Below are 57671 nucleotides of genomic sequence, written 5' to 3'. Positions count from 1 at the left end.
TCTTTTCAATGGGCTATGTAACGTCTAATTTCCGCCTTGTCTGCGGGTCAAGCGATTTCGACGAATCGGGAACGGAGAATGGAATGTCGGATAGATTCAACCGGCTTATGGGCGATACGCCGGGCCGGACGATCGTCAAATTGCTGATCCTGTCGGTCGTTGTCGGCTTCGTCATGAGCATGATGGGCCTTTCGCCCTGGGACTTGGTGCGGTTCGTCGACAACGGCATCCGCGAACTCTGGCATTCCGGCTTCCGGGCGCTCGGCCGCGTCGGTGACTACCTCCTGGTCGGCGCGATGATCGTCGTCCCGGTGTTCATCATCATGCGCATCCTCAACTGGCGGAAATCATAGATCCATGGACGATTTGACGACCCGGCGCCTGTTTCTCATCGGTACCGGCTCCACACTGCTGCTGACGGGCTGTTCGGTGACGGCGACGCTCGCGCCGATCGAAACCGGCAGTTCAGCGGACACCACCGAAACGGCGCTGCCGATCGTCAACAGCCTGCGCCGAAAAAACGGGCGCTCGTCACTGTTCAACGATCCGGTCGCCGCCAATGCTGCCAAGGACCATGCAATCCGCATGGCACGGTATGGCAAGATGAGCCATGACCTCGGGTCGGACAAGACCTTCCTCGCCCGGATGAAGCGCCTCGACGTGCCGCTGCCGGCGGCCGAGAATATCGCGACGGGACAGGATTCGACCGAACGGGCGATGGAAGCCTGGATCCGATCCAAGCATCACCTCGAAAATATGCTCGGCCCCTATTCCGGCGTCGGCGTCGCTCTGGCGCGCAACACCGGCACGGGCGACCGGCCCTATTGGGCGATGGTGCTGTCGAACTCGCCTTCCCGCTTTTCCTTCCGAATCTAGATGGCAGTGCAGGCGAGGTCTGAGGGCAGCTTCGAAGTAACGCACCGCATGGTGCTGGGCCTGGCGCTGCCGATGACCTTCGGGTTCCTCACCGTGCCGCTGCTCGGCATCACCGATACGGCGGTGGCGGGACGGCTCGGCGACCCCTCGGCCTTAGCAGGCTTGGCGATCGGCGCGGTGCTGTTCGACCTGATCTTCGGCAGCTTCAATTTCCTGCGCGCATCGACCACGGCGCTGGTCGCGCAGGCCTGGGGCCGCGAGGATCGGGCGGAGCAGGAGGCCGTGTTCTGGCGGGCGCTGGCGACGGCGATGGCATGCGGCGTGGTGATTGTCCTGTTTTCGCGGCTGCTGCTGGGCTTGGGTCTCTGGCTGATGTCGCCGGATGCCGCGACAGCCGCCGTCACCGCGCACTGGTTCACGATCCGCGCGTTGTCAGTGCCGGCGGGCCTCGCGAATTTCGCGATCCTCGGCTACCTGCTCGGCCGCGGCCAGGCGCGCATGGGGCTTTTCCTGCAGGTGCTGATCAATGCGATCAACATCGTGCTGACAGTGTTGCTCGGTCTGACGCTGGGCTACGGCATTGAGGGCATCGCCTGGGCGACGGTCACGGCCGAAGTGCTGGGCGCGGTCGTGGGCCTTGTCGTCGTGCTCAAGTCGTTCCGGGAGCGCAATCCGCTCAGCGTGCCCGGCACCTTCGCGGCGGCAAAGCTCCGGGCACTCTTTGCCCTTAATGCCGATATCCTGCTCCGCACCTTCGTGCTGATCGGCGCCTTCTTCATCCTGACCCGGATCGGCGCCGGCTTCGGGCCGGTGACACTGGCTGCGAATGCGGTGCTGATGAATTTCTTCATGGTGGCCGGCTTCTGGCTCGACGGGCTCGCGAATGCCGCCGAGACGATCGTCGGACGCTCAGTCGGCGCGGGCCACCGGCCCTCCTTCGAGCGCGGCGTCTGGCTGACCGGCATCTGGTCTGCGGTGCTGGCAGCGATGACGACGCTCGTCTTCCTCGCCATCGGCAATCCGCTGATCGATTTCCTCACCACGGTGCCTGAGGTACGGGCCGAGGCCTATGCCCACCTGCCCTGGGCGGCGCTGACGGCGCTTTCGGGTTTCCTCGCCTTCCACATGGACGGCGTCTTCATCGGCGCGACCTGGTCGCATGCCATGCGCAACCGCATGCTGATGGCTTTTGCCGGCTACTGTCTGGCACTGGCCGTGCTGGTGCCGGCTTTCGGCAACCACGGCCTCTGGGCATCGCTCAACGTGTTCCTGGTGCTGCGCGGCTTGCTTCTGCTGCAGCGGCTGCAGGGGCTGCGGGACGGGTTGTTCGCAGCCTGCGAAGCTTGAGGGCGATAGACTGCGCTCCATCATTCGCAGTTCCACGCAAGGAACATTTTTTCGGAAATCTGTTCAGAATGCCGAAAATTGATCGGCCATTCTTATGTTACCCCGGTAACTGCGCAAAAATTCGTCTGACCCAAAATGCGGGTTGCTTGCGCAACGAATGAGTGTAATGGGGATTTCGAGTGACTATGTTAAACCTGAAACGAGGCTTCTTGCGGATCTGGTTGGTTTCGACCGTACTTTTCATGGCGTATATCTTCGCCCAAGGCTACGGCTCGATCCAGAGTGAATTCGACGATCAGGCACGTGTGAAAGAGCTGCGCGCCGACGGCGGATTGGGCGTGCCTGTCCCATGCGATGAGGCCGCGCGACGTCAGATGGGAAAAGAGAACCTTGCCTTTACGTCAGTCCTGAGCGGCACAAAGAGCTGCTACTATCCCTTCTCAAAGGTGCGGAAATTCTGGCCCGAATATGCCGGCCGCCCCGACATAGAACTGATGGAAGATCTTTATCGCGACGCCGGAGATCGTCTTTCGACAGGAGAGCCATTCCTAATGATGCTTCGCATCGCTGCCTTTGGGATGATCCCGTCACTCGCGGTCCTGGCCTTCGGCTGGGCGGTTGCGGGTTTCGCCGGAGCGTCCCGCAAACCCGCTTAGTCGTTCGCCGGCTGTCGCTCACTTCCGTTCAGGATCTCGCGCTTGCCGACGTGATTGGCGGCGCCGACAAGGCCTTCCTTTTCCATCCGCTCCACCAGCGAGGCTGCCTTGTTGTAGCCGATACCGAGACGGCGCTGGATGTAGGAGGTCGAGCATTTCTTGTCGCGCAGGATGACCTTGACCGCCTTGTCGTAGAGATCGTTGCCGTCCTCTGCCGCCATGTCTGTTTTGTCGAAGACCGCGCTGTCCTCGGCTTCCTCGTCCTCGGCATCCTCGTCGACCGTCACGGTCTCCAGATATTCCGGGCGCCCCTGGGTCTTCAGATGCGCCACGACCTTCTCCACCTCGAGATCGGAGACGAAGGGGCCATGGACGCGGGAAATGCGGCCGCCGCCGGCCATGTGCAGCATGTCGCCCTGGCCGAGAAGCTGTTCGGCACCCTGCTCGCCGAGGATGGTGCGGCTGTCGATCTTCGACGTCACCTGGAAGGAGATGCGGGTCGGGAAGTTGGCCTTGATCGTGCCGGTGATGACGTCGACCGACGGACGCTGAGTGGCCATGATCAGGTGGATGCCGGCGGCGCGCGCCATCTGGGCGAGCCGTTGGATGGCGCCTTCGATCTCCTTGCCGGCGACCATCATCAGGTCGGCCATCTCGTCGACGATGACGACGATATAGGGCATCTGCGCGAGATCGAGCGGCAGGTTTTCGTGGATCGGCTCGCCGGTGCCCTTCTCGAAACCGGTCTGGACGACGTGGGTGATCGTCTCGCCGCGCTCGCGGGCTTCCGCCGCACGCATGTTGTATCCATCGATATTGCGGACGCCGAGCCGCGACATCTTGCGATAGCGGTCCTCCATCTCGCGGACGGCCCATTTCAGCGCCAGCACCGCCTTCTTCGGGTCGGTGACCACAGGGGTCAGCAAATGCGGGATACCGTCATAGACGGAGAGTTCGAGCATCTTCGGGTCGACCATGATCAGTCGGCATTCTTGCGGCGTGAGCCGGTAGAGCAGCGACAGGATCATGGTGTTGATGGCGACCGACTTGCCCGAGCCGGTGGTGCCGGCGACGAGAAGATGCGGCATCTTGGCGAGTTCTGCGATGACAGGCTCACCACCAATCGTCTTGCCGAGGCAGAGCGGCAGCTTGTAGCCGGTCTTGGAAAAATCCTGGGTATCGATCAGCTCGCCGAAATAGACGGTCTCGCGGGTCGCGTTCGGCAGTTCGATGCCGATGACATTGCGGCCGGGGACAACGGCGACACGCGCCGAGAGCGCCGACATCGAACGGGCGATGTCGTCGGCGAGGCCGATGACGCGGGACGACTTCACACCGGGCGCCGGCTCGAATTCATAGAGGGTGACGACCGGACCGGGGCGGACATGGATGATCTCGCCGCGAATGCCGAAGTCTTCGAGCACGCTTTCGAGCAACCCGGCATTCCGCTCGAGCTGTTCCTGCGTCATCACGAAGCCGGTTGTCTCGGGCGGATCCTGCAGGAGGTCGCGCGGCGGGAACTCGTAGCCGCCATCGGCAACGCGCGGTGCCACGACGCGCTCGATATTGAACGGCATGGAGACAGCGACGGCGGGTTTCGGTGAAGATTCGACGATGGCCGGCACAGACTTCTGCACGGCTACGGGTGCCGGAGTGGCAATGACAGCGGGTGCGGGCGCAACGACAACAGGCTTTGCAACTGCCACAGCCTCGGCGACCATCTTCTCGCGTCGGCTCCACGGCCAGTTGCCGACGCGCGCCGGGGCAGGCTCGGATGGGGCGGGAGCGATGGACGGTGCCGGAGCTGCGGGTTTTGGTGTGGCTGACCTGACGATGGCCGGCTGCGGGGTCGGCATGCGCTTGGGCTCGACCGCGATGGAGCGATAGAGGTCCGTGACCGGGAGCGATACCGGGCCGACGGGTTGGGAGGATGGCATCGCCGGCATGGGCGGGCGGCATGCAACAGGCTGCGGCGTCGGGATGATCTGGGCTGCCGGCGTTGCCGCAATAGGTGCGGGCTCGGACTCATCGGCCGGCGCGAAATCCAGCGCTTCCCAGAAGGCGAAGTCGGAGAGGTACGAGAGAATGGGAGCCGGGCTGACCGCGATCGGATCGGAAGCGAGCGGCGCCCCGGTCACTTCCCGCTGGGGAACCGAGGGAGCGGCGGCGTCCGCGACCACCGCGTTGTCATTCACCGGCGTCTCGGACGCTGCGGGCACGGCAGAGACGGGTGCCGCGCCCCCACCCTGCAGGATCATCATCGTCGAGAGCATGTCGCGCAGTTCCGCGACCGACGGTGACGGATCGGAGATCATGGGAGACCCGGCCTGCTGCTCGATGCCGGCATGGGGCATCTGAAGCTCCGGATGCAGATCCTTGTCGGGCGTGCGGGTGAAGCGCACATTGGGTGCGAGGAGGAAATGTCGCTCCCAGGTCGGCTGTTCGGCGCTGGTGGTTTCCGAGAGGAGACGCAGGCGGCGCTGCGCGATGCCCTCTGGTGAATGACGATCGTCCGGGGAGCCGGCTTCATCACTTTCATGGAAGGAAGCAGGCGGAAAATTCGTTCTGGGGATACGCATGGAACCTGCAAGCACTGAGGAGAAATTCGCACCTCCATCGATAGGAAATGAAGGTTAAGAATCTCTTGTCCGGATAGATAGAATTTTCATCCACCAAATCATCAACGGCGAGAATAATCCATTAAACGCAAGGACTTGAATAAATCAGACGATTTGCCGATTGGCGCATTCCCGTCGAAAAATATCGGGTCGCCTTCCCCCGCCTCCGGGTCGGGTTCACGGCCAATGTTTCCGAATGTAAAGTCCGTGAAGCCAGGCTTGACGCAGTGCAGCAATGCGAATTAAAGAACAATCGTTCGAATTGGAATTGACAATAGCCATGGCCAGAAACCGTACCATCGACAGCGATGCCCTGCTCGACGCAGCCGAGCGCGTGGCGATTCGTGACGGCGCGGTCGGCCTGTCGATCGATGCCGTCGCGAAGGAGGCAGGGATCAGCAAATCGCGGGTGGTCTATGACTACAAGTCGAAGAGCGGACTTTTGCGGGCGCTGGTCGAGCGGCGTCTGAGGATGGAGGACGACAGGGTGCTGGCGGCAGTGGCCGCTCATGCCGATTCGACCAATCCCGAGCTCAGCGGCCGCATCGCTGCCGCCAAGGATTCGCCGAACGAGAACGACCGCGCCATCGCGCTCACGCTCTGCGCGGCGATGTCGAGCGAGGAGCCGCTGCAGGACATGATCCGCGAAGTGGTGAAGCGGGACCTGGCGGCCGTGACCGTGCCGGCCCGCCATGCCTCGCTCGCCGTCGTGGCGTATCTCGCGCTGCACGGCATGATGTCGCTGGAATATCTCGATATACACCGCTGGACCGACCCCGAGCGCACCGCCCTGCTCGCGGAGATCCAGCGGCTGGCCGACACCGCCTCGACGGGGGACGGCGACAGCAAGAACTAAGAACGCACAACACGAAGACTGCTGCCGGAAACTGCCAGTTCCGGCTCTAGCGAATGCATTGCAAAGGCTGATGACATGATTTTTCCGACCAAGCGATTTCATATTCTCGCGCTGGCTCTCGCGGCTCAATTTCTCGCGGCACCGGCTGGGGCACAGGACCCCGGCCAGATGCCGCCGACGGGTGTGAGTTTCGTCACGCTCGCCGCACGCGACATCCCCGTGACCAATGAACTGCCGGGGCGCATCGCACCGGTCCGGATTGCCGAAGTGCGCGCCCGGGTGACCGGCATCATCAAGCAACGCGTCTTTGAGCAGGGCAGCCTGGTCAAGGCCGGCGACGTGCTCTATCGCATCGACCCTGCCCTGTTCAGGGTTCGCGTCGCGAGCGCCCGGGCCTCGCTGCAGAAGGCGCAGGCAACCGAGCTCAATGCCGGCCAGCAACTCGAGCGGCAGCGCGTGCTGAAGGAGCGCAAGGCCGGAAGTGACGTCGACTATGAGAACGCCGCTGCCGCCCAGGCGACGGCTGCCGCCGATGTGGCGCTGGCCCAGGCGGCGCTCGACGAGGCCGAAATCAATCTTGGCTATACCGAGGTCAAGGCGCCGATCTCGGGCGTCATCGGCGGCGCGCTGGTGACCGAGGGCGCGCTGGTCAATGCCGACAGCGGCGATCCGCTGGCGACGATCCAGCAGATCGACCCTGTTTATGCCGACTTCACCCAGGCCGCCGGCGACATGTTGTCGATCCGCCGCGAGATCGCGGCCGGTCGGCTCGACGCCCCGCCTGCGGACAAGGCCAAGGTCGAACTCGTCTTCGACGACGGCTCCGTGCACGAGAAGCCCGGCAAGCTGCTGTTCTCCAGTGCCACGGTCGATTCCACGACCGGCCAGGTAACGTTGCGCGCGGAGTTCCCCAATCCCAACCGCGACCTGCTCCCAGGTCTCTATGTCCGCGTCCGGATCGAGCAGGCCATCCGCAAGAATGCACTTTCCATCCCCCAGCGCGCGGTGTTGCGCGACGCGACGGGCGCCGTCACCGTCTATGTGGTCGGTGCCGAGAACAAAGCCGAGGCCCGACAGCTCAAGCTCGGACCGGCGCTGTCGGGTGAGTGGATCGTCGAGGACGGTCTCAAGGCCGGCGACAAGGTGATCGTCGAAGGCAGCCAGAAGCTGCAACCCGGCGCGGTCGTCGCGCCCGAGGAATGGAAGCCGGCTGCCCAGAATCCGGGCCAGGCCGACGCCACTGCAACGCAACCGGCGAAGTAAGACACCATGGCTCAGTTTTTCATCAACCGGCCGATCCTGGCCTGGGTCATTGCGATCTTCATTTCGATCGCGGGCCTGATCTCGCTTCCCTTCATGCCGGTGGCGCAATATCCGAAGGTCGCCCCGCCGCAGCTGACGATCTCCACCGCCTATCCCGGCGCTTCGCCGCAGGAGATCTACCAGGGCGTGACCCGGCAGATCGAGGACGAACTGAACGGCGTCGACAATCTCGCCTATTTCGAGTCGACCTCGGATACATCCGGGTCGGTGTCCATCACCGTGACCTTCAATTCCGGCACCGACCTCAGCCAGGCGACGGTCGACGTTCAGGATGCGATCGCCCGCGTCGAGCCGCGCCTGCCGCAGAGCGTGAAATCGCAGGGCATCAATGTCGAGCAGGCCGGGGCCGGCTTCCTGATGATCGTCTCGCTGACCTCGACCGACGGCCGTCTCGACGACGTCGGTCTTGGCGACTATCTCAGCCGCAACATCCTGGGCGACCTGCGCCGCATCGACGGCGTCGGCCGCGTGCAGCTCTTCGCCGCGCAGCGCGCCATGCGCGTCTGGCTCGACCCGGCCAAGATGCAGGGCTACAGCATGACCGTCGGCGACGTGAACGCCGCGATCACGGCGCAGAATGCGCAGGTCTCGGCCGGCCAGATCGGCGCCGAACCCAACCCGATCGGCCAGGATCTGACGGCAACCGTGCTGGTCAAGGGCCAGCTGACCGACCCGGCAGAATTCGCCAACATCGTGCTGCGCGCCAATCCCGACGGTTCGCTGGTGCGGCTGAAGGACGTCGCCCGCATCGAGATCGGCTCGGAGAGTTACAATTTCTCGACCCGGCTCAATGGCAAGCCGAGTGCGGCCGCCGCCGTGCAGCTCTCCTCGACCGGCAACGCGGTTGCCACATCGGCTGCGGTCAAGGCGAAGATGGAGGAACTGGCAAAGTTCTTCCCCAAGGGCATCGAATACAGCGTGCCCTATGACACGAGCCCCTTCGTCAATGCCTCGATCCAGAAGGTGTTCGAGACGCTGATCGAGGCCGTCGTCCTCGTCTTCATCGTCATGCTGATCTTCCTGCAGTCCTTCCGCTACACGATCATTCCGCTGCTCGTGGTGCCGGTCGCACTGCTCGGCACGGTGTCGGTCATGCTGGTGACGGGCTTTTCGATCAACGTGCTCACCATGTTCGCCATGGTGCTGGCCATCGGCATTCTCGTCGATGACGCCATCGTCGTGGTCGAGAATGTCGAGCGCATCATGACCGAGGAGGGCCTGTCGCCGAAAGCGGCGACGCGCAAGGCGATGAGCCAGATCACCGGCGCCATCATGGGCATCACGCTGGTTCTCGCCTGCGTCTTCATCCCCATGGCATTCTTTCCTGGCGGCACCGGCGTGATCTATCGCCAGTTCTCGCTGACCATGGTCGTGGCGATCCTGTTCTCGGCCTTTCTGGCACTGTCGCTGACGCCGGCGCTCTGCGCGACCTTCCTCAAGCCCATCAAAGAAGGGCAACACGAGAAACGCGGCCTCAGCGGCCTCTTCAACCGCGGCCTGGGCAAGGTGACCAACGGCTATGCCTGGACGATCGGCGGCATCACCCGCCGCGCCGGCCGCATCATGCTGATCTATGTCCTGATCGCTGGCGCCCTCGGCTATCTCTTCCTCAAGGTGCCCTCGGGCTTCGTGCCCAACGAGGACCAGGGCTTCCTGATCGTCGGCGTGCAGGGCACACCGGAAGCATCGGCCAAGCGCACGAGCGAGGCGATCAACAAGGTCGAGGCGATCTTCAAGACGGAGCCTGCCGTCGAGAATATGGTCGCGGTGCTGGGCTTCGGCTTCTCCGGCCAGGGACCCAATGCCGCGATCTCCTTCGTCACCCTCAAGGACTGGGAAGAGCGCGGACCGGGCAACAGCGTCCAGGACATTGCCAACCGCGTGAACATGCAGCTTTTCGGCTTGAAGGATGTCGCCTTCGCCTTCGCCGTCTCGCCGCCACCCATCGAAGGCTTCGGCCTGTCCGAAGGCTTCACCTTCCGGCTGCAGGATCGCGGTGGCCTCGGCGCCGATGCGCTCGCCGCTGCGGCCGGCGAGCTGATGGCCAAGGCCTCGCAAAGCAAGATCCTCGCCGGCCTGCGTATCGAGGGCCTGCCGGATTCGGCGCAGGTGCAGCTGGAGATCGACCGCGAGAAGGCCAATGCGTTTGGCGTCACCTTCGCCGACATCAATGCGGCGATCACCACCAATCTCGGTTCGGCCTATATCAACGACTTCCCCAATGCCGGGCGCATGCAGCGCGTGATCCTGCAGGCGCAGGACCGGAGCCGCCTTAACGCCGAGGATCTGCTCAAGCTCAACGTCCGCAATTCCTCGGGCGCGATCGTGCCCTTCTCGTCCTTTGCGGCGGTGAAATGGATCAAGGGCGCCGCCCAGGTGGTCGGCTACAACGGCTATCCCTCGATCCGCATCACCGGCGGCACCGCCCCGGGTATCTCGACGGGCGACGGCATCGCCGAGATGGAACGGCTGGCGGCTGAGCTGCCCGACGGGTTCGGCTATGAATGGACCGGCCAGACGCTCGAGGAAATCACCTCCGGCAACCAGGCACCCATTCTCTACGGCCTGTCGATCCTGTTCATCTTCCTGCTGCTGGCGGGCCTCTACGAGAGCTGGTCGATCCCGCTCTCGGTGATGCTCGTCGTGCCGCTCGGCGTGATCGGCTCGGTGCTGGCGGTGTTGTATGTCGGCGGGTCGAACGACATCTATTTCAAGGTCGGCCTCATCGCGATCATCGGGCTGTCGGCCAAGAACGCGATCCTGATCGTCGAATTCGCCAAGGACTATTTCGCGGAGGGCAGGTCTCTGCAGGAGGCGGCGACGGATGCGGCGCGCATCCGCTTCCGCCCGATCATCATGACCTCGCTCGCCTTCACCCTCGGCGTCGTGCCGCTGGCGATTGCGACGGGTCCGTCGGCCGCGAGCCAGAACGCGATCGGCACCGGCGTGCTGGGGGGCATGATCTCCGCGACCGTGCTGGCGATCTTCTTCGTCCCCGCCTTCTTCGTCTTCGTGCTCTGGGCGCTGAGGACGAAACGACCGGAACATGCCCACCATGTCCTGCCGGACAAGCCGGCCGACGAGTCGGTCGGCCACGCCTGATCCACAATGCAAAACGCCCCGGCCGAAACCGGGGCGTCGTCATTTTGGGAGAACGATGACGTTCAGCGCTTGCGCATCACATTGACCACGACGACCCCGAAGATGGCGAGCGCTCCGCCGATGGCGCCAATCAAGGTGGGCACTTCGCCGAGCCAGAAGAAGCCGATCAGGGTCGCTGTGGGCGGCACGCCATAGAGGTAGTTCGAGGCGCGGGCGGCCGGCAGGCGCTTCAGGGCGATCGCCCAGGTGACATAGGCGATGACGGTGGAGAACAGCACGAGATAGGTGAGGTTCAGCATCGTCGCGGCGGAAGCCGACTGTAATGCCGTCACTGTTTCGGGCACGGCAGGCCACAACGGGATCGAGCCAAGGAACATGATCCAGGCGGTGACCGAGAGGGCTGGCATGCGGCCGAGGATCGGCTTCTGGATGACGCTGGCGATCGCGGCGCAGAGGGCAGCGCCAATGATCATCAGCGCATTCGGGTCGAGCTTGAAACCCTCTGGGCTCGCCGCAGCGATGAGTCCGACGCCGCCGAAGGAAATGGCCGTGCCAATCCAGCCCCAACGGCCGAAGCGTTCGCCGAGCGTGACCGTGGCGATCAGCGCGGTGAAGACGGGCATGGTGTTGATGATGAAGCTCGCAGGACCGGCCGCAACCGTCGTCTCGCCGATATTGAGCAGCACGGCATAGGTGGCGATGAACAGCAGCCCGGCGATGACGAGGCGGATGAAATCGCTGAAAGTCGGCCACGGCCTGACAATGGCCAGATAGATGAGCGCGATCAGCCCCGCCGGCACATAACGGCCGGCCGCCAGTTCGACCGGCGTCAGTGGTCCGAGCAGCACGCGGATGACGACGAAGGCCGAAGACCAGAAGGCGATCGTCACAAGGATCGCGACGAGCGCGACGACGTCGAATGTGCCCGCCTGAGTCAAAGGAGTCTGGGGCAAGGGGTGGTCATGCGTCACAGTAGCCATCTTCTATCTCCTGCTCTCTGGTGACGTCAGGGATACGCTCGCGATCCATGCTTGAAAAGCAACGCGATCGATGATCTGATGTGACTATGGTTCACAGCTCGCCCACGCTTCCGCCCCTCGATACGCTCGAAACCTTTGCCCGCGCGGCACGGCTGGGCTCCTTTTCGGCGGCCGCCGAAGAGGCCGGCATCACCCACGGCGCGGTGTCGCGCCAGGTCAGCCGGCTCGAGCGCTGGATGGGCGTGAAACTCTTCGAACGGGCCGCCCGTGGCGTGACGCTGACGCCCGAGGGCATGCGTTTTTTCGCCCGCACCGACGAGGCGCTCGCGCTGCTCGGCAACAATGGCGAACGCTGGCGCCCCGAGCGGCGCAGCAAGGCGCTGGTGCGCCTCTCGGTCACGCCGTCGATTGCGGCGCTCTGGCTGTTTCCGCGGCTGGCGGAACTCGAGCGCAACGACATCCATATCGATATTTCGCTGGAACACCGGCTGGCTGACTTCGCCGAAGGCACCGACCTCGCGATCCGCTGCGGCAAGGGCCCCTGGGCCGGGGTGCGCGCCGAGACATTGTGGCTCGAACATATCTACCCGATCGCCTCCCCCGCGCTGGCAGCGAAGCTCGACGGCCGCAGCGACGCGCAGGCGCTGATGGAGTTGCCGCTGATCCACGACTCGAACATTCTCGGCTGGAAACGCTGGCTCGCGGTGGAAGACGTGCAATACGTGCCGCGGGGCCAGGACCGGCGCTTCGAGGATTACAATGTCGTGCTCGACGCCTGCATCGACGGATTGGGTGTCGCCCTTGCCCGCCCGCCGCTCGCCAACCGGGCGCTGGAAAGCGGTCGGCTGGTGGCGGTGTCGCGGCGGAGCATCCAGCACCATGTGGCGTTTCATCTGATCGGACCGGTGGAAAACCTGCGCGCGCCGGCGGTCGAATTGGCGCGACGGCTGATGACGGCGGCAGGGAAGGACGAGGCGGCGGTACAGGATTTTCTGGCGCGGAGGGGATGAGAGGGATATTGATGCACCCCTCACCAACTTGGGCCAAGGGTTCACTCCGTTCACCCGGCCTTCGTGTCCTCTCCCACAAGGGGAGAGGTAAACCCAGTTCAACCGTCTCGTCTCAAATGAAGCCGAGCGTGCGGCACCCTACCTCTCCCCTTGTGGGAGAGGATAGCAAGTCTGCATGAGCCAAAGGCGAATGCTCAGACGCGCTTGGTGAGGGGTAAATCAACCGCGAAAAAGCCTCCAGCTTACCCCAAATCCCGCGACGCCCACTCTTCCATCGTCTTATCCCGCAGATCCCGGATCGAGCCGAGCTTCTCCCGATCGCAAACCGCCGAGAGCCCCCGCACGATCCGTGCCGGCAGGCCCGGCCCCTCATAGACCATCGACGAATAGAACTGCACGAGATCCGCCCCGGCGCGAATCTTCTCCGCCGCCGTCTCCGCCGAATGGACGCCGCCGACGCCGATCATCGGAACGTTGCCGCCGAGGCGCTTGCGCATCTTGGCGAGCACGATGGTCGCGCGCTCGAACAGCGGCCTGCCGGACATGCCGCCGGCCTCTTTCGCCTGCGCCTGGTCGATCAAACCGGCGCGCGACAGCGTGGTATTGGAGACGATCAGCCCATCGAGCGTCGAGGCACGGATTTCCTCCGCGACATCGTCGAGCCCCTCCTCGGTGAGATCGGGCGCGATCTTGAGGAAGACCGGCGCCTTGCGTCCGACGCGGATCGCCTCGTCATCACGTGCGGCGAGCACGGCGGCAAGCAACTGGCGCAGACTGTCCCGCGCCTGCAGGTCGCGCAGGCCGGGTGTATTCGGCGACGAGATATTGGCGGTGAAATAGGTCGCAACGCCCGCGAAGGCGCGGATGCCGGCCACGTAATCGGCGATGCGGTCCGCCGCATCCTTGTTGGCGCCGATATTGACTCCGACGATGCCGCTGCGGCCATGCCGTGCATTGAGCCTGGCAAGCGCCGCGCCATGGCCTTCGCTGTTGAAGCCGAAGCGGTTGATGACCGCCTCGTCCGCGGCCAGGCGGAAGATGCGCGGCTTGGGATTGCCGGGCTGGGGACGCGGCGTGACCGTGCCGATTTCGGTGAAGCCGAAGCCGAGATCGAGGATCGCATCCGGCACTTCGGCGTTCTTGTCGTAGCCCGCGGCGAGGCCGATCGGGTTCGGGAAGCGAAGCCCCGCGACCTCGACGGTGAGGCGCGGATCAGGCGTGAGATGCGCGCGTGGCGCAAACCCCGTCTTCAGCGCCTTGATCGACAGGCCATGCGCCGTCTCCGGGTCGAAGCGGAAGAAACCTGCACGGATGAGAGGCCAGAGCGCGTCCATCAATCCACGCCCTCGGGGAAATCGTGAAGGCCATCCTCGCGCATCGGCATCGGCTTCTTCCAGAGCACTGCGTCGAGCGGCAGCGGCCCATAGAGATGCGGAAAGAGATCGCCGTCGCGCGACGGCTCGTATTTCAGGGCATCGCCGAGCTTGTCGCCATCCACGGCCACGAGGAGCAGATCGTCCTGGCCCTTGAAATAGAGTTCCGCAGTGCGCCGCGCCTGGGCGCCGGTCGAGAAATGAATAAAGCCGTCGCTCAGATCGATCGGCGCGCCGCCGAACACGCCCGTGGCTTCCGCGTCCGCCCACAAGCTGGCGGGTACGATCTTGTAGATGATGCCTGTCATGCCGCGTCCTTGGTTTGCCTGGCCTCTGTTTGCCGGCGTCGTAGCGCGTTCCCGCGGGCCGCTTCAAGGACTGAACACCTAGATCCACTGTTTGAGGCTGACAAAGCGCAAGAAAGCAGTGATTCCGGCACGGGACAGCAGATTTTTTTCCTTGCAACACGTCCCCTTTTCGTAAACGCTTGGCCCAACAGACAAGAAACGAACGACCGCGGAAGAGGAGCCGCGGTCCTTCGGGGGATGGAATGAACGCAGAGGCCACCATCATCATTGCGGATGACCATCCGTTGTTCCGCGGCGCGTTGCGACAAGCGCTGAGCGGACAGGGCCGCGGACCTACGATCGTCGAGGCCTCCGACTTCGACAGCGCCCGCAAGGCTGCGACCGACAATCCCGATGCCGACTTGATGCTGCTCGACCTCTCGATGCCCGGCGCCTCGGGCCTCGCCGGGCTGATGATGATGCGCGCCGAACACCAGAATATGCCCGTCGCCGTGATTTCGGCGAGCGATGATACGGCGACGATCCGCCGGGCGCTCGAACTCGGCGCCTCCGCTTTTATCTCAAAATCGAGTGGGATCGAGGAAATCCGAGAAGCGATCGACACCGTGCTGAAGGGTGGGTTCTGGATCCCGCCCGGCTTCGACGCCGAGCGCGAGAACGACCCTGAGATCGAAAGCCTGATCGCGCGGCTCAAGACGCTGACGCCACAACAGACCCGCGTGCTCGGCATGATCGGCGAAGGCCTGCTCAACAAGCAGATCGCCTATGAACTCAGCATCTCCGAGGCGACGATCAAGGCGCATGTGTCGGCCATCCTGCTCAAGCTCAATGTCGACAGCCGCACGCAAGCGGTGATCCAGCTCGGCAAAATCGGCGCCGCGCCGGGTGTGAATTGAACGACAATGGCCGAGGATTTTATTCCTCAAACCCTTTACGAACCGGGATCAAAGGGATAATATTCCCCCGTGCTTTCGGGTGCTCCGCCACGCCGACGACTCTTTGCTGACGGACCTGCCATGTTCTCGCATGAGAAAATCTGGGATGCGATCGACCAGCTCGCCAGGCATAATGACCTGACGGCGTCCGGTCTTGCACGCAAGGCCGGGCTCGACCCGACCTCGTTCAACAAGTCCAAGCGCAATTCGGCGGATGGCCGGCTGCGTTGGCCCTCGACCGAATCGATCCACAAGATCCTCGAGGCCACGGGCTCGACGATCGAGGATTTCATGAGCTTTCTCGGCGGACGACGGGCGGCGATACCGGACGGCAATTTCCCGCCGCAGATCTCTCCCATTCCCCTGCTCGGCTTTGCCCAGGCGGGCGCCGGCGGCTTCTTCGATGACGGTGGGTTTCCTGCCGGCCAAGGCTGGGATGTCGTCGATTTCCCCGTCTCCCCGGCACAGAAGGTAGGCTGCTATGCGCTCGAAGTGCAGGGCGACAGCATGATGCCGCTCTATCGGGACGGTGACGTGCTGATCGTCGAGCCGGGCGCACAGGTCAGGCGCGGCGACCGCGTCGTGGTCAAGACGCGCGACGGCGAGGTGATGGCCAAGGTTCTGGCGCGCCAGACAGCGCGTACGATCGAGCTCGCCTCGCTCAATCCGGAACATCCGGGCCGTAGCCTCGACATGGCCGAGGTCGAGTGGGTCGCCCGGATCATCTGGGCGAGCCAGTAGACCTCACTGAAACTCCAGCGTCGGCTGCTTTTCCCGCGCCGGCCTCACCGTCGCGAGCACGATGCCGCCGGCGGCGATCAGCGCGGCCCCGCCGGCCACAGCCCATGTGGGGATTTCCTGGAAAAAGAAGAAACCGATCAGCGAGGAGAAGATCAGCCAGCTGTAGTCGACCGGGCCGACAATCGATATATCGGCCATGCTGTAACCGCGGATCGTACAATATTGCGCGAAGACGCCGATCGGGCCAAGGGCGAGAAAGATCAGAAGCGTGGTCAGGGACAGCGGCTTCCAGGCAAGCCAGGCAGGGACCGCCAGCAGCAGCATGCCGAAGACGCTGACATGGAGCAGCAGCACCATGGGCCTGTCATGACCGGAAAGATGCTTGATCAGCATGCCCTCGAAGGCGAAGACAAATGCCGCGCCGACGGCAAATGACGCCGGCAGCGCATAATCCGCATCGAACTGTTGAAACGCGCCGCGCGAGCCCACGATGACGATGGCGCCGGCGCAGCAAAAGACGATGCCCCACCATTGCCGCCTGCCGATCCGCTCATGGAAGAAGACCATGCCGAGGATCAGCACAAAGACGACATAGAGCAGGCTGAGTGCCGTGGCATCGACGATCGGCATGTCGGCCTGCGACTGGATGGCCATCAGGGAGCCGGCAGTGCCGAGCATCGCGCGCAGGAAATGCGTGCCCGGCTTGGCGGTCCGATATTGAGAAACCTTGCCCCCCTGCCAGAGCATCACGATCGAAAGGCCGATGAACCCACCCATCATGCGCAGGAAATTGATCTGGAACACCTCGACGCTGTCGCCGGCGAACTTGCCCGAGGCGAAGATCAGGGAAAATATTCCCGTCGACAGTAAGACCCAGCCGATCGCCTGGGCATTCGTCGTCCAGTTTCTATGCACGGGATGCTCCATGAAAGTACGAGTTGCATCGAATGGTTCGAAGCAACTCGCCCAGCCCGATTTCTCACGGGAACCGGCCCGGAAATCAACCAAGTATTTCTTGTCCTCGCATGATTTTTCCTGATGGTCGGACAATATCCCTTCCCGCCTTGATTTCCGCATGCCGCAGTTCTAACTCAGGTCGAAACGGAGTTCGCAAAGGTGCGGGAGACAATGGCCAAAGATATCTCGGTACACGAGGCACTGATCTATGTGATGGTGATGATATCGGCCGCAGACGGCAAGATGCCGGAAATCGAATTGAAGCGCATCGGCCGGCTCGCGAGCTTCCTGCCGGTGTTCGAGGGCTTCGATCCGGCCCGCATCATTCCGATCTCCCGGGACATCCAGGAAATCCTGGCCGGCCCCGAGGGCATGGATATCGCACTCGAAATCGTCAAGGACACGCTGCCGCACCGCTTGCATGACACCGCCTATTCGCTCGCCGTCGAAATCGCCACGGCCGACCTCCATCTCGATGCGGCCGAAATCCGCTTCCTGCAGATGCTGCGCGCGCGGCTCGAGGTCGACAAGCTGACGGCCGCCGCAATCGAACGCAGCGCCATCGCCCGCTTCCGCAGGGCGGGCTGATAGGTCGACATGACCGGAGAGATGCGGAATATCGGCCCGAAATCCCGGGCTTGGCTCGCCGAGATCGATATCCACAACTTGGAAGAACTGCAGGCCCTCGGCGCTGTGGAGACCTATGCGCGTCTGCGCTTTCGTTTCGGCAACAAGGTTACACGCAACATGCTGCATGCACTGGCCGGGGCGCTCGCCAGCGTCGATTGGCGGATGCTGTCGTTGGAGCACAAAGCCGAGCTCGACCGGCAGGCGGAGGAGCGGCTGAGCCGCTCCAACCTCACAAAGATTTAATCCGGCATCGGTCATGTTTCGCATGACATCGCCGCAGAGAGGACTATACCGGCAGCGATAGTTTAAACGCTCGACCAAGTCCCGCCCGTGCATCGATACGCGCCCTTCATCCTCGCCGTCGCGCTCTTCATGGAGCAGATGGATTCCACCGTCATCGCCACTTCGCTGCCGGCGATTGCTGATGATCTCGATGTCGGGCCGATCACGCTCAAGCTCGCCATGACCTCCTATCTGGTCGCACTCGGCATCTTCATTCCGCTGTCCGGCTGGGCGGCCGACAGGTTCGGCGCCAAGCGCGTCTTCATCATCGCGATCGGCGTCTTCATGGCCGGCTCGCTGCTCTGCGCCACTGCCGGCAGCGTGCAGGCCTTCGTGCTGGCGCGCTTCCTCCAGGGCATGGGCGGCTCGATGACCGTGCCCGTGGGCCGCGCGATCCTGCTGAAATCGACCAAGAAATCCGAACTTGTCTCGGCCATGGCGATGTTCACCATTCCCGGTGTGATTGGCCCTCTGGTCGGGCCGCCGATCGGCGGCTTCATCACCACCTATTTCCGCTGGGAATGGATCTTCCTGATCAACATCCCTATCGGCATCATCGGCATCGCGCTCTCGGCGATCTTCCTGCCGAACATCGAGAGCGAGTCCCCTCCCCCCGTCGATATCAAGGGCTTCCTCCTGAGCGGCGTGGGTGCCGCGGGTGTGGTCTTCGGCCTCTCGGTCATCAGCCTGCCGGCACTTCCACCGGTTGTTGGCGGGGTCGCGGTCGTCATCGGCGCGGTTTCGCTGATGCTCTTCATTCCCCATGCGAGGCGGCATCCGCATCCGGTGCTCGAACTGCGCCTGTTCAGCATAGAAACCTTTCGCCGCTGCGTGGTGTCGGGCACGGTGTTCCGCATCGCCATGGGCGCCATGCCGTTCCTGCTGCCACTGATGCTGCAACTCGGTTTTGGGCTCACCGCCTTTCAGTCCGGCATGATCACCTTCGTCGCCGCGGGCGGCGCGCTCTTCACCAAGACGGTGGCACGGTTTGTCTTTGCCCGTTTCGGCTTCCGTCGCACCTTGATCGTCGCAGCAGGGCTTTCGGCGGTCGGCAGTGCCGCCAATGCGTTCTTCTATCCCGACACGCCGCATATCGTCATGATCGTGATCCTCTTCATGACCGGCTTCGTGCGGTCCTTCTTCTTCACCGGGATCAACGTGCTGGGCTTTGCCGACATCGAGCGCCACCAGACCAGCCAGGCCACCGCGCTCAATGCCACGATCCAGCAGATCACAGGTGCGCTCGGCGTAGCCTTTGCCGGCATCGTGCTGGAGATCCACGCGGTGCTGAGCGGCCAGGAGTTGGCCCTGTCAGGTTTCCACGTCGCCTTCATCTGCGTCGCGGTGCTCAATCTTCTCGCCGCTATCCCGATTTGGCGACTGCCGGCAGGTGCGGGCAGCGACGTATCCGGCCACCGCATCGCGGCGGCGGCTGATGAACCCGTGGCCAAAGTGTAGAACGAAACCCCGTCTATTCGGGCTTCTCGCAGACTGCCGACAGCTTATTGCCGTCGGGATCGCGCACATAGGCGCCATAGAAATTCTCATGGAATGGGCGGATGCCGGGCGGCCCTTCATCGGTGCCACCATAGAGCATGGCTGCGGCATGGAAGGCATCGACCGCCGCGCGGCTTTCCGCGAGGAAGGCCGTCATCGAACCATTGCCGATCGTCGCCTCCTGCTTGTCGAAGGGATAGGTGACCCAGAAGCGGCAGCGGATATCGCTTTTCTCCGCATAGCCCGCCTCATCATGCTTGGTGACCAGGCGGCTGTAGCCGAGGGTCTTCAGCAAGGGGTCGTAGAATTCGATTGCCCGTTTGAGATTGTTGGTGCCGACCGTCACATAGAGCAGCATCGCGTCCCCAGATCTTACGCCGGCGTATAAAGATCAGCCGGCTTCTGCCTCGGTATCGCCGGGCTTCCGCCCCTTGAAGCCCTTGGCGAGAATGAACATTTCCACCGACTCCGAACGCGAAGCGGCGGGTTTTACATGCACGACCTGTCGGAAATTCTGCTTGAGCAAGTTCAGGATCTCTCGCTCGGCGCCGCCCTGAAAGGTCTTGGCAAGAAAATGCCCGCCTTCCGCAAGAACATCAACGGCAAAATGCGCCGCGACCTCGCAGAGATGCATGGTGCGCAGATGGTCGGTGCGCTGGTGCCCCGTCGTCGGCGCCGCCATGTCGGAGATGACGAGATCCGGCTTGCCCCCGAGCGCCTCCATTAGCTTGCCCGGCGCCTCGTCTTCGAGGAAGTCCATCTGGATGAAATGGACACCGGGAATGGCATCCAGTTCCAGGAAATCGATCGCAGCGACGCGGATCGAATCATTGGTGGAGTTGGTCACGCGCGCCGCAATCTGCGACCAGCCGCCGGGCACGGCGCCAAGGTCGATGATCCGCCGCGCACCCTTGAGGATGTGATGCTTCTCGTCGATCTCGAGCAGCTTGTAGGCCGCGCGCGAACGATAACCCTCGGCGCGTGAGCGCTGCACATAGGGATCGTTGATATGGCGTTGCAGCCAGCGGCGCGAGCTCTCCTTGAGCTTCTTCTTCTTGACCATCTGGGTGAGGCCCTTGCGGCCGGCGCCGCGGCCAGATTCTGGTGGCTTGACCATTCCTAATTGCTCCTCTGGAACGGAGGACGAGGCCGCGCGCGGCGCCATACGCCGTCATCGGCCATCATTTCGGTGAGCAGGCCTTCGCGCAGGCCCCGGTCGGCGACGCGCATGCGGTTGGCCGGGAAGCGGCGGCGGATCGCCTCGAGAATCGCACAGCCAGCAAGCACGAGATCGGCGCGATCCGGCCCGATGCAGGGATTGGCGGCGCGTGCATCGAAATCGAGCCCGACCAGCCGATCCTGCATGGCGGTGACTTCTTCTGCGCTCATCCAGAGCCCGTCGACCTGCCGACGATCATAGCGTGGCAGGTTGAGATAGACGCCGGCAAGCGTCGTGACCGTGCCCGACGTACCGATCATATGGAAGCCGGAATCGCTGCCGTTCAGATCGTCTGCCGGCGGAGCCTCGAAGCTCGCCAGCATGCCGCCGACTTCCTGCACCATGTCCTCGAAGATCTCGGGCGTGACGTGCCGGCCGCCATGACGCTCGGAGAGCGTGACGACGCCGACGGGCAGCGAGGTCCAATGGGTGATATGGTTGGCGAGCCGTGGCGAACGCTGCCCCTCGATCCTGAGGACGGCGATTTCCGACGAGCCGCCGCCGATATCGAAGAGCACGGCAGCGCGCGCCTCGCGGCCGATCAGCGATGCACAACCGGACACGGCGAGCCGCGCCTCGGTCTCGCGATTGATGATTTCGAGGTCGAGCCCTGTCTCGGCGATGACCCGGGCGAGAAATTCCTCACCATTGGATGCCGCACGGCACGCCTCGGTCGCGATCAGCCGCATGCGGCGGATGTTCTTGGCCGCGATCTTGGCGGCGCAGATACGCAGCGCCTCGACCGAGCGATCCATAGCCTCGTCGGATAGCCGGCCGCTGGCACCGAGCCCTTCGCCCAGGCGGACGATGCGTGAGAAGGCGTCGACGACCCGAAACTGGCCGGGCCGGGTCGGCTGGGCGACCAGCAGGCGGCAATTGTTGGTGCCGAGATCGAGCGCCGCATAGAGCCCGTCCGAATCCGGATGAAAATTGCGATGATGAGCCCGGCCGTTGACCACGGCATCGCGCGACGGCGCCTGCGGTTCTGGTTCATGGATGGGAGTGCGAATTTCGCGCGGCGGCTCCGGATCCTGCGGAAGCGGCCGGGCCTGCAAACGTCGATGACTGTGGTCATGCGCATAGCGCCCGCCGCGGTCGGTCTTTTCCGACGGATGCTGCTGGGCCTGAACGCCTTGCGCACCCGGTTTGCGGGAACGCCGCCTGCGTTTGCGGGATGTATTGGCACGGGGGCCATTTTGGGAGTCTGGGTGTTCCGGAACGGTGGACGCAACCTGCGCCTCCGCTACCACGGGTGCCGGCGGACGCGCGCCCTTCTTGCGCCTCCGCTTGCCGCGCCGAGACCGAGTAGGCCCCTGCTTTTGCCCCGTATCCGGCGCACCCGCTTCAAACGGCTTGTGGCCGGAATCGGGGTCGCTCACTTGTTTGTCCATTCGCGCCGCGCAAAGACCTTTCGGCCGCAGCAGGCGCTTGCTCGATTTATTGTTGGCGCGACTGTAACAGCTTGCCGCGAAATCGCCAAATTCTTTTTGCCGGCAACCATTCTCGCCGGCAGCCGCTCCCGGCGCGGCTGGAGCCGGCCTGACCCTGCACAGAAAAACCCTACTTTTGCCCCTTGATCGATGAGGGAAATATGGTAGAAGGCGCCACGAAACGCGGCGGGCACCATCCCGCGACCGTTTAGGAGATGCAAGCCTCCGGCGTTTCGGCCAAGCTGATTTCACTCAGCCATTGGGGAATAGGTTAACGGTAGACCCACGGACTCTGACTCCGTTAGTCCTGGTTCGAATCCAGGTTCCCCAGCCACTCTTTTCAGTAACTCGGAAGAAAAGCGCATTCAAAATCGGCGCGCATTTTCCGCCCCGCCGCATGTCGGCCGCGATACAGGGAACGCGCTCGGCATGACCCGCCGTGTGAACCGAAACTTTGATCAGGCGTTCAGAGGTGAGAACTGGAAGCGAGATCATGCGCTACTATTTGAACGTCCGAACCGATAACGAGCTGATTATCGATGATGAAGGCGTCGATTTGCCCGATCTCGGCGATGTCGCGGAAGAGGCCAGACAGGCCGCGCGCGACATCCTGGCCGATCGCATCAAACATGGTGAAAAGGTCGATGATGGCATCTTCGAGGTTCTGGACGCGAGTGGCGCGACCGTCATGACCATACCGATCAGATCAGTGCTTCGCCTCTGAGGTCGATCCGTCGCTTTGCCTGACCATTACGCGAGCGATACCCCCGAAACGGCGGATTTCCTCGACATATCCCTCGGCCGCAGCGAGCGCCGCTTCATAATCGGAAAACACCGCGACAAACTCGTTGTTGCGATCCAACTTCCACCTGCCATCGCCGGGAAATATCACGAATTCAACCGGCACATCATTCATCCGCTTGCCCCAACCGCGGCCGCATTATCACTCAAAGTCGCGCTCCTGCAAGAGCCGCATATTGATGTAGCGGTCGAGGGCAAGGGGCGGGCAAAGACGAGATGACCGATTGCCGGCGGGAGGCGCATATTCGAGCTTATGCGCCGGCACGCGACCGGCAAGGGGACCGCGCGAAACCGCTACCCAGGCTAAAGGATGAAGTCTCCTTCGACGAGATTGACCACGCCGGTGAGAAGAATCGAGAGATCGGCATCGCCGTCGCCGTCCGTGTCGGCGCTCACGGTGGTGTTTCCGCCGGCCACGACATAACCCACCTGTGCCGTACCGGTGCCCGAAAATGCTGTGGTGCCGACGAATTCGAATTCTGCGATCAGGGAAAGGCTGATCTTGTCGTGCTGGGCCTGCTTGAAATCCTTGATCATGTCCATCGCCGCAAGCGTGCTGTCGGTCGCGGCGCGATAGATGAACTTGTCGGCTCCCGGGCCACCCGTCAGGGTATCGGCTGCGCCGCCGCCATAGATCGTGTCCTTACCGCTGCCACCCAGGAGAGTATCATCGAGCGCGTTGCCCGACACGGCATCGTTCTTCGACAGGACCTTGGCCAACAGGACGAGGTCATCCTTGTCCGAATTGGTGTTGGCGGCCTTGAGGAAGGTCTTTACCGACATCTCGAAATCTTCGAGGGCGAACGCCTTCTTGCCGTCCGAAAACGCAGTGAAGGAATGAACCTCGCCGCTCGTGGCCACGTCCTTCTTGTCATATTTGAAATCGGTGCCGCGAAACTCGATCTTATCGCCGTCGCCGAAATCCAGGACATAGCGCTTTTTCGTTGCGACAGTCGGATCGCCGCTCAGAAGCACATTCAAGTCGAGATTGTCCATCTCGACAGAAACGCCGCTTAGAACTCTGAATTTTGCCATTGGGGCCCCCGCAATCAGATAGCAAGGAATCGCATGTGGAGTCTTGCTTGGCAAGACGAGCAGCCGGCCGGCCGGAGGTAAGCACAGCGATGCGCTGTCCACGCGACGATGGCCTGGCGTCATTCGCGCCTGAGCAACAATCCGCTCAAAGGCTTGGAAAATACTGCACAATCTGCAATGCTTTCGGCAGCCGGTGCCGCAAGGGGCCGTCTCGAGAGAGCGGAGGAGAAGCTGAAGAACGCGCGTCGGAGCCTTGTCCTGCTTGCAGCGGTGGTGATTGTCGCAGCCGTTGTCGTCATCGGCTGGGGCCTGCCCTTCGTCACGCTCAGATTCATGAACGAGGCGTCGCTTCAGGCTAGCAGCGCATTGAGGCTTGCCGTATCGGCGCTCTCCGGCCAGCTCAAGCGCTACGAGCCGCTGCCGGCGCTCATCGCCGATCACGACGATATCAAGGAACTGCTCTCGCAGCCCGCAAATCACGACCTGCGCAGGACCGCCAATCTCTATCTCAAGGAAATCAACGGCCTGCTCAAGTCGTCGGATATCTATGTGATGACGATGGACGGCGAGACCATCGCCGCCAGCAACTATGATGATCCCGCAACCTTCGTCGGCCAGAATTTCAGTTATCGGCCCTATTTCCAGGACGCGGCAGAGGGCCGTCAGGCACGCTTCTATGCGCTCGGCACCACCTCGGCCAAGCGCGGCTACTATTTCGCTTCGCCGGTGAAGGTCGCCGGCGCGATCAGGGGCGTCATCGTCTTCAAGGTCGATATCGATGCGATCGAAGGCTCCTGGCGCGGCGGCGAATACAAGATCATCGTCAACGACCCCGAGGGCATCATCTTCATGTCGGGCAGCGCGGCCTGGCTCTATTCCAGCGTTCTGCCACTGACCAGGGACCGGCTGGCGCGAACGGCGGAGTCGCGCCGCTATTCCGACGCCGTGCTCAAGGAGTTGCCGATCCAGCGCTCCCAGCTCGCCGATCATGCGTTGATGCGGATCGCCGAGCCCGATGGCGCGCGCGAATACCTGACGCTCTCGCAGTATGTCGGCGACGCCGACTGGACGGTCAGCGTGCTGATGGATACCGGCTCGGTCTATTCACAGGCCCGCACGACGATCGTGGCGCTGGTGCTGCTGATCTGCGTTGCCGGCCTCGTTGGCGGCGTGCTGATCCAGCGTCGCGCGCGCTTGAACGAGCGCATCGAGATGGAGAGCCGCGCCAAGGCCGAACTCGAACATCGTGTCGAGGAACGCACAGCCGATCTCGCCCGCGTCAATATCGAACTCAGGCAAACGCAAGCCGACCTGATCCAGGCTGGCAAGCTCGCCGGTCTCGGGCAGATGTCGGCAGCGCTGAGCCACGAGTTCAACCAGCCGCTCGCCGCAGCCAAGACTTACGCGGATAGCGCCGCTTTGTTGCTCGACCGCAAACGCTACGACGAGGCGCAGGGCAATTTGCTGCGCATCTCCAGCCTGATCGATCGCATGGCCGCGATCAGCCGGCACTTGCGCAACTTCGCCCGCAAGCCGAACGAGAAGCTCGGCCCGGTGTCGGTGGAGGACGTGTTACGCGATACACTGGAGATCGCCTCGGCCCGGCTCGCGACCGCACATGCCGAAGTCCTCAGTGATCTCGGCACGCCGCCACCTGTCGTCCGTGCCGGCTCGGTGCGACTGCAGCAGGTGCTGGTCAATATCATTTCCAACGCCGCCGATGTGGTCGAGGGGCTCGAAGACCGCCGCATCCATGTCTCTGCCCGATATGAAGGCGAGCGGGTCGTGATCGAGGTGAGGGATCACGGTCCGGGCGTGCAGCCGGCCATTGCCGAGCGCATCTTCGATCCGTTCTTCACCACCAAGGGCGTCGGCAAGGGGCTCGGGCTCGGGCTCTCGATCTCCTATAACATCATCAAGGATTTCGGCGGCAATCTCACGGTCTCCAACCATCCCGAAGGCGGCGCAATCTTTCGCGTCGAACTCGATGCCGCGATGACCGAGCGCGAGGCCGCGGAATGAGCGAAGCCCGCGTTCTGCTCGTCGATGACGAAGAGGACCTGCGCGTTTCCACCGCCCAGGCGCTCGAACTGCACGACCTCCATGTCGAGACCTTCTCATCGGCCGAGGACGTGCTCGCGCGCGTTGGGCCCGGCTTTTCCGGCGTCGTGGTGAGCGACATCCGGATGGACGGCATGGACGGGATGACGCTGCTCCAACGGGTGCGTGAGATCGACCACGACATCCCTGTCATCCTCATCACCGGCCATGGCGACGTGCAGTTGGCGGTGAAGGCGATGCGAGAAGGCGCCTATGATTTCATCGAAAAGCCATTCGCGACGCCTGTGCTTGCCGGCACAATCGGCCGCGCCCTCGACCGTCGCGAACTGGTGCTGGAAAACAGGAAGCTTAGAGCTGCCGCCGGCAAGCGCGACGATATCGAGGCACGCCTGCCCGGCCGCACCGCCGTCATGGTCGACCTCCGCTATCGGCTCCGAGCGATCGGCGCGAGTGATGCCGACACGCTGGTTATCGGCGATACCGGTGTCGGCAAGGAGGTCGTGGCACGGGCGCTGCATGATGTGAGCAGTCGCGCCGGCCGGCCTTTCATTGCCATCAATTGCGCAGCGCTGCCCGAAACGTTGATCGAAAGCGAACTCTTCGGTCATGAAGCCGGCGCCTTTCCCGGTGCGATCCGTGCCCGCTACGGCAAGTTCGAACATGGCCGCAGCGGTACGATCCTGCTCGACGAGATCGGCTCCATGCCTGTTGATCTCCAGGCCAAATTCTTGCGCGTGCTGCAGGAGCGAACGATCACGCGGCTCGGCTCCAATGAAGCGGTGACTCTCGATGTCCGCTTTATCGCCACCAGCAAGGTCGATCTCGAAGGAGCAGTGGCGAGCGGCGCCTTCCGCGCCGACCTGTTCTACCGGCTCAATGTCGCGACGCTGCGCGTCCCTTCGCTCGCCCAGCGCCAGCAGGATATCCCGCTGCTCTTCTTCCAGCTCGTGCGCGAGGCCTGGGGTCGATACGGCCGCGAGCCCGTCGACATTCCACCCGAGATCGTTACCGAGATCTCAGAGCGTGAATGGCCCGGCAATGTCCGCGAACTGCGCAATGCCGCCGACCGCTTCGTGCTGGGGCTGCCCATGCATGAAGCCGCCTCCGACGGCGCCGGGGATAAGAGCGGCGCCCGGCTGGCCGACAAGGTCGGCGCCTACGAGCGGCAGTTGATCGCCAATGCTATTGCCGCCCACGGCGGTAGCTTGAGGCCCGTCTACGAACAGCTCGGCATTTCCCGCAAGACGCTTTACGAGAAGATGCAGAAATACGGTCTCGGCAAGCGCCTTGCCAATGGAGAGATCGCCGACGATTGAGCATGGGCATCGGATGTCCCATGAGCACACGGTGCTCCAATGGGTGGATTTCCACCCGCCCCTTTGTGGCCATGGGAAGAAATCCACCCATGATGCAGCGCAAAACTTATGTAAGCTCATCATTTCCGACATCATGCCCGTTGTCGCTGCAGCGCGAGCCGTGGAACACCCGTCGCCAGTGCCGGCCTTGGAGGAGCCTTGCCGGCGACTGACCTTGATGACGGGAGGAACGTCCATGATTTCCAGATCGCTTTTTGCCGCTGCCGCTTTCGCCGCGACCCTCTTTGCCGGCGCCGCCTATGCCGAATATCCTGAGCGCACCATCACCATGGTGGTTCCCTTTGCGGCTGGCGGCCCGACCGACACGGTGGCGCGCCTGATCGCCGAATCCATGTCGAAGGACCTTGGCCAGCAGGTGATCGTCGAAAATGTCGGCGGCGCCGGCGGCACGCTCGGCGCCGGCCGGGTCGCCACGGCCGATCCCGACGGCTACACGCTGCTGCTGCACCATATCGGCATGGCGACTTCAGCCACGCTCTATCGCAACCTCGCCTACAAACCGCTCGAGGCCTTCGATTATGTCGGTCTGGTCACCGACGTGCCGATGACTATCGTCGCCCGCAAGGATCTCGAGCCGACGGATCTCAAGGGCCTGATCGAATACGTCAAGGCCAACGCGGACAAGGTGACTGTCGCCAATGCCGGCATCGGCGCTGCCTCGCATCTCTGCGGCATGATGTTCATGAACGCGATCCAGACCCCGCTCGTCACCGTTCCCTACAAGGGTACAGGCCCGGCCATGACCGACCTGCTCGGCGGCCAGGTCGACATCATGTGCGACCAGACCACCAACACGACCAAGCAGATCCAGGGCGGGACGATCAAGGCCTATGCCGTGACCTCGCCTGCGCGCCTCGACATCTTCCCCGACCTGCCGACCGCGGTCGAAGGCGGCCTTGCCGATTTCCAGGTCGGCATCTGGCATGGCGTCTATGTGCCGAAGGGAACGCCCAAGGAAGCGATCGACAAGCTCAACGCCTCTCTCAAGAAGGCGCTCAAGGACGAGAATGTCGCGGCACGCTTCAAGGAGCTTGGCACCGCGCCGTCCTCCGACGCCGATGCCACCCCCGAAGCATTGAAGGCGAAGCTCGAAGGCGAGATCGCCCGCTGGAAGCCGATCATCGAAGCGGCCGGCCAATACGCCGACTGAGTATCGATCGCACAGTTTCCTTTCCCGCTGACCTATGCGGGGAAGGAGCGTCGCTTGCATGCAACGCTGTCCCGCAGGCCAAGACTGCCGGGACCAACTGCTTGGGGATACCATGAACAATCTATCCTTCGACCGCGCGAACCTGCTCTGCGGGCTGGTCTTCATCGGCGCCGGTCTCTTCTTTATGATCCAGTCGCTGGGACTCGAAATCGGCACCTCGTTCCGCATGGGACCGGGCTATTTCCCGCTGGTGCTCGCCGGCCTGCTGATCCTTCTCGGTGTGGTCATCTTCGTCCAGTCCCTGCGGAAGGAAGGCGAACCGATCGATCCGCTCGCCTGGCGCGGCATGTTCTTCATCCTGCCGGCGCCTGTGCTCTTCGGCCTCACGGTACGCGGCCTGGGCTTCGTACCGTCGCTGTTTCTCTGCGCCTTCATCGCCTGCTTCGCGTCGCACAAGATGAGTGTCATGTGGGCCCTGGTCCTGTCGCTCGCGATCACGGTCTTCTCCGTCGCCGTCTTCAGCTATGCGCTTGGCCTGCCGTTCGAACGGTTCGGCCCTTGGACACGGTTCTAGGAGCGGGACGATGGAACTCTTCGACAATCTCGCCCTCGGCTTCGCGACCGCCGCCACGCCGGAAAACCTGCTGTTCTGCCTGATCGGCGTGCTGCTCGGCACATTGATCGGCGTCCTGCCCGGCATCGGCGCTACGGCGACCATCGCCATGCTGCTGCCGATCACCTTCCAGCTGTCGCCCGTTTCCTCGCTCATCATGCTCGCCGGCATCTATTACGGCGCGCAATATGGCGGATCGACCACCGCCATCCTGATCAACATGCCCGGCGAATCCTCCTCGGCGGTGACCGCGATCGACGGATACCAGATGGCGCGCAAGGGCCGCGCCGGCGTGGCGCTCGCCACAGCAGCACTTGGCTCGTTCTTCGCCGGCACGGTCTCGACCTTCCTGGTCGCGCTCTTCGCGCCACCGTTGACGGCAATCGCACTGCAATTCGGCTCGGCCGAATATTTCTCGCTGATGGTCGTCGGTCTCGTCATGTCGGTCGCGCTCGCCCATGGCTCGATCGTCAAGGCGCTCGCCATGCTGATCCTCGGCCTGCTGCTTGGCCTGGTCGGCAACGACATTTTCAAGGGCACGCCCCGCTTCACGCTGGGGATCGTCGACTTCGCGGACGGGCTCAACTTCGTCGCGGTCGCCGTGGGCGTTTTCGGCGTGGCCGAGATCCTGCGCAATCTCGAAAACGAGAAGACCCGCTCGGTGCTGATGAGCAAGGTCGAAGGCCTGATGCCGACGCGCGAGGATTTCCGGCGGATGGCAGGTCCCATCCTGCGCGGCACCGGCATCGGCTCCATCCTCGGCGTGCTGCCCGGCGGCGGTGCCATCCTCGCGGCCTTCGCCTCCTATACGGTGGAGAAGCGGCTGTCGAAGAACCCTGGGGAATTCGGCCATGGCGCGATCGAAGGCGTTGCGGGTCCGGAATCGGCCAACAATGCCGGTGCGCAGACTTCGTTCATCCCGTTGCTCACGCTCGGCATTCCCGCCAATCCGGTGATGGCGCTGATGATCGGCGCGATGATCATCCAGGGCATCGTCCCCGGCCCGAATGTGGCGACCGAGCAGCGGAGCCTGTTCTGGGGTATCATCGCCTCGATGTGGATCGGCAATCTGATGCTGGTGGTGCTCAACCTGCCGCTGATCGGTCTCTGGGTGCGGCTGCTGAAGGTGCCCTATTACGTGCTCTTCCCCATCATCATGGCCTTCTGCTCGATCGGCGTCTATTCGGTGAAGTCCAACGTCTTCGACCTCTATTCGGTCGCCTTCTTCGGCTTCATCGGCTACGTGCTCGTCAAGCTGCGCTGCGAGCCAGCACCGCTGCTGCTCGGCTTCGTGCTCGGCCCGATGCTCGAGGAAAACCTGCGCCGCGCCATGATCTTCTCCCGCGGCGACCCGACGACCTTCGCCACGCGCCCGATCAGCGCCGGCCTGCTGCTGCTCGCCGCTCTCGTGCTCGTCGTGGTCTTCATGCCGAGCATCAAGGCCAAGCGCGAAGAGGTGTTCCAGGACGAAGAGTAGCGCGTCTGCACCCCACCAACTCGATAGCTGCATCGGCCATCGGTCCCAAACGGGGTCGGTGGCCGATCGCCATTCCGAGGGAACCGCAAGGGTGGTTGAGTCATTCTTCCCGGTCCATCGAAACCCGGGCCGAGAAGCTGAGCTCGGACGCAGCGCGTGGCGCCGTCTTCGTCGAACGCAAGCTCGTCGCCGAAGTCGAATTCAGGGCATGGACGGCGGATGGCAATTTGCGCCATGCTGCGTTTCGCGGACTGACGGAGAACAAGATGGCCAAGGACGTGACACGCGAATCCGCGCCGGCCGAGAAGGCAGAGAAGCCACAGGCGCGCAAGGTGAAGCTCACCCATCCCGATCGGATCTACTGGCCCGACGCCGGCGTGACCAAGGAAGGCCTGGCCGACTATTACACCGAGGTCTGGCCGAAGATCGCACCCTTCATTGTCGACCGCCCACTGGCGTTGCTCCGAGCACCGGCTGGGATCGATGGGCAGACTTTCTTCCAGAAGCACGGCTGGCAAGGGATGAACAAGGCGATCGGCCTCATGGACGATCCCAATGACTCGACCGACGAGAAGAATATCGTGATCCACGATCTCGATGGGTTGATGGGTCTCGTGCAATCCGGTGTGCTCGAAATCCACCCCTGGGGTTCGTCCGCGGCGAATCTCGAAAACCCGGACATGATCATCATGGATCTCGACCCCGGCGACGACGTGCCGTGGAGCCGGGTCATCGAAGGTGCGTTGGAGGTGAAGCGTCGCGTCGAGGAGGCGGGACTTGCTGCATTTCTCAAAACTTCAGGCGGCAAGGGGCTGCATGTCGTGACCCCGCTGAAACCCTCGGCAGGCTGGGACGCGGTGAAGGACTTCGCCAAATCCATCGCCGACGACATGGCCGAAGACGAACCCGAACGCTATGTCTCGACCATCACCAAGTCGAAACGCAAGGGTAAGATCCTGATCGACTATCTCCGCAATGGCCGCGGAAACACGGCGGTGGCACCCTACTCGACACGCGCCCGGAAGGGTGCGCCAGTCTCCATGCCGCTTGAATGGGACGAGCTTTCGGATGCGATCGGCCCGGCTTATTTCACGGTGCTCAATGCACCGCAACGGCTGGGTTCTCTGAAGGCAGATCCATGGGGAAGTTTCCGGGCGTTGGCGAAACCACTGCCGAAGGCCAAGCGCAAGCATCCATGACGAACTCCGCTTCAATCCCGTGAACGGATCGTATGTCGGCAGGGTTCCCGAGAGGTCGAGTCAATCAGGCCTGGGTGATGTCCAGCATGAGCTGGTTCATCGTCTCGAGCAGATCATCAGCCTGTTCGAAGGTGAGACCGAAGAGCATCTGGTCGTTCCAGATGGCTGGGGTCTGGGTGATCTGGTCCATGATCGTGAACGTGCCATCGTGTTCACCGGACAGCACAAAGCGCGGGCCGTTTCCCGTAAAGTCGAAGAGATCGATGTCGAGCCAGTTTAGCGGGGCATCAGCCATTGGTAACCACCGGGTTGAGCGCGGTGCAGCCATAACCTAATGTCGGTCGACTTGCAACGCGCGCGACGTGTTGTGCCAATGAAATTGCTTTCCACAGGGACGTCTATTCCTTGCGTAACATCGATATGCGGGCGAGACCCGCCGCGGAGGCCGATATTCTCCAGGATCTGCTGCGGCCCGGCCTCCGGCTCGTCGTCTGCGGCACCGCCCCGAGCACGCGCTCGGCCGCGATTGGTGCCTATTATGCGGGGCCGGGCAACAAGTTCTGGCGGACCATCCATGCCGTAGGACTCACGCCCCATCTGCTCGCGCCGGAGGAGTGGCGCTCGCTCGATGCGCTTGACATCGGCTTCACCGACCTCGTCAAGCGGCATTCCGGCATGGACAAGGACCTACCAAAAAGTGCCTTCGATGCCGAACGGTTGAGATTGTTGATCGAGAAGTATCAGCCGCGAGCGCTCGCCTTCAACGGCAAGACGGCGGCGAAGGCGTTCTTTGGCCGTAGCATGGTCGACTATGGCAGGCAGGAAGACTTGATCGTCCGGACCGCAATATGGGTGTTGCCATCAACGTCAGGCGCCGCCTCTGGTGCCTGGAGCGTCGAGCCCTGGAAGGCGTTGGCCCATGATCTCGCTGTCCGTTACCACACGCCATGATGCCATCCGCTTCAACCCTGCCCATCAACGGGTCGAGGGGCCATGCAAGTCTTCAAACCTCAATCCAAAGCGACCGAGATATTTGACCAGCCGGTCAGCATCGTTGGCACTCTTCTTCTCGAGGCGTGACTGCGCGAAGAGCGCGCGGCCGGCAGCACTGGCCGATGGCTGGCCACGGCAGATGCGGATAACCTCGGTGAGTTGGACGGCATCAAACCGGTCGATGGTTTCCGCCGCTTCTTCGCCCAGCAGGTCCGCGATCAAGCGGCGGCCGTCATCTTCGTCCGATCCGCGCCAGAAGGCCTTGAGCCGCGCCATCTCGTCGTCCACCACTTCGCGCGTGATGCGCCCCTGCGGCGCCAGCGTCGCCATGCGCGTAACCGAGGCCGAAAGGTCGCGGAAGTTCGCGCTCCAGGCCGATTCCGGGCCGGTGGCAAAGGCGAGATAGCGGTCGCGCGCCTCCTTGTTGAAGGTCACGTTCTGCCCTTCCTTCTCCAGGAAGCGGCGCAGTTCGAAATCGAGATTGGGCTCGATATCCTCCTTGCGGTCGCGGAGCGCGGGAAGCCGGAAGGTCCAGAGATTGAGGCGGGCATAGAGATCCTCGCGGAACCGCCCTGCCCGCACCGCCTCGCCGAGATCGCGGTTGGTGCCGGCGATCAGTTGGAAGTCGGCAGTCGTCTCGCGGTCGGCACCGACCGGCAGGAAGCGCTTCTCCTCGATGGCGCGCAGGCACATGGCCTGCTCGTCGAGTCCGAGCTCGCCGATCTCATCGAGGAACAGCACGCCCTTGTCGGCCGATTTCATCAGGCCGGCGCGCTCGCCCGAGGCGCCGGTGAAGGCGCCCTTCACATGGCCGAACAGCGCCGACATCGCCTGGTCGCCGCGCAGGGTGGCGCAATTCACCTCGACGAACTGGCCCGTCACCTTCCGCTCGGACTTCTTCAGCTCAAAGATGCGGCGCGCGAGCTGCGACTTGCCGGCCCCGGTCGGGCCGGTCAGCAGCACTGGTGCGGTCGACCGGATCACCACGCGCTCGATCTCGTCGATCATTCGGTTGAAGGCCGGATTGCGGGTCGAGATGCCGGACTTCAGGAAATTGGTGGCACTCACCTGCTCCGAGGCGAAGCGCTTGGCAATCTCGTCATAACGCGAGAGATCGAGGTCGATGATCTTGTGGGTACCGGCATAGTCCTGCCCCGGCTCACGGTCACGTGGAGGCGATAGCTGCAACAGCCTCCCCGGAATGAGCCGCGCCTCCGTCAGCAGGAACCAGCAGATCTGGGCGACATGCGTGCCCGTGGTAATGTTGACGAGATAGTCCTCACTGTCGGGATCGAAGGCATAGCTGCGGGCGAAGTCGCGGAGGTTGGTATAGACCTCCGAGAAATCCCAGGGGTCGCGCAGATTGATGATGTGCTGCCGCACCTCCGTCGCCGGCGAGACGATCTCGATGTCCGAGACGATGCGCTTCGCCAGTTGGTCCGCATGATTGTCGCGGATCATCTCCATCCGATCGATGAACAGGCCCGGCTGCTGGCAGAGGCCGACATTGGGCCGCCAGCGGCTCCAGCGGTCTTCGCTGCGGCCCTGATCGAGTGTCGTGCCGAGGATGGAGATGGCGACGCGTCGCTTCATGATTATCCAAAATTATAAGTCCATATCCTATCGACTATAAGGCGAAGTCAGCGATTTTCAAGCGCCATGCATCTGGCGCGCCACCGCGGAAATTTTACTCGTTTAAAATCAAATACTTGAATGAAAGATCGTAGCGCCCACACGGTGAAACCGTAAACTGGCACGTCCCTTGAAAGGTAACTGGCACGACAACGAAAGAGGTGCTGTCATGGTCAACAAAGCGATCTTCAAGACATATCTCGGCAAGTTCCTGCCGGGAGCCGACACGAAGAACAAGGAAGGTGCTCCGGCCTACAAGATGGGTCCGCGTGAGGCACTCGCCCAGTATGCCGTGACGGGTACCTTCAACGGCACGTTTTACGCCGATGGCGCCGAACAGCTTGAAGCGATCCGGGCGCTGGCGCTCGAGGTCGAGCCGGAATTCCTGGCCAAGGTTGCGATCTACGCCGCCGAGCATGGTCATATGAAGGACATGCCGGTAACGCTGCTCGCTATCCTGTCCTGGCTCGACAGCGAGACCTTTGCCCGCGCCTTCCCGCGTGTGGTGAAGAGCGGCAAGATGCTGCGCGGCTTCGTCCAGGTCATGCGTTCGGGTGCCGTCGGCCGGAAGTCGCTGGGGACGCGTCCGAAGAAGTTGGTCGAGGCCTGGATCGAGCGGGCAAGCACGGAGCAGTTCATGCGCGCCATGGTCGGTAGCGACCCGTCGCTGGCCGATGTGATCAGGATGGTGCATCCGAAGCCGGCCACGCCGGAGCGCAAAGCGCTCTATGCCTGGGCGATCGGACGGCCCTATGATTACGAGGCGCTGCCCGGGCTCGTGAAGGCTCTCGAGGCCTTCAAGCGCAACCAGGCGTCGGCCGTACCGGATGTGCCGTTCCAGCTTCTCACGGCTCTGCCGCTGAAGCGGAACCATTGGACCGCGATTGCCCGCAAGGGCAGCTGGCAGATGGTCCGCCAGAACCTCAACACCTTCGCACGCAAGGGCGTGTTCGAAGAGGCTGGGATGGCGAACCTGGTCGCCCGGCAGATGGCCGACCCGGAGGAGATCCGTAAGGCCAAGGTCTTCCCCTATCAGTTAATGATGGCGTGGAAGATGGTCGACCGGGCGGTGCCGGAGAAGGTGCGTGATGCGTTGGAGGACGCGATGGAAGTCGCAATCCGCAACGTTCCGGAAGTGTCGGGTCGCGTCGTGTTGTGCCCCGACGTCTCGGGCTCGATGAGCTCGCCGGTGACGGGTTACCGCAAGGGCGCCACGTCGCAGGTTCGCTGCATCGATGTCGCGGGCCTGATGACCGCGGCCTTCCTGCGGCGCAACCAGACGGCGCGCGTGCTGCCGTTCGAAAACGCCGTCGTGCCGGTTGATCTCAACCGCCGCGACTCCGTGGTGACGAACGCGGCGAAGCTCGCAAACATCGGCGGCGGCGGAACGAACTGCTCGGCTCCGCTTAAGATGCTTGCGGATGAGCGCGCGAAAGTCGACCTCGTCGTGTTCATCTCGGACAACCAGTCCTGGGTGGATGCGCGGCCGAAGGGTCAGCCGACGGGCATGATGGCGGAATGGGCACGCATCAAGCGGCTCAACCCGGCAGCGCGGCTCGTCTGCGTCGATATCCAGCCCTATGAGACCACGCCGATAGAGGCCGGTCCCGAGGTGCTTGCGATCGGCGGCTTCTCGGATGCGGTCTTCACCGCGATCGCGGCCTTCGCCGCGGGCAAGGGTGGCGATCACTGGGTCAAGACGATCGAGGCGATCGATCTTTAAGAAAACTCCGCGCCGTCTTGTGAACGGCGCGGGGACGGCCATGACGAATGCTGGATGAAACTACAGGCTGTTAACCTCCAGGTCGCGGGTTCGAATCCCGCCGGGTCCGCCATCTCTATGGACCCGTAGCTCAGCGGACAGAGCGGGTTGTTTCTCCGATTTTGTCGTCATGGCCCACACGAAGTGCATGATCCAGGCGAATGCATGGAAAACTCTTTGGCCGCGGCAGGTTCAAATCCTGCAGGGCATCCTTGGATGCCGTATGCAATGATAGCGGGTGACGTTTTTCGAGCTCTCGTCGCCATGGATCGACCGAATGAAGGACCGACGAAATACGTCGTAACGAATGCGTGAGGAACTCCATTGGTAGCCCGCAAGGGTCGCGGGTTCGAACCCCGCCCTCCGTGAGGGGGAAGGTTTCTCGCAACCGTTGTCGTCACGACCCGCGAAAGGAACAACAAAGCAACGGCATGACGAATGCTGTGGGAACTACAGGCCAATCCCTGGGTCGCGGGTTCAAATCCCGCCGGTGCCTCGGCGCCGTAGCTCAGTCTGGCAGAGCAAGGGAATATGTTTCCACGACTCTCGTCGTCATGCCCAGAGTGTCGCAGAACTGCGGCGAATGCCGGACGGAACTACAGCCTCCAAGTTGGATGGCCTGGTGAGGTTCGACTCCTCCCCTTGGCGGCGCTCTCTGGCACGAGCGGGGTCATCTGGTTTCGTCTATTCTTGTCGCCGCTGCAGAATTTGCATACCCCCGGCGAATGCCGGCAGGACTACAGGATAGAGCGCTCCCGTGAGGGAGAGGCCGGATGTTTGATTCATCCCATGCTTCCGTTTCGGCGGGAACATGTAGCTCAGGAAATGTCCTGCCAAACGTTGTCGCCGGGTTCGACGACCGAAGTGAACAGAAGGACTGCAAAGAAGGCAGAGAAGACGATGATCGAGATTGTAAGCGGACAGGATTTGATCGACGCCGGTATGGCCCAGGGCAAGTGGTTTCGCCCCGCGCTCGATGCCGCCAACCAGGTGCTTCGCGAGGGCGGTTCGCGCTCGGACGCGATGGATGCCGCACGCGCCCATGAACCCGCGCCGACGATCCCGCTGCAGGACGCCGGAGGCGTGCCGGTCCATGTCAACATCCGCGCCGAGAACGACCATGAGCGGCAGAATATCGAGGCCGTCCGCGCCAGCATGCGGGCGCTCGTCCGCACGCCGGTGGTGAAGGCCGCCGCGATCATGCCCGATGCCTGTCCGGCCGGCCCGATCGGCACGATTCCCGTCGGCGGCGTGGTGGCGTCAGAGGCGATCCATCCCGGAATGCATTCGGCGGATATCTGCTGCTCGATGGCGATTTCGGTCGTGCCCGACGCAGAGCCGAAGGATCTGCTCAATGCCGTCCATGCCATAACGCATTTCGGCGGCGGCGGCCGTCCGCGCGATGCGCAGTTCAAGCCTTCCATCGAGACGCTCATGGCCTTCCAGGACAATCCGTTCCTCAAGGATGTGATCGGCACGGCGATCGAACACTTCGTGACGCAGGGCGATGGCAACCACTTTGCCTATGTCGGGCGGATGAAGTCGTCTGGCGAGACCGCGCTCGTGACCCATCACGGTTCGCGCGGGCCCGGCGCCCGGCTCTATGATCGCGGCATGAAGGTGGCGAACAAGTTTCGTAGCCAACTCTCGCCGGAAACCGCGCTTTCCAATGCCTGGATCCCTGCTGATACCGAAGAGGGCGACCTCTACTGGAAGGCGCTGCAGACGATCCGCCAGTGGACCAAGGAAAACCACTATGCCATCCACGATCTGTCGGTGGAACGCCTCGGCGCGAAAGTGTCCGACCGCTTCTGGAACGAGCATAACTTCGTCTTCCGGAAGTCGGACGGGCTGTTCTACCACGGCAAGGGCGCGACCCCGGCCTTCGACGGCTGGGCGGATGACGCGACGGACCTGACGATCATTCCGCTCAACATGGCGGAGCCGATCCTCATCGTCCGTGGCTCGAATGCGGCTCATGGGCTGGGCTTCTCGCCGCATGGCGCGGGTCGCAACTTCTCGCGGACGGGTCATATCCGTCAGCTTTGCGAGGAATATGGCGCCGATAGCCGTGGTCTGAGCGAGAACAACATCGCCGCGGTCATGGCGAGGGAAACCGCGGGCCTCGACGTCCGCTTCTATGCCGGCGTGCCCGACGTCTCGGAACTGCCCTCGGCCTACAAGAATGCGGCGGCAGTGCGCGCACAGATCAGCGAATTCGGCCTGGCCGAAATCGTCGACGAGGTGATCCCTTACGGCTCGATCATGGCAGGCGACTGGCAGAGGGATGCGCCCTGGCGCAAGAAGAAGAGGGATAGGGCCGCCTGAGGCGGCCCTTCCAGAGCCTGCTCAGTTGGATATTGCGCCGGTCGGCAATCTTGCAATCCTCAGAGCGCAGGAGCAAGATGCCAACAACCAATGAGGGAGGCCAGCATGGCGGATCGCATCGCAATGGAGAATGCGCTTATCGATTTCTACGACGCACGCGGGAACAGAGATCTCGAGAAGGCAATGAGCTTCGTTCATCCGGATTGCTGTTTCCGGATCGTAGGAACCGAGAGCCTAGGCCCATTCACCCACGCCGTGCGCACCGCCCCACTGATCAATGAGGCGGCGGCCGTACTCTTCCAGATGTGGGACCTGAAGGGAATGCGCACCGTCAACGCCTATTTTGACGGTGACGTCGCCCTCGTTCACCGGGCCGGACGCGTGACGCATCTGCCAACGGGCGCATCATTCGAAAGCGAGTTCATGGACAAATTCACCTTCGAGGACGGCAAGGTCGTCGAATACCTGCAGTTCGTCGACACCTATCAGATCGCCAAGGTTGCAGGCTTCGGCGCGGCTTGACATCTCATGAGATGCAAACCGAGCATGACCGGCAGGCGCCCGCCAGGCGGCGATGTCGCACGCTCAGAACCGCTCGGTGATCCAGCCCACGATATCGAGTGCAGAGACCGAGTCCTCGAAGACGCCGGAGAGATCGTTGCGGACGATCACGCGACGACGATCCTTTTCTTCAGCGACGAGCACGACACGGCGCGCCACGCTGGTTTTGGGATCAGCATCGATCAGCACACCGGATAGGCGGATCGAGCCCAAATATTTCGGCACCTGCTCGATAAGCGCGAGCAGGTCGTCGACATGCTCGACCTCGATCGCATCGGCAAGCGACGTGTAATGCGATCCATCGATCTCCTCGCCGACGTAAGTTCCGAGCATTTCGAGCATTTCGCCTTCGCCGCTTCCGACGAGGAAAATTCTCGCATCCCGATCCAGCCGGCGGGTACGGCCGAATTCCTTCACCCGGCTCTTCGTCGACAGATCGATACTTCCTGCTTGCATTGGGGTTCCCCTCGATTTGTTTTTCGCCCTCACTCGAATTAAGCAGAGATTTCCTCCAATGAGCAAGCTTGTTTCTTGGAGGCGTTCTGCCGTAAGAGCCTAGGTAAGAGCATAGAAGCGGGAGAGTTGGAAACCGGCCTTCCGCAAACGTCGCGATCAGGGGAAGCGCACGGATGGAAAAAGAGAAGCGAGGGCGGACCTCGTCCAGCCCGGTGACGCGCGCCAACGGCGATCAAACCAAGGAGAAGATCCTTGACGCTGCCGAGGAACTCTTCGGCGAGAAAACCTTCGACACCGTCTCCCTGCGCGATATCACCAACCATGCCGGCGTTACGCTGGCCCTTGCGAGCTATCATTTCGGGACCAAGGACAATCTCTTCGTCGCAGTCGTGGCGCGACGCGCCGCCATGCTCAACAACATGCGTGTCGAGCGTCTCGAAGAGCTCGATGCGGCAGGCGTCACTGACGTAGGCCCCTATATTGACGCGTTCATAGGCCCGCTTCTGAAGCAGGCATTGAGCGGTGAAGAGGGTTGGAAATCCTATGTCGGCCTGATCTCCAAGGTCGCGATGACCAACCGCTGGAGCGAGCTCGTCAAGGCGAATTTCGACGAGACGGCCAACAGGTTCATGATCAAGCTGCGGACCCTACTGCCTGACCATTCCGATGAAGCCCTCTTCCGCGGCTTCGCATTCTCGCTGCAGCTCGGCCTGCAGGTGATCACGCAGAACCAGCGCGTCGACTCGCTCTCCGGCGGTCGCTATTCGGGCAGGGACCTCGAAGCGTCCTATGCCGTCGCGCTGCGATACATGACATCCGGGATGATGGGTCTGGCGAACGGATAATTACCGGCCTCGGTCCAGACTCCGCGACACCATGACGACCGGGATCAGCCCCGCCAGCACGATGATGAGCGCCGGTACCGCCGCGTCGGGAACCTGCGAGCGCGACGCATCTTCGTAGACCAGCGTCGCCAGCGTGTTGAAGTTGAACGGCCGAAGCAGGATCGTCGCCGAGAGTTCCTTGATCGTTTCGATGAAGACCAGAAGTGCCGCCGTCAGCACCGCGGGTCGCATGACCGGAATCAAGATGCTTCTCACAGTCTGAGGTCCGGTGCGGCCGAGTGTCCGGGCCGCATGGTCGAGGCTGAGAGGCAATTTGTGAAATCCCGCATCGACCGTACCCTCGGCCATGGTAAGGAAGCGGGCGGTCAGCGCATAGACGATCGCGAACATCGTGCCGGACAGTATGAGCCCGGGGCTCCAGCCAAACCAGGATTTTATCAGGGTGGTCAGCGCATTGTCGAGCGAGGCAAGCGGGATCAGCACGCCGATGGCGAGCACCGTACCCGGCACCGCATAGCCCAGTACGGCCGAACGGGCGGCAAAGCCCGTGACCCGGCTGCGGCCGACACGCGCGGAATAGGCGATCACGAAGGCTAGCGTGACGGCGATCGTTGCGGTGATCACGCCCACCAGAACCGTGTTGCCCAGCGCTCCGGCAAGGCGCGCCGTGAACAAAGTATCGAGCCGCCTGACGGCATAGCCGCCAAGCACGAATGCGGGGACAAGGAAGCCAGCCGCCACGGGCGCGAAGCAAAACAGGGTTGCCAGCCATTTCGTTGCGCCCTTGAGACGAACGCGCGCGGTGTCGTGCACCGAATGCGTGGTCTTCGCGCCGGCAAAGCGCTGGCTGCGGCGCGCCCAGCGTTCCGCGACCACCAGGAGAACGACGATGACCAGCATGACGCAGGCAATCTGGGCGGCGCCGGAAAGGCTGCCGCGATTGAGCCAGGTGTCATAGATCGAGAAGGTCAGCGTGTTGACGCCGAGATATTCGACAGCGCCGATGTCGTTCAGCGTCTCCATCATCACCAGGGTCAGCCCGGCGACGATCGCCGGCCGCGCCATCGGAAGCTGCACGCGAAAGAACACCTTGAGCGGTGCGGCGCCGAGCGTGCGCGCGACATCCGCCGCGGCGCGGCCCTGGAGCAGGAACATCGACCGGCAGGCGAGGTAGACATAGGGGTAAAGCACCGAGCCCATAACCAGCGTCGCGCCGCCGACCGACCTTATATCTGGAAACCAATATTCGCTCGGCCGGGTGAAGCCGAACACTGCCCGGACTGCAGACTGCAGTGGGCCAGTGAAATCAAAGAACTCGCCGGCCGCATAGGCCGCGAGATAGGTCGGCATGGCCAGTGGCAGCACGAGCGCGACCGTCAAGATCCTTCGGAAGGGGAAGTCGAAAGCTATCGTCAACCAGGCCGCGAGGATGCCGGTCACCGCCGTGGCCAGGCTGATCAGGACAAGCAACGTGGCGGTGCGCATCAGAGCGCGTGGCAGCACCGTGCCGGCGACATGGGCAAGATCCCCGGTGCCACCGGTGACCGCAAGCCAGACAATGGCAATGATCGGTGCGGCGACGGCGAGCGAGAAGAGGATGACGGCCACTTGCAACACCGGTGCATGCCGCCGCCGGAGCGGACGGCTCTCAGCCGGGATGGTGGAGGTGGCAGGCACGGTCAAACTGGCATTCTCCGGTCAGGTTTCAACCGGCTTTTATGCCTGAGGCAATCAGTCCGCAAGCACGCGCTGGGGCGGGAAAGTGATTTCGACCAGCGTTCCTTCGTTGGGGGCCGAGTGGATGGAGAAGGTCGCCCGGTTGGCCTCGGTCATTGCCCGTGTGAGCGGCAATCCGAGCCCAGTGCCGTCGCCGCGCTGGCGTGTGCCCGAGGAAACCTGCCCGAACGGCTTCATCGCCTGATCGAGCTCGGCCTTGGACATGCCGACTCCGGTGTCGCGGATCCTTAATGTCACCGAGCCCGAGGATTCGTAAGCCGTCGAGACGACGATCTGCCCGCCCGACGGCGTGTAGCGAATGGCGTTGGCGAGGATGTTGAGCGCTATCTGCTTGATGGAACGCAGGTCGGCAACGACATCGGGAACCGACTGCGACAGCGATGTGCGAATAATCACCCGCTGGGCATTGGCCTGCGGCTGGACGAGCGAGACTGCTTCCGAGATACATTCATTGATGCCGACGGCGGCGAATTCGAGATCCATCTCGCCCGCCTCGATCTTCGAAATATCGAGCAGGTCGTTGACGATGTCGAGCACGTGCCGGCCGGACCGGCCGATATCGGCGGCATATTCGACATAGCGTGGATGGCCTGCCGGGCCGAAATGCTCGTTCGCGATCATGTCGGAGAAGCCGATGATGGCGTTGAGCGGCGTGCGGATCTCGTGGCTGACGCGGGCGAGGAAATCGCTCTTATGCTGATTGGCAGTCTCGGCGGCGCGCTTGGCGGTGCGGAGTTCCTCTTCCGAGCGTTTCCACTGCGTGATGTCGCGGATGACGGCGCAATAGCTGTTGGAGCCCGGCATGCGGCCCATGGTCATGAAGAGCGGGATGAAGCCGCCGGAGGCCTCGCGGCCAATGAGCTCGCGGCCGTCATTGAGCACGCTCGCCACGCCATGGCCCGCGAGACCGGCGAGGTAATCCTGCACCGACTTCTGGCTCTCATGGGCAAACAGCATGGCAAAGGGCTTGCCGCGCGTTTCGTTGTCGTCGAAGTTGAAGAGTGCTGACGCCGAACGATTCATCGAGCGGATGCGGCCCTCGGTGTCCAGCACGATCACGCCGTCGGTCGCAGTCTCGAGAATCGAGTGCAACTCATCGACCTCGACCTTAAGTGCGGACAGTCTGCGGGCAGCATCGCTCTCGCCGATAATCTGCGGATCGGTCGTCACCGCGGCCAGCGTGCCGGCCGCCGGCGTCAGTGCCAGCATCAGCGCGCTTGAGCCTTCGTAGCGCACCGACTGAAGCCGGGCAGAAACGAGGACCTGCATGCCATCGGAGCGGACGAGATAGACTCCGGCGTCGGGGCCTTCGCGGCGCGTGATCAGCGCATCGAGGCCCCCTGCCCGATCGAGATCATTGATCGACTCGTAGCCGGTCAGCCGATGGAACTCGCTGTTCGCCTCGATCAGCCTGTCGCCCGCGTGGATCAGGATCGCCATCGGCACCTGATCGAGCGCGTAGGCCGTCAGCCCGGGCCCCGTGCCCAGATCCTCGAACAGAGTCTGCACGCCCTGTTCGTCGAGCTCCGCACCGTCGTCCTCGAAATCGCCGGCATCGTCGTCAGTCGCCTGCACGGCGTCGCCGCCCTGCACAAGCGCATCGTCGAAACGATCGTCGGCGCCTTCCTCCGAGTCCTCGGTCTGCAGCAGCCCGCTGGTCGATTTCAGAATGTCCTCGTTCGGCCGCTTGCCGAAGGGTTCGAGCTGGCGGGCGATCTCCTTGAGTGCGGCCTGCTCGCTGGCGCTCAACCCGTCGCGCGTGGCCTTGGCCCTGCGCTCCTCGAGCTGGATGATCTTGTCGGAGAAATTCGCGAGCGGAGTGGAGACCATGTCGAGCGCCGGCACTTCGCCCCGGAATGCGTCGGTCGGCGTCTTCGCATCCTCTGATGTTTCGTCCTCCACCGCGCGCTCAGCGGACGCCGTCGCCGGGGATATGGTGAGGCCGAAGCCGTTCGGATCGCTCTCGGCATCGCCGACGCGGATGATGCCGAAGCCGCGGAAGCCGTCAAATTCACGGTTGCGCGAATAGGTCGGTAGTGCAGCAAGGTCGACCGGCACGACAAGGTCGGTGCCTTCAACTGGCCACTTGATGGTGCGGCCCGACCAGGTGTCGCGCCGATCGAGAAGGCCGGTTATCTGCTGTCCGGGATCAAGGTCGAAAAGGGCCGCGAGATCGCGGAACGACTGGCCGACGATGTTGCCCGAATGCGGCCCGACCGTGCGGGCGAATTCGTCCGAAACCTCGGCAAAGGTGCCATTGGCGTCGAGCTTCCAGACGAAGCGCACCGGCCGCGTGCGCCGATCGAAATGGAAGCCTTCGACATGACCCGCCTCGATGGGCGGCTCCTCGGACGCCAGTTCCGGCTCGGATACAGCTTCCGGCTCGTTCTCCTCAGCCTGCGCCTGTGCTTCCTCGAACTCTTCGGGGGCCTGTTCGGCCGTGTCACTGCTTTCGGCGACATCGGCGGCAAGCTCGGGAGATTCGACGTCGGAGGCCACGACGACGGCGGAGTCGCTCGAGGATTCGGCGATGTCGGCAGCGAGTTCTGTCGGTTCACTCCGCTGATCGGCCGCCTCGTCGCCAATATACGACTCGTCATGCCCGGCGACCTCATCGCTGGCTTCGGCTTGTGGCACGGCCTGCGAGGCATCGAATTCAGGCTGAACCGGGATTTCGCTCGTCGCAGCTTCTTCGGACTGGGATTCCTGGAACTCCTCGGGCACCTCTGCGGTGTTATCGGCGGCCTCGGCGATGTCTGCCGCCAACTCGGGCGAGTCGACTTCTGCGAGCAGCGTCGCCGGTGATTCGACAGATGCATCCGCCATGTCGGCCGCAAGGTCGGCCGAACCGATCGACGTTTCGGGCACCTGCTCTTCGATCTCGTTCACATCCAATGATGCGGCCTCGATCTCCTCCTGCGAAGCGCCATCAATGGCGGCGAGATCGCCGATGTCTTCCTCGGCCGCTCCTTCCTCGATGTCGGAGATGCCGGCTTCATCAGCATAAGCGAATGTTTCGTCGATCTGGTCCAAAGCTGCGGAAGCGACCTCGGTCCCGGCAACCTGCTCTTCCCCGGCCTCGTTGACATCCGACGATGCGGCCTCGACCGCGTCTGCCGAGGCGCCATCGATAGCGGCCATATCGCCAATGTCTTCCTCAACCGCACCCTGCTCGATTTCAGGGATGCCGATTTCAACTGCTTGGACGGGAGCTTCCCCGATCTGCTCCAAAACAGCAGAGGAGATCTCCGTCTCCGTGATCGGTTCTTCCGCGACAACCGGCTCTTCAAATTCGGATGGCTCGGTCGCCGGCTCATCAGCCACTTGGGCGTCGGCCGCCAGCATTTTGGCCGGAGCGCTGTCTTCGGCTGGCGTTTCGTCGCCGGTATCACCCACAACGGCGTCATCGACTTCAGCCGTTTCGGCTTCTGGCTCGTGCAGGAATTCCGCAACCGGCTCCACAACTGCTGGCGTCAGCTCGTGCCGATCCTCCGGCGCATCCATGCGGCCAATCGAGGTCTCGACACAGAACAGCAGATAGAGATCATCCGACAGCCGCCCGATCGCCGCCGGCAGATAACCGGCGCCGGAGGGAACAGGCCGCTTGACGAGACCGTCGGCGCTACGGGCCACCGCAGTGATCAGGAGGCGCGACGTCTCAGGCGACACGCCGAGATGTGCGAAACCCGGCGACGCGACGAGCACCTCTCCATCACGGCCGAGCACCGCCATATGCGTATCGGGATCGTCAAATCCGGAAAGCAGCGCCGACAGGCCGGCCTTGCCATTCGCAGCGGGAGCAGAAAACATCACGGCTTCATCGCGCCCGACGACAACAAGATTGACCTCCGCCTGGACGGCCGAGCTCTTGAAGCCAGAGGTGATGCGCATCGCAAAACCGCGCTTGTCGCCCGGCAGGGAAAGCTGGGCGGCGGCAGCCGCCAGCTGGCGAAACGCCACGCCGCTGCGCTCAGGACCACCCTCGAGCAGATCGTAGATCTCGCGGTGGCCGAACAGCCGCGCACCCTCGCCGTTGGCCCACAGAACATCGTTCATATCGCGGGAAAACAGCACGACCGCATCCCCTGCCGCGAAATGCGTCCTGACGGCAGGATGCACGGCAATATCAATGAACGGATAGTGAACCTGCGGCATTGGCGGGATTCCCGGATACGCAAAACTGGTTAATGCGGCATTAACACCTCATTAATAACTTTTCCGGCGACGGGGGTCCACACTGCCATGCGGGAATTGCATGAAAGGGTTAACATTGCTGCATTGCATTATTATGTTGCACTGCACAAAAAGACGTGCTATATAACGCTCATTGAATAAACAAGGCCGGACAAACGGCCAACCCAATTCCAAGGAGCATGCAACATGGCATTCGTGAAGAAAACTGCTACCGACGACGTCTTCTCCTTCCAGGCCTTCGACCCCTCGAAGCTCTCCGACAACCTCCGTGACCTCGCCGAAAAGGGCTCGGTCAAGACCAAGGAAACCCTCGCCAAGGTGAAGGAAGCGACTGAAGAAGCCTCCAAGACCGTCGAAGCGACCCTTCAGAGCGCCCAGGCTGGCACTGTCGAACTCGGCATGACCGCCATCGGCATGATCCGCACCAACACCGAGAGCTCGCTCGCTCACCTCGAAGCTCTGCTCGGCGTGAAGTCGGTTTCTGAACTCTTCGAACTGCAGAGCGGCTTTTTCCGCAAGCAGGCCGAAACCGCCGTCGAACAGGTCAAGGCTCTCACTGAGGCCTCCAAGAAGGTTGCTGAAGAAGTCTCGAAGCCCGGCAAGGCCGCCACTGAAAAGGCCATGGCATCCTTCAAGCTGAGCGCCTGAAATATCCACATTTCGTGATGCGTCGCATGTAAAAGCGTAGGCCGGGAGCAATCCCGGCCTTTCTGTTCCTGCGGGAACAGCATCGGACACCATGGCGCGATATAGCTATGATCAAGTTGGAAAAAAGTGGCCGAGGGGCTTGAAAAAAAATCTTTCCCCTCGTATGTCACCCCCATGAATGCTAAGGCATTCGAATGGATGTGCGGTTGTAGCTCAGTTGGTTAGAGCGCAGGATTGTGGCTCCTGAGGTCGGAGGTTCGAGACCCCCCAACCGTACCATTCCATCTCTCTGTTTCACCTAAAGATGCAGTCCTTAACGCAAAGACAGGGGCTGTCGGTGCGCGTTTTCGCCACGGTCCCGCGGCGAGAATCTTAACAAAACACTACCACTCCGCGCTTGTTCTCTTCGCATGTGCAGCATATTAGTTGCCTGTCCAAGGAAGGGACAATCAGTATTGGCGCCCGACGGCTTCGCCAGGGCATGATACGAAGGGACCATGTATGAACATATCTCTCAATCATCTCGATCAACCCGAAAATGAAATTATCGACGTCCTGAGCGTCGGAAATCGCGTTAAGAAGATTCGCCAGACGGCTGGCTATAGCCTCGAAGATCTGGCGGTCACGTGTGGCCTGACGAGCGCGGAAATCTCGCGTATCGAAGATGGCATTGAGATCGATATTCAGCACCTCAAGCGCATAGCGCCTGCGCTCCAGACCTCCGTCTCGAGCCTGATCGAGGGCAATGCCTGAACTCCTGATCGCCGGCCCCTGCGGGCCGGCCTTCGCGGCCTGGAACAGCGCGAGCGCAAACACCGGGCAAGCCTCGAAAGTCCCTCGGAAAATCCGCCCGCGCCGCTTCTCGTGCGGCATCATCCCCCAGATCCCGTTCGATATTGAGCCACCCTCTGCAGCACTCGATCTCGTCCTGGCTCAGTGATTGTGCCTCGGCGGGTTCTTCGCGATCTGCCGGAAGTCTGTGGCGCCTTCGAGCGTGGCGCCCTCGGCCAGCGAATTGACCGTCCTGCGATAGAGCCGCTGCCAGGGCGTGGCATCCGCCGGGACGGCGGGAATGCCGTCGCCCTTGCGCCGCTCGATCTCGGCATACTCCACCAGCATGTCGCAGCGGCCGTGGTTGAAATCGATGCGGATCACATCGCCGGTGCGGAGCCAGGCGAGACCACCGCCGGCCGCACTCTCGGGCGAAGCGTTGAGGATCGACGGGCTGTCCGCCGTCCCCGACTGCCGGCCATCGCCGATCGTCGGCAGGCTCTTGATGCCGCGTTTGAGCAGGTGGTCCGGCGGCTGCATGTTGACAACCTCGGCCGAACCCGGCCAACCCTTCGGTCCGGCACCGCGGATGACCAGGATCGTGTTCTCGTCGATACCCAGTACCGGGTCGTTGATGCGGGCGTGGTAATCCTCGGACCCGTCGAACACCACGCATTTGCCCTCGAACACACCTTCCTTGCCCGGCTCTTCAAGATAACGCCGGCGGAAGTCGTCGGAAACCACGCTCATCTTCATGATGGCATAGTCGAAGAGATTGCCCTTCAAAACCAGGAAGCCGGCGCGCTCCATCATCGGTGCGGCGTAGGTGTAGATCACCTCACGGTCGCTGGCCTCGCGTCCCACGAGATTCTCCGCCATGGTCTTGCCCGTGATGGTGCGACAGTCGCCGCTCAGCTTGCCGTTATGGAGCAGTTCCCACATGACGGCCGGCGTGCCGCCCGCGCGATGGAACCGTTCGCCAAGATATTGACCCGCCGGCTGCACATTGGCGAGCAGCGGGATGTCGTAGCCGTGGACCTGCCAATCCTCGGGATGAAGCTCGACGCCGGCATGCTTGGCCATGGCGGCGAGATGAGGCTGGGCGTTGGTCGAGCCGCCGATCGCCGAATTGGTCCTGATGGCATTGAGGAAGGACTCGCGCGTCAGAATGTCCGACGGCTTCAGGTCCTCATGCACGATCTCCACCGCGCGTCGGCCGGTGCGATAGGCCATCTGGCCGCGCTCGCGATAGGCGGCCGGGATGTTGCCGCAGCCGGTCAGCGACATGCCGAGCGCCTCGGCCAGCGCATTCATCGTCGAGGCCGTGCCCATCGTGTTGCAATGGCCGATCGACGGGGCGGAATCGAGCACCGCCGACATGAACTCTTCCTGGTCGATCTCGCCGGCCGCATAGCGTCGCCGCGATTGCCACAACGCCAGGCCGGAGCCAGCAAGCTTGCCGTCATGCCAGCCGTCGAGCATCGGCCCGCCCGACAACACAATAGCGGGAATGTCGACCGTCGAAGCCGCCATGAGCGCGGATGGCGTGGTCTTGTCGCAACCGGTGGTCAGCACCACGCCGTCGAAGGGATAGCCGTAGAGCAACTCCACCAGCCCGAGATAGGCGAGATTGCGGTCGAGCGCTGCGGTGGGCCGCTTGCAGTTCTCGAACAGCGGATGGGTCGGGAACTCGATGGCAATTCCACCGGCATCCCGGATGCCGTCGCGGACGCGCTTCGCGAGCTCGATGTGATGGCGATTGCAAGGATTGATGTCGCTGCCCGATTGCGCGATCCCGATGATCGGCCTCCCGGAACGCAATTCTTCCGGGGTGATCCCCTGATTCATGAAGCGCTCGAGATAGATCGAGGTCATGTCGATATGGTCTGGATTGTCGAACCAGTCCTGCGAACGCAGGCGGCGTTTGACGGAATTTTCAGGCATTCGGGCTTCCAGCACGCTAGTGGATCGCCCGAGTCTTAGCGCTCCACGCGCTGCAGCGACAAGGCCGAAGCATTCCATTCCGGCCTTTTGTCGTACAACTGTTCAACGAGTGTGGTAGCGCTACCACGCTTCGTGATCGAGCGCGAGGCCTCCCCGCACCGCCGCCAAAAGAGGCAGGACTTAATTCGCCGCACCGCCCGCACCAAAAGCAGCGTCTCAAGTGGAGGCGCGAAGTCGCATGACGCGAGGCATATCAAACCCCTCGCACTTGTGGGAGGGGTTTGGGGCGGGGTCTTTATTTCCCGATCTTGCTCAGCGCCCGATCAAAATCCTCGATCAGATCGTCGGCATCTTCGATACCCGCCGACAGCCGCAGCAGGCCCGGTGAAATGCCGAGCTCAACGCGTGCATCCTCGGTGAGGTTCTTGTGCGTCGTCGTCGCCGGATGGGTGATCAGGCTCTTGGCATCGCCGAGATTGTTGGAGATCTTGATCACCTCGAGTCCGTTCTGAACCGCGAAGGCCGCGTTCTTGCCTGCCTTGAGTTCGAATGCAACGAGTGTCGAGCCGCCGGTCATCTGGCGTGCGATGATATCGGCCTGGGGGTGATCCTTGCGGCCCGGATAGATGACGCGAGACACGGCACTGTGGTTGGCGAGGAAATCAGCCACCTTGGTCGCGTTCTCCGTCTGCTGCTTGACGCGCAGCGCCATGGTTTCGAGACCCTTGAGCAGAACCCAGGCGTTGAACGGTGACATGGCCGGGCCGGAATGGCGGAAATAATCGTGCAGATTGGCGTCGATCCATTCCTTGTCCGACAGCACAATGCCGCCGAGGCAGCGGCCCTGGCCATCGATATGCTTGGTCGCCGAATAGACGACGATATGGGCACCGAGCTCAAGCGGCTTCTGGAAGAGCGGTGTCGCGAAGACATTGTCGACCACGACCTTGGCGCCGATCTGGTTGGCGATTTTGGAAACGCCGGCGAGATCGACGACTTCGAGCGTCGGATTGGTCGGGCTCTCCAGGAAGAACACCTTCGTGGTCGGGCGGACTGCCTTTTCCCAGTTCGACAGATCCTTGCCGTCGATCAGCGTGCATTCGATGCCGTATTTCGGCGCCAGCGTCTCGACCACCCAGCGGCAGGAGCCGAAGAGCGCGCGCGCAGCGACGATATGATCGCCCGCCTTGAGCTGGCAAAGGATCGCGGCGGTGACGGCAGCCATGCCGGATGCCGTGGCACGGCCATCCTCGGCGCCTTCGAGCAGGCACATGCGCTTTTCGAACATGTCATTGGTCGGGCTGCCGTAGCGGGCATAGATGAAGCCCTCCGTCTCGCCCTTGAAGCGCGCCTCGGCGGCCTCGGAACTGTCATAGACGAAACCCTGGGTCAGGAAGATCGCTTCCGAGGTTTCACCATATTGGGAACGCAGGGTGCCGCCGTGGACGAGTTTGGTTGCCGGCCGCCAGTTCTTGCTCATTTCATCACCTTCAGACATCAAAAAACCGGCCGCAAAAAGCAGGCCGGTTTCCAACGAACCCGGCCTTTTTAGCTACTTATTTTACGTGGCTGCAAGCCGGCCGGCCAAATCACCACGGGACAGATCGGGCTTACTCCATCTGCCCGCTTGCGTCAATTGGACGAGGTTTCTATTGTCCCGGCAAAGGGAGACGAAATGGCCGGCATTCTCGCAGATCGCGCAATAAGAACACTGTTCGACGAAGGTCGGCTCATCGCCGACGTCCCTCTCGATACCGATCAGATCCAGCCGGCGAGCCTCGACCTCAGGCTGGGCTCGAAGGCATTCCGCGTGCGCGCCTCGTTCCTGCCGGGACCCTCGAAACGGGTTGCGGACAAGCTCGACCGGCTCAAGCTGCATGTGATCGACCTCGCCCAGGGCGCGGTGCTGGAAACCGGCTGCGTCTACATCGTGCCGATCCTCGAAACACTCGACCTGCCGACTACGCTTTCCGCCTCGACAAACCCGAAGAGTTCGACCGGCCGGCTAGACATCTTCACCCGCGTGATCACTGACTACGCGCAGGAATTCGACCAGATTCCCGCTGGCTACAAGGGCCCGCTCTATCTCGAAATCTCGCCGAAGACCTTCCCCATCGTCGTGCGCCGCGGCTCGCGGCTTTCTCAGATCCGGTTCAGGAATGGGCAATCGCTGCTCAAGGAAGACGAGATGCTGGCGCTGCATCTCTCCGACACGCTGGTCGCCAGCGACACGCCCGCCATATCGGGTTCGTCGATTGCGCTGTCGATCGACCTTAAGGGCACCGGTGCAGACGGCCTTGTCGGTTATCGGGGCAAGCGGCATTCGGCGGTCATCGATGTCGACGTGAAGGCCGCCCACGATGTCTACGACTTCTGGGAGCCGATCTATAGCCGCGGCCGCAACGAACTGATCCTCGATCCGGACGAGTTCTACATTCTTGTGAGCCGCGAGGCCGTCCATGTGCCGCCGCTCTATGCGGCAGAGATGGTGCCCTTCGATCCGCTGGTGGGCGAATTCCGCGTCCACTATGCCGGCTTCTTCGATCCCGGTTTCGGCCATGCCCAGGCGGGCGGTGCCGGCGCGCGGGCGGTGCTCGAGGTACGCAGCCACGACGTGCCCTTCATCCTCGATCACGGCCAGATCATCGGCCGGCTCGTCTATGAGCATATGGACGAAATGCCGGAGGCGCTCTACGGCTCCGGCGTCGGCTCGAACTACCAGGCGCAGGGCCTGAAGCTTTCCAAGCATTTCAGGGGCACGGCAGAATAGTCCATCAGCCCTGCTTCGCCTGGCGTAGTTCGGTAAGCTCGCGACGGATCTCGCGCAATTCGCGCAGGATTTCCGCCTGCTCCTCCTCCATTTCCGCCTGCGCTTCCTTCACCTCGGCCTCGTGCTCAGTCTGCATGGCCGAGACGATGATACCGATGAAGAGGTTGAGCACGGTGAAGGACGTGGCGAGGATAAAGGGCAGGAAGAACAGCCAGGCCTGCGGATGCTTCTCCATCACGGGCCGGACGATCTCCGCGGCCCAACCCTCCAGCGTCATCACCTGGAACAGCGTGAAGGCCGAGGCGGCGATATTGCCGAAATAGACCGGAAAATCAGCGCTATAGAGTTTCGTCGCCATGACCGCGAAGACGTAGAAGACGAGCATCAGAAGCAGAAAGATCGAGCCCATCGACGGAAGGGCCTGGAAGAGACCGCCGACGACCCGTCGCATCGACGGGATGATTGAGACGAGGCGCAGGACGCGAAGGACGCGCAGAGCACGGAGAATGGACAGCGCACCGCTGGCCGGCAAGAGCGAAATGCCGACGACGAGAAAATCAAATATCCGCCATGGATCACGGAAGAAAGCCGCGCGATAGACGATCATCTTGGCGACAAGCTCGACAACGAAAACCGTCAGCAACGCATGATCGATGAAATACAGAAGCGCAGCATAGTTTGCCATCACAGCAGACGACGTCTCCAGCCCCAGCGTCACGGCGTTGACGACAATGAGCCAGGTGATGACGAGTTCGAAGCCACGCGATTCGATAAGGGCCTTGAGGCGGACCATAAGCGTTCGTTCCATTTGCAATGAGTCGGATTCTCATAGCAAAGGAGCGCCGCGGCGCGGAAGAGACTTTCCGTCCATTTCAGGCCGCAGCCAGCAAATCGGCCCGGGCAATGGCGCGTTCGAGTGCGGCGATGCAGCGCGCGTCGTGCGAGGCGCCCGAACCCTCTTGCAGGATTGCCAGCGCCTTGGAAACCGGCATTGCCGCACGATAGGGCCGATCCGCCGTCAGGGCATCGAAGACATCGGCTGTCGAGATGATGCGCGTGTCGATGCAGATCGCATCGCCGGATATCCCCCGCGGATAGCCTTTGCCGTCGAGACGCTCGTGATGGGCGCCGGCGACGCGGGCGAGATCGGCGAAGACCGCGATCTTCTCGAGGATGGCTTCGGAATGCGCCGCATGCGCCTTCATCGCCTCCCATTCAACGCCGTCGAGCTTGCCGTTCTTGTCGAGGATCGAGTTGCTCACACCGAGCTTGCCGATATCGTGCAGGAGGGCTGCACGCTTCACCCAGCGTCGGCGCGCCGCGTCATACCCCATCTCCTCCGCAATCAGGTCGGTGAAGAGCGCGACCCGTTCGCTGTGGCCGGAGGTAAAGGGGCTCTTCGCATCGATCACGCGGGCGAAGGCGGCGGCGATATCGTCAAGGTAATCCTCGTCCGCCAGGCGGATCGTCTGGCCAGGTTCCAGTGACAGGACGATCTTGTCGAGATCGGCCGAGGCCAGTGTGTCCCAGAATTCGTCGCCATCCGACAGCCTCAGAAAGGTCGCGACGAAGATCGGATCGAACCAGGAGCCGCTGCGTCGCTTGATCTCGTCGCGGGCCGCATTCCTGCCGCCGCTGACATAGAATACGTCGATGACCTGGCACATCAACGCGATGCGGGCGAAGGGCGAAATGTCTTCGCCGCGTAGCCCCTGCGGCTTTCCGCCACCATTATAGTGTTCGTCGAGATCGAGAATGCCATGCGCCACGGCTTCGGAAAAACGCATCTGCCGTGCAATCTCGGCGCCGCGCTGGCAACGTGTCTCGATCAGTTCGCGGGAAATTGTCCCGCCATTCTGCAGGATGTTCAGCACGCCCCGGAACCGCTCGGCGAGCCCCGCCTGCAGGCCGGTATGGCTGAGGACGAAGCCGAGCACCTGGTTGAGGCTGGAATCGACCAGCTTGAAATCACGTTTGAAGGTCAGGTCATCGGCCAGGTAGAGCTCGCAGATGCGCGCGGCATTCGACGAGCAACCGAGATCCTTGAGCAGCAGCGTGTAATAGAGATCGCCGAGGCTCTCGGTCGAGAAGCCGAGCGCCTGACCCATCTGCATGCCGATCCAGCAACAGCGCGTGCAATGCCCCGCCGGCTGGCCCTCCGTCATGTCGAGTGCGTGGCTGAGGGCGCCCATGATCTCGGCGAGACGGATCGACTGCCCTGTCATCAGCTACTGCCCTCATTGCGTTGACAACGCCGGACGCTAGCATGCAGGCGCTGAGAGAGTCTTAACAACCCTTGACAGCGGGCTGTTTGTATCGGAATTGAAAGGCCGTGCGGGTGTAGCTCAATGGTAGAGCAGCAGCTTCCCAATCGCACAGCGTCTGTATGCTGGTTTATTCTGGGGCTTCCTTATACCTCGTAACCCTATGAATGCTATTCGCTTTTCGTAAAACGAACTGTACGACCTTTCCATGCGCTATCCAGAGCGTGATGCGAATTTGCTACGAGGTCGTTTCGCCATGACGAAATTCAAATTCACCGCTGCGTCATTGACGCGCCATTTCGAGGAATTCGGAACGACGTCCAAAACCATAGTTTGGGACACCGACGTCAGGGGACTGGGTGCTTACCGCGCCAATAAAGGCATCTGCACCTTGTTCGTGCAATATCGACTCGCAAATGGCGTACAACGAAAGAAAGTTCTTGGCCGGCTGCATGAGTTCACGGTTGCAAGCGCGCGATCGATGGCAATGGAATATACCCTTGCGGGACGGCATGGGCGTGATCTGGTCGGAGAACGCAAAGCAGTCGACGAGCCGGGATTATCCCTCAGTGATGCATATATGGCACACACAACCGCCCTCAAGAGGCGCGGCGCATCCCCCAATACCCTCCGTCTCAACGCACGTAACTGGAGCGCATCAATAAGCCGTTATAAATCACGCGATCTGGCAACAATTTCCAGGACTGACGTGAGAGCCGGGCATTTATCATGGGACAAACGTGGCCCCACAGTTGCCAATCAAGCTGCTCGGCTTCTCCGGGCAAATAATAAACTATGCGCGAGACAAGCTCACTGCAGTGATCTCCGAAAACCCGTGCCGGGCAATCGAGTTCTTTAAAGAGCGGAACCTACGTAGATCGATAGCGCCCAATGATCTCGCCAGTTGGTGGAAGGCGGTGGGCTCAATAGAAAATCCGATACGTTCGGGCTATTGGAAGCTTCTTCTTTTCACAGGCCTGCGAAAAGAAGACGCGGCGAGCATCCGGTGGTCCGACGTTCACGGGGATCACATTCACCGCCCGCTTCCGAAAGGTGGCGCGTCGAGGGCCTTCGACATACCGCTCACGCCTCAGATAGCGTTAATACTTGGAGGGCTGAAAGCTGTCGGCGTAAGAATGTATCCGAATAGCGAGTTCGTGTTCCCAGCCTCGTCAAGAACCGGGTATTTAGTGGCTGCAAGAGAACCCAATTTCATTCCCGGCTGCTCCCCTCACGATGTCCGCAGGACATACGCCACGTGTTGTATTCAAGCCGGCATTGATCCTTACACGACAAAGCTTCTTCTCAACCACGCAATCGACACAAGCGATGTTACCGCACGCTACATACTGCCCAGTGCCGAATTTCGCACAAAGGCGGCGCACCTGGTCGCGGCCCATATTGAAGCGCTTGTGTCTCAAAGAACGCTGCCGCAGACTGAGACAGGATCGAGCTAGGACGCGCAATACGTGTATTTTGTTTCCTTGTATTTCTAGAATGCCGCTGGCTCTTGACTGCGCCAAAACTTCATAAGTAAATTCACCAGGTGGGGAGCCCCGCGCAGAGGCTATGTTACCCCGCAGAAGACTCCAAAATATAAGCGCTCAACAAACCCATCGGTTCAGCCGGTGCGGAGTGATTGGGCGTATGTTGCCAATTTCGCTCCGCACCATGTGAGATTGCAGGAGCGAACATGATTTTTGCGAGCAAGCACGTCTTAACCACCAAGGAAGCCGCACGGTTTCTCAACATCTCGTATCAGGCCCTCGAGAAAGGTCGATGCGGCTACGGGAGCATCAACCCGCCCTATTTTAGGCTCGGTCGCGGGATCCGTTATGCGTATGACGACCTAGGTGCCTGGCTCGAGGCGCGTCGTAAGTAGGCCCACTGACCCACTGAAATTCAGCAAACAGGAACAGGAGCGTCGTGAAAGCGACGTAGGCGTAGCGATGTCCAAAAACAACATAACAACGATTGCCAACAACCATGCAGAGGAATTGGTGCGCCTATGGCTACCCAACGGGCGGCTGCAGGGTCGAAACTGGTTGGTTGGAAGCACCAGGGGAGAAGCAGGGGATAGCCTCTTCTTCAATTTCGACAAGAAGCTCTGGAAGGACTTTGCAAACCCTGACCAGACAGGTGGAGACATCATTGCGCTGTGCAAGGCTGTTTTCGGAATTGATTTCAAAAGTGCGTGCGAGCGCATAAGAAAAGATCTGGCAGATATGGGACTTGATCCCACGGATGGTAAGGGCCGCCTTGCAGATAACCACGACGCGAAACATGCGGTAGTGCCCGTGCCGGAGAATGCAAAAAGCCCAGATATACTCCTGGGCCGGTGTTTTCCAGACAAGCCCGACTTCCTGCTTCGGAACGTTTGGCAATATCAGGACGGGGACGGCCGCCTGCTCTTTTACACACTGCGCTTTGATCATACTCGTGAACGAGATTCGAAAGGAAAGCCCAGGAAGCTGGTAGTTCCCTACTGCTATTTCGGCGACGCTATGGGTTGGCGGCATCAAGGGTCAGGGCTCAACAAGAACCCTTTGTACGGACTTGCCCGACTTGCCGCCACCGCTGGTAAGAAGGTCTTGCTTGTCGAAGGAGAGAAGACCTGCGACGCCGCTGCTGAAATTTTTCCTGATTTGGTGAGCCTGAGCTGGTTAGGGGGACGGGGCAACTGCAAAGGGCCGACTTCGCACCCCTTGCAGACCGGGACGTGATTTATTGGAGGGATGCAGACAAACCTGGGGACGCGTCCGTGCCCATTATGAGTGAAATGCTTAGGATGGCAGGGGTGCGCTCGCTCAGTTTGGTACGGGTGCCTGATCATTTGCCCCCCTCTTGGGATCTGGCCGACGCCGTGCCGGACGGGATCGATCTGCACCGACTCATAGCAGAGGCTGAGGCGGTT

At 62.2% G+C, this 57671-nt stretch carries 49 protein-coding genes, 2 tRNA genes, 1 pseudogene and 1 riboswitch; of the genes and pseudogenes, 33 read left to right on the top strand and 19 right to left on the bottom strand.

Features of this window, described 5'->3' with window-relative positions:
• Window positions 1-83: 83 nt before the first annotated feature.
• The 4 genes from AC2YI2_RS28735 (at window position 84) to AC2YI2_RS28720 (ending at window position 2879) form a co-directional block, all read left to right on the top strand.
• On the top strand, window positions 84-353 hold the full coding sequence (locus tag AC2YI2_RS28735; RefSeq protein ID WP_487389961.1) for a DUF6460 domain-containing protein: 270 nt from the start codon (window positions 84-86) through the stop codon (window positions 351-353).
• Between the two features lie 4 nt (window positions 354-357).
• A complete protein-coding gene (locus tag AC2YI2_RS28730) occupies window positions 358-876 on the top strand; it encodes a CAP domain-containing protein (protein ID WP_487389960.1) in 519 nt (172 codons plus the stop codon).
• Window positions 877-2223 (top strand): MATE family efflux transporter, encoded by a 1347-nt coding sequence (locus AC2YI2_RS28725; protein ID WP_487389959.1) that lies wholly within the window; start codon window positions 877-879, stop codon window positions 2221-2223.
• Between the two features lie 209 nt (window positions 2224-2432).
• Window positions 2433-2879, top strand: coding sequence for a hypothetical protein (locus tag AC2YI2_RS28720; protein WP_487389958.1), 447 nt, complete (start codon window positions 2433-2435; stop codon window positions 2877-2879).
• On the opposite strand, the gene AC2YI2_RS28715 is transcribed toward AC2YI2_RS28720, so the two are convergent.
• Window positions 2876-5458, bottom strand: coding sequence for a DNA translocase FtsK (locus AC2YI2_RS28715; protein WP_487389957.1), 2583 nt, complete (start codon window positions 5456-5458; stop codon window positions 2876-2878). The genes AC2YI2_RS28720 and AC2YI2_RS28715 overlap by 4 nt on opposite strands.
• Window positions 5459-5777: 319 nt before the next feature.
• On the opposite strand from AC2YI2_RS28715, the gene AC2YI2_RS28710 reads away from it, so the two are divergent.
• The 3 genes from AC2YI2_RS28710 (at window position 5778) to AC2YI2_RS28700 (ending at window position 10778) form a co-directional block, all read left to right on the top strand.
• Window positions 5778-6353: a TetR/AcrR family transcriptional regulator gene (locus AC2YI2_RS28710; RefSeq protein WP_487389956.1), complete on the top strand. Its 576-nt coding sequence runs from the start codon at window positions 5778-5780 to the stop codon at window positions 6351-6353.
• 75 nt (window positions 6354-6428) lie between these two features.
• Complete coding sequence (locus AC2YI2_RS28705; RefSeq protein ID WP_487389955.1) at window positions 6429-7616, top strand: efflux RND transporter periplasmic adaptor subunit; 1188 nt, start codon at window positions 6429-6431, stop codon at window positions 7614-7616.
• Between the two features lie 6 nt (window positions 7617-7622).
• On the top strand, window positions 7623-10778 hold the full coding sequence (locus AC2YI2_RS28700) for a multidrug efflux RND transporter permease subunit (protein WP_487389954.1): 3156 nt from the start codon (window positions 7623-7625) through the stop codon (window positions 10776-10778).
• A gap of 62 nt (window positions 10779-10840) precedes the next feature.
• Here AC2YI2_RS28700 and AC2YI2_RS28695 read toward each other — a convergent pair whose 3' ends face one another.
• Complete coding sequence (locus AC2YI2_RS28695; RefSeq protein WP_487389953.1) at window positions 10841-11758, bottom strand: DMT family transporter; 918 nt, start codon at window positions 11756-11758, stop codon at window positions 10841-10843.
• Window positions 11759-11844: 86 nt separating this feature from the next.
• On the opposite strand from AC2YI2_RS28695, the gene AC2YI2_RS28690 reads away from it, so the two are divergent.
• On the top strand, window positions 11845-12768 hold the full coding sequence (locus AC2YI2_RS28690) for a LysR family transcriptional regulator (RefSeq protein ID WP_487389952.1): 924 nt from the start codon (window positions 11845-11847) through the stop codon (window positions 12766-12768).
• 242 nt (window positions 12769-13010) lie between these two features.
• On the opposite strand, the gene AC2YI2_RS28685 is transcribed toward AC2YI2_RS28690, so the two are convergent.
• Window positions 13011-14105, bottom strand: a complete 1095-nt coding sequence (locus tag AC2YI2_RS28685) for a quinone-dependent dihydroorotate dehydrogenase (protein WP_487389951.1) — start codon at window positions 14103-14105, stop codon at window positions 13011-13013.
• Complete coding sequence (locus AC2YI2_RS28680) at window positions 14102-14449, bottom strand: DUF952 domain-containing protein (protein WP_487389950.1); 348 nt, start codon at window positions 14447-14449, stop codon at window positions 14102-14104. The genes AC2YI2_RS28685 and AC2YI2_RS28680 overlap by 4 nt, the downstream gene beginning before the upstream one ends.
• A gap of 242 nt (window positions 14450-14691) precedes the next feature.
• On the opposite strand from AC2YI2_RS28680, the gene AC2YI2_RS28675 reads away from it, so the two are divergent.
• Together AC2YI2_RS28675 and AC2YI2_RS28670 are read left to right on the top strand one after the other, a co-directional pair.
• Entirely contained in the window at window positions 14692-15345 is a 654-nt protein-coding gene (locus AC2YI2_RS28675) for a response regulator transcription factor (protein WP_487389949.1), read from the top strand.
• Between the two features lie 120 nt (window positions 15346-15465).
• A complete protein-coding gene (locus tag AC2YI2_RS28670; protein WP_487389948.1) occupies window positions 15466-16125 on the top strand; it encodes a S24 family peptidase in 660 nt (219 codons plus the stop codon).
• Window positions 16126-16128: 3 nt separating this feature from the next.
• On the opposite strand, the gene AC2YI2_RS28665 is transcribed toward AC2YI2_RS28670, so the two are convergent.
• A complete protein-coding gene (locus AC2YI2_RS28665; protein WP_487389947.1) occupies window positions 16129-17040 on the bottom strand; it encodes a DMT family transporter in 912 nt (303 codons plus the stop codon).
• Window positions 17041-17253: 213 nt separating this feature from the next.
• On the opposite strand from AC2YI2_RS28665, the gene AC2YI2_RS28660 reads away from it, so the two are divergent.
• The 3 genes from AC2YI2_RS28660 to AC2YI2_RS28650 all read left to right on the top strand — a co-directional run bounded on the left by AC2YI2_RS28660 (window position 17254) and on the right by AC2YI2_RS28650 (window position 19452).
• The gene (locus AC2YI2_RS28660) at window positions 17254-17670 is read left to right on the top strand and encodes a tellurite resistance TerB family protein (RefSeq protein ID WP_487389946.1); all 417 of its coding nucleotides are present in this window, start codon (window positions 17254-17256) and stop codon (window positions 17668-17670) included.
• Between the two features lie 9 nt (window positions 17671-17679).
• Window positions 17680-17955, top strand: a complete 276-nt coding sequence (locus tag AC2YI2_RS28655; protein WP_487389945.1) for a TfoX/Sxy family DNA transformation protein — start codon at window positions 17680-17682, stop codon at window positions 17953-17955.
• An 87-nt stretch (window positions 17956-18042) separates the two neighbouring features.
• The gene (locus AC2YI2_RS28650) at window positions 18043-19452 is read left to right on the top strand and encodes an MDR family MFS transporter (RefSeq protein WP_487389944.1); all 1410 of its coding nucleotides are present in this window, start codon (window positions 18043-18045) and stop codon (window positions 19450-19452) included.
• Between the two features lie 13 nt (window positions 19453-19465).
• Here the strand turns inward: AC2YI2_RS28650 and AC2YI2_RS28645 are convergent, their stop codons facing one another.
• From AC2YI2_RS28645 to AC2YI2_RS28635, 3 genes are read right to left on the bottom strand one after another with little or no spacing between them, the layout of a single operon-like run.
• The gene (locus tag AC2YI2_RS28645) at window positions 19466-19849 is read right to left on the bottom strand and encodes a VOC family protein (RefSeq protein ID WP_487389943.1); all 384 of its coding nucleotides are present in this window, start codon (window positions 19847-19849) and stop codon (window positions 19466-19468) included.
• Window positions 19850-19882: 33 nt separating this feature from the next.
• A complete protein-coding gene (locus tag AC2YI2_RS28640) occupies window positions 19883-20608 on the bottom strand; it encodes an RlmE family RNA methyltransferase (RefSeq protein WP_487389942.1) in 726 nt (241 codons plus the stop codon).
• 2 nt (window positions 20609-20610) lie between these two features.
• Window positions 20611-22101: a Ppx/GppA phosphatase family protein gene (locus AC2YI2_RS28635; RefSeq protein WP_487389941.1), complete on the bottom strand. Its 1491-nt coding sequence runs from the start codon at window positions 22099-22101 to the stop codon at window positions 20611-20613.
• 299 nt (window positions 22102-22400) lie between these two features.
• On the opposite strand from AC2YI2_RS28635, the gene AC2YI2_RS28630 reads away from it, so the two are divergent.
• The 3 genes from AC2YI2_RS28630 to AC2YI2_RS28620 all read left to right on the top strand — a co-directional run bounded on the left by AC2YI2_RS28630 (window position 22401) and on the right by AC2YI2_RS28620 (window position 23161).
• Window positions 22401-22474 (top strand) — tRNA-Gln (locus AC2YI2_RS28630).
• Between the two features lie 159 nt (window positions 22475-22633).
• Window positions 22634-22864 (top strand): DUF6894 family protein, encoded by a 231-nt coding sequence (locus AC2YI2_RS28625; protein ID WP_487389940.1) that lies wholly within the window; start codon window positions 22634-22636, stop codon window positions 22862-22864.
• Between the two features lie 15 nt (window positions 22865-22879).
• Window positions 22880-23161 carry a hypothetical protein gene (locus AC2YI2_RS28620; RefSeq protein ID WP_487389939.1) on the top strand — a complete coding sequence of 94 codons (282 nt, stop codon included), beginning with the start codon at window positions 22880-22882 and terminating at the stop codon, window positions 23159-23161.
• An 83-nt stretch (window positions 23162-23244) separates the two neighbouring features.
• Here AC2YI2_RS28620 and AC2YI2_RS28615 read toward each other — a convergent pair whose 3' ends face one another.
• Entirely contained in the window at window positions 23245-23976 is a 732-nt protein-coding gene (locus AC2YI2_RS28615) for a M10 family metallopeptidase C-terminal domain-containing protein (RefSeq protein ID WP_487389938.1), read from the bottom strand.
• Between the two features lie 177 nt (window positions 23977-24153).
• Here AC2YI2_RS28615 and AC2YI2_RS28610 point away from each other — a divergent pair, with 177 nt between their 5' ends.
• The 6 genes and pseudogenes from AC2YI2_RS28610 to ligD all read left to right on the top strand — a co-directional run.
• Window positions 24154-25998, top strand: a complete 1845-nt coding sequence (locus AC2YI2_RS28610; protein WP_487389937.1) for a sensor histidine kinase — start codon at window positions 24154-24156, stop codon at window positions 25996-25998.
• Entirely contained in the window at window positions 25995-27353 is a 1359-nt protein-coding gene (locus AC2YI2_RS28605; protein WP_487389936.1) for a sigma-54-dependent transcriptional regulator, read from the top strand. The genes AC2YI2_RS28610 and AC2YI2_RS28605 overlap by 4 nt, the downstream gene beginning before the upstream one ends.
• 235 nt (window positions 27354-27588) lie before the next feature.
• Window positions 27589-28563 (top strand): tripartite tricarboxylate transporter substrate-binding protein, encoded by a 975-nt coding sequence (locus tag AC2YI2_RS28600; RefSeq protein ID WP_487389935.1) that lies wholly within the window; start codon window positions 27589-27591, stop codon window positions 28561-28563.
• A 112-nt stretch (window positions 28564-28675) separates the two neighbouring features.
• Window positions 28676-29137, top strand: a complete 462-nt coding sequence (locus tag AC2YI2_RS28595; protein ID WP_487389934.1) for a tripartite tricarboxylate transporter TctB family protein — start codon at window positions 28676-28678, stop codon at window positions 29135-29137.
• Window positions 29138-29147: 10 nt separating this feature from the next.
• The gene (locus AC2YI2_RS28590) at window positions 29148-30653 is read left to right on the top strand and encodes a tripartite tricarboxylate transporter permease (protein ID WP_487389933.1); all 1506 of its coding nucleotides are present in this window, start codon (window positions 29148-29150) and stop codon (window positions 30651-30653) included.
• A gap of 128 nt (window positions 30654-30781) precedes the next feature.
• A pseudogene (gene ligD / locus AC2YI2_RS28585) lies at window positions 30782-31852 on the top strand (DNA ligase D); the annotation flags it as partial.
• A gap of 64 nt (window positions 31853-31916) precedes the next feature.
• On the opposite strand, the gene AC2YI2_RS28580 reads toward ligD, so the two are convergent.
• On the bottom strand, window positions 31917-32147 hold the full coding sequence (locus AC2YI2_RS28580; RefSeq protein ID WP_487389932.1) for a hypothetical protein: 231 nt from the start codon (window positions 32145-32147) through the stop codon (window positions 31917-31919).
• Between the two features lie 110 nt (window positions 32148-32257).
• Between AC2YI2_RS28580 and AC2YI2_RS28575 the strand changes: the two genes are divergently transcribed.
• Window positions 32258-32803, top strand: a complete 546-nt coding sequence (locus AC2YI2_RS28575) for a mismatch-specific DNA-glycosylase (RefSeq protein ID WP_487389931.1) — start codon at window positions 32258-32260, stop codon at window positions 32801-32803.
• Window positions 32804-32827: 24 nt separating this feature from the next.
• On the opposite strand, the gene rtcR is transcribed toward AC2YI2_RS28575, so the two are convergent.
• Window positions 32828-34438, bottom strand: coding sequence for an RNA repair transcriptional activator RtcR (gene rtcR, locus AC2YI2_RS28570; RefSeq protein ID WP_487389930.1), 1611 nt, complete (start codon window positions 34436-34438; stop codon window positions 32828-32830).
• A gap of 208 nt (window positions 34439-34646) precedes the next feature.
• Between rtcR and AC2YI2_RS28565 the strand changes: the two genes are divergently transcribed.
• From AC2YI2_RS28565 to AC2YI2_RS28555, 3 genes are all read left to right on the top strand, one after another.
• Window positions 34647-36200: an RNA-binding protein gene (locus AC2YI2_RS28565; protein WP_487389929.1), complete on the top strand. Its 1554-nt coding sequence runs from the start codon at window positions 34647-34649 to the stop codon at window positions 36198-36200.
• 939 nt (window positions 36201-37139) lie between these two features.
• The gene (locus AC2YI2_RS28560) at window positions 37140-38567 is read left to right on the top strand and encodes an RtcB family protein (RefSeq protein ID WP_487389928.1); all 1428 of its coding nucleotides are present in this window, start codon (window positions 37140-37142) and stop codon (window positions 38565-38567) included.
• Window positions 38568-38672: 105 nt separating this feature from the next.
• A complete protein-coding gene (locus tag AC2YI2_RS28555) occupies window positions 38673-39089 on the top strand; it encodes a nuclear transport factor 2 family protein (protein ID WP_487389927.1) in 417 nt (138 codons plus the stop codon).
• Window positions 39090-39152: 63 nt separating this feature from the next.
• Here AC2YI2_RS28555 and AC2YI2_RS28550 read toward each other — a convergent pair whose 3' ends face one another.
• Complete coding sequence (locus AC2YI2_RS28550) at window positions 39153-39584, bottom strand: hypothetical protein (protein ID WP_487389926.1); 432 nt, start codon at window positions 39582-39584, stop codon at window positions 39153-39155.
• Window positions 39585-39757: 173 nt separating this feature from the next.
• Between AC2YI2_RS28550 and AC2YI2_RS28545 the strand changes: the two genes are divergently transcribed.
• The gene (locus tag AC2YI2_RS28545; protein ID WP_487389925.1) at window positions 39758-40429 is read left to right on the top strand and encodes a TetR/AcrR family transcriptional regulator; all 672 of its coding nucleotides are present in this window, start codon (window positions 39758-39760) and stop codon (window positions 40427-40429) included.
• On the opposite strand, the gene AC2YI2_RS28540 is transcribed toward AC2YI2_RS28545, so the two are convergent.
• Together AC2YI2_RS28540 and AC2YI2_RS28535 are read right to left on the bottom strand one after the other, a co-directional pair.
• Window positions 40430-42106 (bottom strand): ABC transporter permease, encoded by a 1677-nt coding sequence (locus tag AC2YI2_RS28540; protein ID WP_487390027.1) that lies wholly within the window; start codon window positions 42104-42106, stop codon window positions 40430-40432.
• 54 nt (window positions 42107-42160) lie between these two features.
• Window positions 42161-46321: an ATP-binding protein gene (locus AC2YI2_RS28535; RefSeq protein WP_487389924.1), complete on the bottom strand. Its 4161-nt coding sequence runs from the start codon at window positions 46319-46321 to the stop codon at window positions 42161-42163.
• 225 nt (window positions 46322-46546) lie between these two features.
• Between AC2YI2_RS28535 and AC2YI2_RS28530 the strand changes: the two genes are divergently transcribed.
• Together AC2YI2_RS28530 and AC2YI2_RS28525 are read left to right on the top strand one after the other, a co-directional pair.
• Window positions 46547-47008 (top strand): phasin family protein, encoded by a 462-nt coding sequence (locus tag AC2YI2_RS28530; RefSeq protein WP_487389923.1) that lies wholly within the window; start codon window positions 46547-46549, stop codon window positions 47006-47008.
• A 202-nt stretch (window positions 47009-47210) separates the two neighbouring features.
• Window positions 47211-47287: transfer RNA gene (locus AC2YI2_RS28525), tRNA-His, on the top strand.
• Window positions 47288-47380: 93 nt separating this feature from the next.
• Here AC2YI2_RS28525 and AC2YI2_RS28520 read toward each other — a convergent pair.
• From AC2YI2_RS28520 to AC2YI2_RS28510, 3 genes are all read right to left on the bottom strand, one after another.
• A complete protein-coding gene (locus tag AC2YI2_RS28520) occupies window positions 47381-47884 on the bottom strand; it encodes a hypothetical protein (RefSeq protein ID WP_487389922.1) in 504 nt (167 codons plus the stop codon).
• A gap of 57 nt (window positions 47885-47941) precedes the next feature.
• Window positions 47942-49723, bottom strand: a complete 1782-nt coding sequence (locus tag AC2YI2_RS28515; protein WP_487389921.1) for an IlvD/Edd family dehydratase — start codon at window positions 49721-49723, stop codon at window positions 47942-47944.
• A gap of 295 nt (window positions 49724-50018) precedes the next feature.
• Window positions 50019-51203 (bottom strand): O-succinylhomoserine sulfhydrylase, encoded by a 1185-nt coding sequence (locus AC2YI2_RS28510; RefSeq protein WP_487389920.1) that lies wholly within the window; start codon window positions 51201-51203, stop codon window positions 50019-50021.
• 47 nt (window positions 51204-51250) lie between these two features.
• Window positions 51251-51329: riboswitch (SAM riboswitch) on the bottom strand.
• Between the two features lie 69 nt (window positions 51330-51398).
• Between AC2YI2_RS28510 and AC2YI2_RS28505 the strand changes: the two genes are divergently transcribed.
• The gene (locus tag AC2YI2_RS28505; protein ID WP_487389919.1) at window positions 51399-52493 is read left to right on the top strand and encodes a 2'-deoxycytidine 5'-triphosphate deaminase; all 1095 of its coding nucleotides are present in this window, start codon (window positions 51399-51401) and stop codon (window positions 52491-52493) included.
• 4 nt (window positions 52494-52497) lie between these two features.
• Here the strand turns inward: AC2YI2_RS28505 and AC2YI2_RS28500 are convergent, their stop codons facing one another.
• Both AC2YI2_RS28500 and AC2YI2_RS28495 read right to left on the bottom strand, forming a co-directional pair.
• On the bottom strand, window positions 52498-53301 hold the full coding sequence (locus tag AC2YI2_RS28500) for an ion transporter (protein ID WP_487389918.1): 804 nt from the start codon (window positions 53299-53301) through the stop codon (window positions 52498-52500).
• Between the two features lie 64 nt (window positions 53302-53365).
• Complete coding sequence (locus AC2YI2_RS28495) at window positions 53366-54718, bottom strand: HD-GYP domain-containing protein (protein WP_487389917.1); 1353 nt, start codon at window positions 54716-54718, stop codon at window positions 53366-53368.
• Window positions 54719-54965: 247 nt separating this feature from the next.
• Between AC2YI2_RS28495 and AC2YI2_RS28490 the strand changes: the two genes are divergently transcribed.
• From AC2YI2_RS28490 to AC2YI2_RS28480, 3 genes are all read left to right on the top strand, one after another.
• Window positions 54966-55616, top strand: a complete 651-nt coding sequence (locus AC2YI2_RS28490) for a hypothetical protein (RefSeq protein WP_487390031.1) — start codon at window positions 54966-54968, stop codon at window positions 55614-55616.
• Entirely contained in the window at window positions 55498-56214 is a 717-nt protein-coding gene (locus AC2YI2_RS28485; RefSeq protein WP_487389916.1) for a tyrosine-type recombinase/integrase, read from the top strand. The genes AC2YI2_RS28490 and AC2YI2_RS28485 overlap by 119 nt, the downstream gene beginning before the upstream one ends.
• Window positions 56215-56706: 492 nt before the next feature.
• A complete protein-coding gene (locus AC2YI2_RS28480) occupies window positions 56707-57480 on the top strand; it encodes a hypothetical protein (RefSeq protein ID WP_487389915.1) in 774 nt (257 codons plus the stop codon).
• The last annotated feature ends 191 nt before the right edge of the window (window positions 57481-57671 follow it).

The sequence above is a fragment of the Rhizobium sp. SRI_017 genome (assembly GCF_057586295.1).
The sequence above is the reverse complement of the archived record's forward strand: the minus strand, read 5'-3'. Positions and strand labels throughout refer to the sequence as shown.

Bases quoted from the DNA above. Each gene is read 5' to 3' on its own strand.
- AC2YI2_RS28735 (WP_487389961.1), top strand. From the start codon at position 84: ATGTCGGATAGATTCAACCGGCTTATGGGCGATACGCCGGGCCGGACG.
- AC2YI2_RS28730 (WP_487389960.1), top strand. From the start codon at position 358: ATGGACGATTTGACGACCCGGCGCCTGTTTCTCATCGGTACCGGCTCC.
- AC2YI2_RS28725 (WP_487389959.1), top strand. From the start codon at position 877: ATGGCAGTGCAGGCGAGGTCTGAGGGCAGCTTCGAAGTAACGCACCGC.
- AC2YI2_RS28715 (WP_487389957.1), bottom strand. From the start codon at position 5,458: ATGCGTATCCCCAGAACGAATTTTCCGCCTGCTTCCTTCCATGAAAGT.
- AC2YI2_RS28710 (WP_487389956.1), top strand. From the start codon at position 5,778: ATGGCCAGAAACCGTACCATCGACAGCGATGCCCTGCTCGACGCAGCC.
- AC2YI2_RS28705 (WP_487389955.1), top strand. From the start codon at position 6,429: ATGATTTTTCCGACCAAGCGATTTCATATTCTCGCGCTGGCTCTCGCG.
- AC2YI2_RS28700 (WP_487389954.1), top strand. From the start codon at position 7,623: ATGGCTCAGTTTTTCATCAACCGGCCGATCCTGGCCTGGGTCATTGCG.
- AC2YI2_RS28695 (WP_487389953.1), bottom strand. From the start codon at position 11,758: ATGGCTACTGTGACGCATGACCACCCCTTGCCCCAGACTCCTTTGACT.
- AC2YI2_RS28690 (WP_487389952.1), top strand. From the start codon at position 11,845: ATGGTTCACAGCTCGCCCACGCTTCCGCCCCTCGATACGCTCGAAACC.
- AC2YI2_RS28680 (WP_487389950.1), bottom strand. From the start codon at position 14,449: ATGACAGGCATCATCTACAAGATCGTACCCGCCAGCTTGTGGGCGGAC.
- AC2YI2_RS28675 (WP_487389949.1), top strand. From the start codon at position 14,692: ATGAACGCAGAGGCCACCATCATCATTGCGGATGACCATCCGTTGTTC.
- AC2YI2_RS28670 (WP_487389948.1), top strand. From the start codon at position 15,466: ATGTTCTCGCATGAGAAAATCTGGGATGCGATCGACCAGCTCGCCAGG.
- AC2YI2_RS28660 (WP_487389946.1), top strand. From the start codon at position 17,254: ATGGCCAAAGATATCTCGGTACACGAGGCACTGATCTATGTGATGGTG.
- AC2YI2_RS28655 (WP_487389945.1), top strand. From the start codon at position 17,680: ATGACCGGAGAGATGCGGAATATCGGCCCGAAATCCCGGGCTTGGCTC.
- AC2YI2_RS28645 (WP_487389943.1), bottom strand. From the start codon at position 19,849: ATGCTGCTCTATGTGACGGTCGGCACCAACAATCTCAAACGGGCAATC.
- AC2YI2_RS28640 (WP_487389942.1), bottom strand. From the start codon at position 20,608: ATGGTCAAGCCACCAGAATCTGGCCGCGGCGCCGGCCGCAAGGGCCTC.
- AC2YI2_RS28635 (WP_487389941.1), bottom strand. From the start codon at position 22,101: ATGGACAAACAAGTGAGCGACCCCGATTCCGGCCACAAGCCGTTTGAA.
- AC2YI2_RS28625 (WP_487389940.1), top strand. From the start codon at position 22,634: ATGCGCTACTATTTGAACGTCCGAACCGATAACGAGCTGATTATCGAT.
- AC2YI2_RS28615 (WP_487389938.1), bottom strand. From the start codon at position 23,976: ATGGCAAAATTCAGAGTTCTAAGCGGCGTTTCTGTCGAGATGGACAAT.
- AC2YI2_RS28610 (WP_487389937.1), top strand. From the start codon at position 24,154: ATGCTTTCGGCAGCCGGTGCCGCAAGGGGCCGTCTCGAGAGAGCGGAG.
- AC2YI2_RS28605 (WP_487389936.1), top strand. From the start codon at position 25,995: ATGAGCGAAGCCCGCGTTCTGCTCGTCGATGACGAAGAGGACCTGCGC.
- AC2YI2_RS28600 (WP_487389935.1), top strand. From the start codon at position 27,589: ATGATTTCCAGATCGCTTTTTGCCGCTGCCGCTTTCGCCGCGACCCTC.
- AC2YI2_RS28595 (WP_487389934.1), top strand. From the start codon at position 28,676: ATGAACAATCTATCCTTCGACCGCGCGAACCTGCTCTGCGGGCTGGTC.
- AC2YI2_RS28590 (WP_487389933.1), top strand. From the start codon at position 29,148: ATGGAACTCTTCGACAATCTCGCCCTCGGCTTCGCGACCGCCGCCACG.
- AC2YI2_RS28580 (WP_487389932.1), bottom strand. From the start codon at position 32,147: ATGGCTGATGCCCCGCTAAACTGGCTCGACATCGATCTCTTCGACTTT.
- rtcR (WP_487389930.1), bottom strand. From the start codon at position 34,438: ATGAAGCGACGCGTCGCCATCTCCATCCTCGGCACGACACTCGATCAG.
- AC2YI2_RS28565 (WP_487389929.1), top strand. From the start codon at position 34,647: ATGGTCAACAAAGCGATCTTCAAGACATATCTCGGCAAGTTCCTGCCG.
- AC2YI2_RS28560 (WP_487389928.1), top strand. From the start codon at position 37,140: ATGATCGAGATTGTAAGCGGACAGGATTTGATCGACGCCGGTATGGCC.
- AC2YI2_RS28555 (WP_487389927.1), top strand. From the start codon at position 38,673: ATGGCGGATCGCATCGCAATGGAGAATGCGCTTATCGATTTCTACGAC.
- AC2YI2_RS28550 (WP_487389926.1), bottom strand. From the start codon at position 39,584: ATGCAAGCAGGAAGTATCGATCTGTCGACGAAGAGCCGGGTGAAGGAA.
- AC2YI2_RS28545 (WP_487389925.1), top strand. From the start codon at position 39,758: ATGGAAAAAGAGAAGCGAGGGCGGACCTCGTCCAGCCCGGTGACGCGC.
- AC2YI2_RS28535 (WP_487389924.1), bottom strand. From the start codon at position 46,321: ATGCCGCAGGTTCACTATCCGTTCATTGATATTGCCGTGCATCCTGCC.
- AC2YI2_RS28530 (WP_487389923.1), top strand. From the start codon at position 46,547: ATGGCATTCGTGAAGAAAACTGCTACCGACGACGTCTTCTCCTTCCAG.
- AC2YI2_RS28520 (WP_487389922.1), bottom strand. From the start codon at position 47,884: ATGATGCCGCACGAGAAGCGGCGCGGGCGGATTTTCCGAGGGACTTTC.
- AC2YI2_RS28515 (WP_487389921.1), bottom strand. From the start codon at position 49,723: ATGCCTGAAAATTCCGTCAAACGCCGCCTGCGTTCGCAGGACTGGTTC.
- AC2YI2_RS28510 (WP_487389920.1), bottom strand. From the start codon at position 51,203: ATGAGCAAGAACTGGCGGCCGGCAACCAAACTCGTCCACGGCGGCACC.
- AC2YI2_RS28505 (WP_487389919.1), top strand. From the start codon at position 51,399: ATGGCCGGCATTCTCGCAGATCGCGCAATAAGAACACTGTTCGACGAA.
- AC2YI2_RS28500 (WP_487389918.1), bottom strand. From the start codon at position 53,301: ATGGAACGAACGCTTATGGTCCGCCTCAAGGCCCTTATCGAATCGCGT.
- AC2YI2_RS28495 (WP_487389917.1), bottom strand. From the start codon at position 54,718: ATGACAGGGCAGTCGATCCGTCTCGCCGAGATCATGGGCGCCCTCAGC.
- AC2YI2_RS28490 (WP_487390031.1), top strand. From the start codon at position 54,966: ATGCGCTATCCAGAGCGTGATGCGAATTTGCTACGAGGTCGTTTCGCC.
- AC2YI2_RS28480 (WP_487389915.1), top strand. From the start codon at position 56,707: ATGTCCAAAAACAACATAACAACGATTGCCAACAACCATGCAGAGGAA.